Raw genomic sequence first — 57,671 nt, forward strand, 5'->3', positions numbered from 1 at the left:
ATAATTCGGGTAAGAATAATTTCAGAATTTCAGCATCATTTAACATTCCACAAAGTTACTATTTTTATTTTCTCCCCAACTTTTGAGACTGATCCGATTTTATTCCATGCAAAAAAGAAATTTGAAGAATCGTTTCGTAAACATCTAAAACAAAAAACCCTCCGTAATAAATTACAGAGGGTCTTGTACCCCAGGCGGGACTTGAACCCGCACGCCAAAAGAGGCACAGGATTTTAAGTCCTGCGTGTCTACCAGTTCCACCACCAGGGCAGGCGTGGAGCGAAAAACGGGATTCGAACCCGCGACCCCAACCTTGGCAAGGTTGTGCTCTACCAGCTGAGCTATTTTCGCATACTGTGCGGATGAAGGGACTCGAACCCCCACGCCTCTCGGCACCAGATCCTAAGTCTGGCGTGGCTACCAATTACACCACATCCGCGTTTTTTATTATGAAAACTTATTTTTTAAAGAACTTGTTTCGTTTTCTCGTTTTCAGTGGTGCAAAGATAGGATAAATTCTTTTACCTCCAAACTTTTCAGCAAAAAAAATTAAAATTTTTACATTTTTTTTTCCACGTACCCTTTATTACGATTGATTTTCTTACTTTTACCACGTTAATAATTACGATATGGAATTACAAGGAACGGTAAAGAAAATATTTGATGCTCAAACATTTGCGAGCGGCTTCCAAAAGAGAGAAATGGTTATTTTGACGCAGGAGCAGTATCCGCAGCCGATAAACATAGAATTTTTATCTGATAAGATCAGTTTATTAGATAATTTAAGAGAAGGAGAGAATGTAAAGGTAGGAATCAACATCAGAGGGAGAGAATGGGTTTCTCCTCAGGGCGAAACAAAATACTTCAACTCTATTACAGGATGGAGAGTAGAAAAAGTTCTTGACAATGCTTCTGAGCCTACTCATGCAGCCCCTTCTCAGTCTGCCTCTTCAGTTTCCAACGAAAATCCTTTTGCCGGAGACGACGATGATGATTTACCTTTTTAATTAAAAGATAATACTGAAAATATAAATCCTGCTTTATTAAGTGGGATTTTTTTTCCTCAAAAAATGGTTCGATTAGACGAAAACGAAATTTCATTCCCCGATCCGCAAGTTTATGACGGACACGAAGGCGTGATTGCATTTGGTGGCGACCTGTCTATAGAAAGAGTTTGGTTTGCTTATCAATTAGGCATTTTTCCCTGGTACAATCCTGAGGAAGAAATTCTTTGGTGGTGTCCCGACCCTAGATTTGTTCTGTATCCGGAAGAGCTGAAGGTTTCAAAATCAATGCGGAAAATATTAAACAGAAACATTTTCACTTTCTCGGAAAATCAGAATTTTAGGGAAGTTATTAAAAATTGCCAGCAAACCAGCAGAAAAGGACAAACCGGAACCTGGCTTTCGGATGAATTAATGGAAGTTTTCATTCAGCTGCATGAATATGGCTTGGCGAAAAGCATCGAAGTGTGGCAGAATGGAGAATTGGTTGGCGGATTTTACGGACTTCAGATCGGCAATGTTTTCTGTGGCGAAAGTATGTTTGCCAAAGTAAGCAATGCTTCCAAAGCAGGATTTATTCATTTTATTGAAACTCATAAAAACGAAATTGAATTCATTGACTGCCAGTCTCATACCGACCACTTAGAAAGTTTAGGCGCCAGAATGATTCCTAAAAAAGAATTTTTAAAAATTTTATACGAAAACAATGAACGCAGATAAAGAAAAATGGATTCTTCTGATAATCTTAAGTATTATCTGGGGATCTTCTTTTATTTTAATTAAAAAATCTTTAGAACATTTCAATCCTTACCAGGTCGGAGCTTTGCGGGTTCTGATTGCCGGAATTATATTAATGCCGATTGCGATTTCCAAGTATAAATTATTCCCGAAAAAACATTTAAAATGGTTGCTTTTGGCAGCATTTACAGGAAATTTCATCCCGATGTTTCTATTCCCGATTGCCGAAACAGAAGTCAGCAGCAGTATTGCCGGAATTATCAATTCGATGATGCCGATTTTTGTGATTATTGTCGGTGCTTTAATCTGGAAATTTGAAACGACCAAACAACAAATCGTCGGAACTTTAATCAGTTTTACAGGGGTTTGCCTGCTCGCGTTCGGAGGTGACGGAGAAGGCGGAAAACTTAAACTGATCCCGATTTTACTGTTACTATTGGCAACATTCTGTTACGCTTTAAGCACTACAACAGTAAAATCTAAACTGATGGAAATTTCTTCCACTGTTTTATCGGCTTTTGTGTTTTCTTTTGTCCTGTTTTTTCCGTCGGTTATTGCCCTTACCTTTACAGGATTTTTTTCAACATTTACTTTTAATGAAGATAATTTAACAGGACTGATGTTTGTAAGTTTATTATCTGTTTTCGGAACCGGACTGGCGATGATGATGAATTATCGACTTCTAAAAGTATCCACTCCTCTTTTTGCATCCACAGTTACTTTACTGATGCCTATTGTAGCGATCATTTGGGGCTTTTTAGACGGTGAAAAGCTAAGTATCATTCAATTTGCAGGAACTGCCATTATTATTGCCGGATTGATCTTTTTAAGGGCAAAACCTAATGTTATAAAAAAATAAATCCTGCATCTCTGCAGGATTTTTATTTGATTTAAAATTTAATGAATTCAAAAACGATTAGGAGTAAAAACTTCCAGCTTTTATCATCGGACTTTAGCCTTCCGAATTTTTCTTCTTAACCTTAGCTTTCGCCTTTTTCACTTCATCTTTAATGAAAGGATATTTTTTCTGCATATCCGAAACCAAAGAAGAATCTAATTCCAAAGCCTTCGAAAGCGCTTCTTTTCCTTTTTCCTGATCTTTAAGATTGAAATAGCAATTGCTTAGCTGATAAAACAGTTCCGCTCTGTGATGTGCCTTTAAAGCGCTATTGAGAATGGTAACCGCTTCCTCATATTCACCCAAAAGCATCAATACTTCAGAGTAAGCATACCAGTTGTAAAACCTGGACGGCTCCACATCAACCAATTTTTTCAGGCAGGAAAGACTTTCTTCAAACCTTCCGGAATCAATGAACAAAAATGCCAGTCTTTTCTGATAATCAAGATTATTTTCATTCAAATGAGTTGCTTCTCTTGCAAAGTGCAAAGCTTCAGACATTCCGCCCATTTCCTCATAAAGATAAGACTGCTCCATCATCGCCAGATAAAACTGAGGGTCTTCTCTCAGCGACTTCTGGAAAAAGTTTAACGATACGGTCGGTTGCTTTAAAGCTTTATAACAAAGACCGATTTTATAGAAGGTAAACGCTTTCGTGTATTCCAATTCCAGCATTTCCTCATACACCTCCACAGCTTTTTTATATTGTCCTAAAGCTTCATAACAAGCCGCTTTATTAGCATATACTCCAACAGAATTTGAATTGATTGCCAATAAATAGTCGTATCCTTTTATTGCTTCTTCGTAATTTTTTCTGTTGAAATAAAACTGGCCGTATTCAAACCAAGCCACCTCGGAGTAGGCAAATTCATCCAAATATTCATTAAGAAAGGCAATCGCCTCCTCGTTCTTATTCAGTTCAGAAAAGCAGATCATAGAGTTTTCTAAAGAATACTCATCTGTAGGATCTTCCTTCAGAGCCTGTCTGTAATGTTTAAGAGCGTTAAAAGGATCTCCTAAATTCACATATTCATCCGCAATAAAATTGTGAAGGAAGTTTTCTTCTTCTTTCAGTTCTAAAGCTTTTTTACAAATTTCAATGGATTTTCTAGGATTTCCTAAATTCGAATAATACTTCGCATAACAAACTAAAAAGTCTGTATTTTCCATAGAAGAACCTTTGAGTTCATCGATGAGTTCTTTCGAAGTATTATAATCTTCCCATTCCAGAAGAATTTCAAGTTTTTTGATCTTGATATCTAAGGAATTGGGATGAAGCTTTAAACCATAACTTACCGCAGTATCGGCATAATTAAAGTCTCCCAGCTCCAGATAATAAACAATAATGTCTTCTAACTCTTCTGTATCAAAGTAGAATTCATCATTGTTTTCCATCATTTCCTCGAACTTTTTTACAAGTTCATTTCCAAAATATTCTTCCAATATAAAACAGTTTTAAGATTTAAGACTTGAGAGATGAGATATACAAATACTCTGTTCTGAAAATCTTAGTACTATAAATTTAATAATAATTACGATTAAAATGATGAAACAGATGTTAATTTTTACTAAATCAGACTATTGATTTTAGCTATCATTTCATCACCCAATCTGTCGGCTTCTTCCTGAGATTTAGCCTCCGTATAGATTCTGATAATCGGTTCTGTGTTCGACTTTCTAAGGTGAACCCAATTGTTTTCAAAATCTATTTTCACTCCATCAACGGTAGAAACCTCTTCATTTTGATATTCTTTTTCCATTTTAGTTAAAATATCATCCACATTAATTTCCGGAGTGAGCTCAATTTTCTTTTTACCCATGAAATAGCTTGGATATCCTGCTCTCAGCTCAGAAACAGTTTTATTTTCTTTTGCCAAATGCGTTAAAAACAATGCTATCCCGACCAAAGAATCTCTTCCGTAATGCAAATCCGGATAAATAATGCCGCCGTTTCCTTCACCGCCGATCACTGCATTTTTCTCCTTCATCAAGGTAACGACGTTTACTTCGCCCACAGCACTTGCAAAATATTCTGAATTATGAGTTTTAGCAACGTCTCTCAAAGCACGGCTTGAAGAAAGATTTGAAATTGCTACCCCATTTTTATTTTTCAATAAATAATCTGCAACGGCAACCAAAGTATATTCTTCCCCAAACATTTCACCTTTTTCATCGATCAAAGCTAATCTGTCAACATCCGGATCTACAACAACTCCTAAGTCAGCGCCTTCTTTTTTCACCAATTCACAGATGTCTCCCAGATGTTCCTTTAACGGTTCAGGATTATGTGGAAAATGACCTGTCGGCTCGCAATATAATTTCACTGTTTCACAACCCAATTTATCCAACAGCATTGGAATTGCGATCCCTCCTGTAGAGTTTACAGCATCTAAAACAACTTTAAAGTTTTTAGATTTAATCGCTTCAACATCTACCATTGGCAAGTCCAGGATTTGCTGAATATGAATATCAAAAGCATCGTCTCTGGTTTCATATTTTCCTAAATCATCCACTTCTGCATAATTGAAGTCCTCGCTTTCAGCCAAAGCCAAAACTTCTGCACCATTTTCGCCACTGATGAATTCTCCTTTATCATTCAATAATTTCAGAGCGTTCCATTGTTTGGGATTATGGGAAGCGGTAAGGATAATTCCCCCGTCTGCTTTTAGTTCCGGAACCATAATTTCTACGGTTGGAGTGGTAGAAAGACCCAAATCAATCACGTTGATTCCAAGCCCCTGTAACGTTGCGGTCACCAGAGAAGAAACCATCTGACCAGAAATTCTGGCGTCTCTTCCGATGATCAACGTTAAATCTTTTTTATTTTTATTATTCTGAAGCCAAGTTCCGAATGCCGAAGCAAATTTTACGACATCCAGCGGTGTTAAGTTATCATTTACTTTTCCGCCGATTGTTCCCCGGATTCCTGAAATACTTTTTATTAATGACATTCTGAGTGTTTTACGCGTTTGATTTTTACTTGTTTTGTGTTTTTAAAACTAGGCAAAATTAGAAAAAATAAAACCAACTCCATTTTTTAGTTTTCCACAGGAATGTTATTTTTTTATGAACATCCGCAATCTTTGTCGCAGTTGGTTCTTTTGGAACTGAACTTCTTAGGCGCAAAATTCTTTCTGAGTATCTTGAATAAAGAATAACATGCAAAAGCAACTACCAGAAAAACGATTACATATTGTAAAATTAATGAAGAGTCCATTATTTTAATATTTGGTACACAAACATCGACACAAAATATGCCAAACCTGTCATCATCACAACCTGAAAGCCAGTCCATTTCCAGCTTTTGGTTTCTCTGTAAACTACTGCAAGTGTAGAAATACACTGCATTGCAAATGCGTAGAATAAAAGCACTGAAACTCCTGTTGCAAAACTGAAGACTTTTTCGCCGTTCGGTTTTACATCTCGTCTCATTTTATCAATTACTTTTACTTCCGGAGCATCATCTTCTAAACTGTATAAAGTAGACATAGTTCCTACAAACACTTCTCGGGCTACAAAACTTGTCAAAATCCCAACTCCCATTTTCCAATCGTAGCCAAGCGGAGCAATTATAGGTTCAATTCCTTTTCCCATTTTTGCCAAATAAGAATGATCTAATTCAACATTTGTGGCAACGAATTGATCCGGTTTTTGTTTTGGCCCGAAATAACTTAAAAACCAAATGATGATACTTACAATGAAAATAATTTTTCCCGCTCCTGTAATGAAATCCCAAACTTTACCCAAAACCATTTTAAAATCGTAAGCAAAAAGAGGTTTTTTATACGTTGGCAAATCCATTACCAAATAGGTCTTCCCTTTATTTTTAATGAATTTATTAAGAATGGCCGCAGAAAATAATGCCACGAAAAATCCTAATAAATACATTCCCATCAAGACCAAAGCTTTGTATTTTATTCCTAGAAAAGTTTTATCAGAAATAATTAATCCAATAATGATACTGTACACGGGAAGCCTTGCAGAACACGTCATAAAAGGCGTGACCAAAATCGTTAATAATCTTTCCTTTAAGTTTTCGATATTTCTTGTTGAAATCACTGCCGGAATCGCACAGGCCGTTCCTGAAACTAAAGGAACAATACTTTTTCCGTTTAATCCGAAAGGCCGTAAAATCCTGTCCATCAAGAAAACAACCCTCGCCATATATCCCGAATCTTCCAATAAATAAAGGAAATATAATAAAATACCAATCTGTGGCGCGAAAATCACAATTCCCCCGATTCCCGGAACAATTCCGTTGGAAACTAATGAATTTAAAGGCCCTTCCGGTAAATGTTCGCCCGTAAAGGCTCCCAGCCAGGCAAATAAATCATCTATCCAATTCATAGGATATTCCGCGAGGAAGAATACACTTTGGAAAATGATTAATAAAATAGCTAAGAAAACAATATATCCCCAGAATTTATGAACGAGGATTTTATCTAATTTCTCCGTCACTAATTCTTTGAACTGAGGTTTTTTGGTAATAACATCTGCAAGAATTTTATCTACTTTCTGATATCTTCTCACCGTTTCCTGAACCTGTAATCTTTTCGGAACCAAGCTTTTTGAATCGGGAGCGTTCATTTGCTCAACAATAGAATCTATTTTTGCCGAATCTGTTCCTAAAGATAAGCTCAGCCAAGCTTTATATTCGTTTTCAAAACCTTTATGAACTGCTACTTTATGAATAAAATCTTTATGTTCATTAGGTATTTCAAAGCTTTGTCCGTTTGAGTTAACGAAATTATTATGTAAAACAGCTTCTTTAATCTCATCAATACCGATTTGCTTCTTAGCATTGGTCTGAATGATTTTAATTCCTAAAGATTCTGAAAATTTTTGAATATCAATGTCAATCCCTCTCCTTTCCGCCTGATCAATCTGATTGACCACCAAAATCATCGGAACTCCCAAATCCTGAATCTGCTGAAATAAAAGCAACCCTCTTTTTAAACTTAATGCTTCCAGAATATAAATAACACCTGCATAATCTTTCTGATGATCCATCAGAAATTTAGAAAAAATGGCCTCATCTTCCGAACTTGGATAAATACTGTAAGATCCAGGCAAATCGACAATTTCAACCTCCTCATTCTTATATGTATAGTTTCCGGAATGGCTTGCTACCGTAACCCCTGCATAATTTCCGGTCTTTTGCTTCTTGTCGCTGCACAGCGCATTGAAAACCGTTGATTTTCCAACATTAGGATTTCCGACTAAAAGTACCTGTTTTTTCTTGTTTTCCTGCATCAATTCAATTCTTCAACAATAATAAAATCTCCCTCCTCTTCACGAAGAGCGATACGGCTTTTTTCTTCTCCAAACTCTACATACATCGGTCCGCTGAAAGGTGCCTGATACAAAATCCTGAACGAGGTTTCCGGAAGAAGCCCCATTTCTATGATCTTGTTGGGCATTTTAAGACTGTCATTATCATACCCCAGAATTTTCCCCATTTTGTTTTTGGGAAATCTGCTCAACTTATGTAAATCCTTCACTTTCAAAGCCAATTTTGTATCTGCAAATATACGCTATTTAAATTTAATCTAAATAACAGGTTTTATGAAAGAAATCAACCCAAACACAAGAATGCATTTGGGTTGATTTAAATATAATTTAGTTGATATGAAATGTTTATTTTTTCTTCTTGTCTGTCGTTTGAACAGTTATTTCAATCGGATTATCATTGGCACTGAAAAAATCTTTATACATTTTCTCCTGTTTCTTCATCATATCTCCCACAGTTCCGTCCATACCCGGGATCGTCTGAGACATTATCGCCTGTGTCATCATAGGCCTTGCGGACGCAAAAGGATCTTTCTTGAAATCGTTGAATGTTTTTTCGAATTTCTCTCTTGGCATTTCCGTTACCTTCAAGCTAAGGTTGGAAAGTTTTTCCATGTATGTTAATTCGTCCCAGTTCGGAACTTTTTTATTCCCCTGAAGTACCCAAGAATAGTTTTTACCTTCGTCTTCAATTTTTACGATTAGCCCCGGAAGTCCTGAAAACTTGTAAGGGCCGTCCTGAAACGGAAGATCTGTAGTGAACCAAGCTATCCACTTTCTGCCTCCGAATTCAGTCGTTGCCTTCTGTGTATTGTATTCTCCGATCTTCGCTTTATCATTGGATATTTTCCACTCGAATTTCGGTGTATCTGTATACGCTATACTCATTGGTGAGAATCCGCTTGCAATTCTTTCTACATACTGCAGCTTCATATCCGGATAATGCTTTACGATTTTCTCTGAAAACTTTGGCATTTTGAAAGATTTCGATAAATCCTTAAACACTCCCGCTTTCTGCATGGCTTCAAACTGAACTTTAAGAATTGAATCCTGACCTACAGCCGTAAAGTCTCTGTAAACCGATCTGTCCTTTACGATGTCAAGGGCCGCCATTACCTTATCAAGCTTTGCAGAATCTTTTTTAGGTTTAAATGTTAATTCGTAAAAGAAACGGTTGGCAGTTTCTTTCGATTCGTTATCCTGAGCGCTTGCAAAAGCGAAAATAGCAATAAAGAATATTGAAAATAGTTTTTTCATTTTTTATACTGTTTATACAATTAGTTCTCAGATGTAAGAATATGTTACAGATTTTTTTGATTTATTTTTTTTAATATAGTTTCCCACCAATTTTATGGATAGTCTCAGGTCATTGAGAATATAACTTTACCGTTCAATGAACAGAAAAATCCATTTCCTTTTTTTGGATTTTTCCTTTTTGAAACACATCTTCCCAAATGACATTCAATATATTAATAATCCCGTATTCGAAATTTTTGATTTTATTAAAATATTTTATTCGTTAAAAATCTTAACTTTAAAATGCTAAAAACAAAATTATTATGGACACTTTATCACAATTTAAAAACGAGCTTCAGGACGAATATCAGACCACCCGAAAGTTTTTTGAAGTTTATCCAGAGGGTAAAAATGATTATGCGCCTCATGAAAAAAGCATGAAAATGATGCACCTTGCCACGCATATCGGTGAAGTTTTCGGCTGGGCAGATGTAATGTTGAAAACGTCTGATCTGGATTTTGCAACAACAGATTATAAACCCAAACAACTTTTGACAAGGGAAGATCTGCTGAAAGTTTTGGATGAAAATTACAAACTGAGTACAGAAGCTTTAAACAGTGCCAAAGAAAATGACCTCACCGAAACCTGGGCTTTGAAAAACAATGGAGAAGAGCTGGCTAAATGGACGAAATATGGCTCTATCCGTCACAGCCTGAATCAGATTACGCACCATCGGGCACAGTTGGGTGTATATTACAGACTGAATGATATTCCGTTGCCGGGAAGCTATGGTCCGTCTGCGGATAATCCGAATTTTTAAATTAAGCTATGATTTCAATAAAAAACCAATCTCGCTGAGATTGGTTTTTCTATTTATTTGTTTTATTTTTTTATTTAAAATTGAATTTTACAGTAAACATTACCTGGCTTGGACGAAGCTGGATTCTTGTGTAAGAAATATTGCTTGTATTAATATCATATGTTTCAAATACTTTTTTATTGGCTATATTCATCCATTTCACTTCGAAATCAATTTTCTTTTTAGCCCACGTAAACTGATAGGACAGATCATAGAATCCATTGTTATATTTTTCATTAGCAGCATTTGTATTTACCTGGTCCCAGTTAAATCCAATTGTATGATTTTCGATCGGATAGAAGAAAAGGCCTAAATTATGTGTAAATCCTTTTCTTGCAGCATTAGAAATTACCCGTCCTGTGCTTGTCTGTTTTGTTCTGGAGAAACTTGCATTATAATCAATACTCATCCAGCTGAAATAAGTATTATTGAACTTCACACCCATTGATTGACTGTTATTCTTGTTTGTATAAGAATCATTATTCAGAAAAGCATCAGATTTTGCCGTATTATTACTATAGCTTACAGAAGCATTCGTTTTAAATTTTGGAAAATATTTTCCTACTTCAAGATTATATCCATTGTTTAGTATATGATTATCTCTCTCTAAATATTCCATAACAGTATAACCTCCAACGATTGTCGGATTAGATATTAAGTTTCTTTTTGCGTCTGAATATCTATAATTAATATTAAAGAATAAATTATTCAATGGGTTTCTGTACTCTATCCTTGTACCCGCAGATTTATTATTATTTTGAGGAATCGGGTTGTTAGGATTCATCGTGCTGATTCCGTTTGGTGAAGTCATTAAAAATCCGGAATATGCCGTGTTAATTTCCCCAAAATTGTTGTTGATATTTGCATTTACTGATGCTTTCCAAAAAGAGGCAAATGTATATTGAGCAAAAATACTGGGTTCAAATGTTACTTTATTTACTTCTTTATTTACTAATCTTAAAGGATCTTCTGCCTTAATGTTGTTTGAATTAACCGGGAAATTGGCATATAACATCCAGGAATCGTTTTTATAATTTACTCCCAAGCTTCCATATGGTGTCGCAGTAGTATAACTTAAATCATTGTTGTATTGTGAAACTGGTGTAGCATTTGGACTGGTAAAAGGATTTGTTATAATATTTGACAAGCTCGAAACTAAATCAGTCGATTTAAAATTAAATCCAACTTCTGGAGTAAATGTCCATCCTTTTGTAGAAAAACCAATATTTGCAGAGTGATTCGCTTCAAAAGTTTTAAGCCTTAAATTTTGACTTACAAAATCCGTAGATGTAGGAAGAAATCCAGGAATTTCCAAATAAGATGACGGAGAAACATCCAGGCTTTGTCTATCCGTCTGATAGCTTATGTATGACAAGATATTTACCATTTTTTCTTTCCAGGGAATGATTGTACTCAATGAGTTTTGGAAAGATGTAGTAGGTGATTCTACTGCTTCTTCCCCATGTCTTGTAGAGTTAGTAGAACTATTAAGCGTTCTGTCAACAATTCCTCGGTCTGCATTCCAATATTGAGAAAAGCTTGTGGTATTTTTGAAAAATCCTTTTTTAGCATTTTTTGTAAAAATTAATTCTCCTTTTGCCTTATCTGTATAGAAATTATTGTGAATATTTTGCAATACTGTCGATGCAGGAGTATCTGTCGTAGCAAAATAATCTGTTTTGCTATAAGATTCTCTTTCAACAGCATTATTTGTATAGTTTGCATTTGCTTTCAGCTCCCATTCTTTTTTCTTATCAATATTGGTAAGGTAGTTTGCAGAGATATAATGAACACTGTTCATGAGATATCTTTTTACAGGAAGATTTGGTGTGCTCGCATTTTCTACATTCAGCCAGTCGTTTTGAGAAGCGTTGATCCTTTTTCCTTCGAATCTGTTTCCAAAAGACAGAATATTTCCTTCATTTTCTACCTGCTCTCCTGTATTATTCGATTTGTAGTTCACTACCCACTGGCTTTTCTGTCCGAAAAACATGGGCGTTAATTTAACGTTCCACAGTAAAGGGCTTCCGCCAACTCCGACTTCTCCTCTACCTGTCATCGTTACTGAATTTTTTAGTTTGATGTTGATCGCTGCCTGATCAGAGGGTACTTTATCCTGCAATATTTTTACGGGTTGGTGATTTTCCAGAACCTCCACCTTTTGTACGGCGTCTTTCGGAAGCGAGTTGTTGATTGTTCCGTATCCTCCTTCCATCAAGTCTTTTCCGTTGACATAGAATTTATTGATCGCGTTGCCCTGGTAAAGAATCGTTCCGTCTGTATTGACTTCAATTCCCGGCATTTTTTTCAGAACATCGGCTAACGTTCTGTCGCTTTTGCTGTCGAAAGCTTTAAGGTCGTATGAAATGGTATCTCCTCTTGCGGTAACCATTTTGGTTTTAAGCTTTACTTCTTTAATTTCTGTGGCTTCCCCCTGCATCTGAAAGGTTAAGGTCTGATCGCTGTTGCTTATTTGCTTGGTAACAGGCTTCTGATTAAACGCTTTTACTTTTAGATCTACATTGGGTTCTGCAGATGTGAAGGTTACTTTATATTCCCCTTTCGCATTGGTAATCCCATACGCAAGAATCGCATCTTTGCCCGGTTCTTCCACTGTTACACTTGCACTGGGAATTGCCACGCCGTCTTCATCTGTAATTTTTCCTGAGACGGTTTTCTGTGCAAAGGACAGCACGGAGAAAAAAATCATCAGGAATACAGAAATTCTCTTTTTCATAATTTATTATTTGCCTAATTAGTTATTGGTTATTATTTTTTGTTACACATCATTAAAGATTGATTTAAATGCAAAAGGTTAAAACCATTTTTTATAACTACAAACATAGTGATAATTTTCGAGTTTGTTTTCCTAAATTGAGTTTCCATTGTAAAGCATTGTGGTATATTTATTTAGTCTAAATAGTTAAAAATGATTTGAATCATAGATTAAAAAATACTTAAAGATGTTAACATATATTTTTATTTAATAATTTTGTAACATTAAACTTTTAAAAAATGGGAATTAATTTAAAGCCTATAGATATAGTAGATGACATTACACAACAAGAGTTTATCGAAAAATATCTAAAGCCGAGAAAGCCTGTTGTTATTAAAAACATGGCGAAAAAATGGCCTGCGTACCAGAAATGGACAATGGAATATATGAAGGAGGTGGTAGGAGATGTGGAAGTTCCGTTGTACGACAGCTCGAAGGCAGATCCTGCTGCTCCCATTAATACACCTAGCGCAAAAATGAAGTTTGCGGATTATATCGATCTTATTCAGAGAGAACCTACGGATCTGAGAATTTTCTTTTTTGATCCTATAAAACATGCCAATAAGCTTCTTAATGACTACATTTCTCCAAAAGAATTAATGGGCGGGTTCTTAGATAAATATCCATCCATGTTTTTTGGCGGAAAAGGCTCGGTAACCTTCCTTCATTATGATATTGATATGGCACATATCTTTCACACACATTTTAACGGAAGAAAACATGTGAAACTTTTCGAATATAAATGGAGAGAAAGGCTGTATCAGCTTCCATATGCAACGTATGCATTAGAAGATTATGACATTGACAATCCTGATTTTGAGAAATTTCCAGCTTTGGATGGTATTGAGGGAATTGAATGTTTCCTGGAGCATGGTGACACACTGTTTATGCCAACCGGATGGTGGCACTGGATGAAATATTTAGACGGAAGCTTCTCTATTTCTTTAAGAGCCTGGGATAAATCCTGGGCGGTGAAAGCGCATTCTCTATGGAATCTTACTGTTCAGCGTAAATTTGACGACATCATGAAGAAAAACTTCAAAAAGAAGTACATGGACTGGAAAGAAAAAGTAGCCATCAAACGAGCAGAAATTGCTTATAAAAGAGGTTTACCAAAATAACACAAAAGACGTTTCTATTTGAAGCGTCTTTTTTATTTTTCAAATTTTAACAACAGCTCTTCCATATTTCTTGTAATCTCATTACAGGAAAGACAGGCTTCATTTCCATCCTGAAAAAACCATCGGCACTGTGAACGGATCGGGCAAAATGACAATTCTTTATTTTGATTTAAAGCCAAATTCTGAACTTTTGTGGATAAAGAGCATTTCGATTCTTCATGATTCCATTGGGCACAACCTTTTTCTACACATTTCCCTGTAAAACGAAATCTTTGTTCGAGATTTTCATTCTGTTCAAGAAAATCTTCTGTAACGGTAAGAGGTGTAATAAACTGCACTTTTCCGTCTTTATTGACGACTCCAAAAAGCTGTGCCCCAACTTTTCCAACGTAACTGGGGCACATCTTTTTTGAAGAATTGAAACTAGCCTCCATATCCTTTTATCTTGGTCTGGATGTCCAATATCTGCTTGTTAAAGTCTATTCCCGGCTTGAAAATAATAATTCCCCAAGGAAACCAGTCTTTCACTTTCAAAGGTCTTATCAGCTCCCTGAAATTTCTATGAGCGCCAAAAGCCTGGGTGTTGTCTACTTTTGAGAGTTCAGAAAGCACGACATTCTGAATTCCTCTGTCGATGTTTTTTAGCTGTTCGTCTGTAAGGTCAACGCCTTCCAATGAAACGAAAAATTGCTTTTTAGTTGCCATAAATGTTAGTTTTTATTGGTTTTCAGTAAAGCAAATTTCGTCTGATAAAAATTAAATTTCATCAGTAAAAACAACAATTTCACGTGTGAAAATTACGGAAATTACTATTTGATTATCAGTAATTTAATCATAACTAAAAATTATCTGAGCTTCGTCATTTCGAGTAACGGAATAAAATGGAGTGTATCGAGAAGTTTAGTTTAATTGAAGGTTCTCGATACAATTTTCCTACGCTTTGCTTTGAAAAATCACCCGGAGTGACGAAGCATAGCCTCAAATTTTGGGCAATTTATTTTTCAACTTATAAAATTCTATAAATCGGATACTGTCTGAAAGTTTTTTCTTCGAAAGAAGGAGAATTTCTGTAAATCCAGTTCAGTTGTGCTGTTCCGTCGTCGGCAAATTTTTTATCTGATGCTTTTTGGGCTTCGAATTTTTGTTTCAGATCTTTGTCTTTTTTCAATAATTCTGCTGCTGTATCTTCAAAAATATACGTTGAATAGTATTCTTTCTGTGTTAAAATTCCGTCAAAGAAATTCCAGTTGAAAAATGAATCTAATGCTTCTGGTTCTAAGGTTTCGATGATATATTTCACCCCTTCCTGATTCGTCGGGACGATGTAATCTCCTGCAGAAAAATTTAAGTTTTTATTAGATTTCTCAACCGTTGTCTCAAAATGTGAATAATGACCTTCGTAAGGATTTTTTACAGTTTTAAAATCATTAATTTTATAAGCTTCAACGGCAATTGTACTGTCTTTCTGAATCGGTTTCATCTGAATCTGATTTCTTTTCAATTCTTCAATGACACGATATTGCGACTGAGGAATCACATAATATTTAGGAATCGTGATATATCCCGTCGGAACTGCCGTTGTGAACAGCTTTATCTTCTTCGTAAACGGTTTATTTCGATCATAATACAATCTTGGCTTTCCGGAAATTTCGCTTGGCTTATATTTTCCTTCAAAACCCTTAAAATCCATTGTAGAATATTTCGTAGAATCTATTTTCCAGCGAATTCCATATTGTTTTCCGGCTTGATATTGCTTTAAATTTTCAATTCTAAGCTGTTTGATCTTTTTATAATCCTTATCTAAATTCTGAAGATTTACGAGTATATATTTGTACGTTGCATCTACTCTTTTGTCATAAGGTTTCAGCATATGTGTCTCTGGAACCGTTCCCAAAGAATTGAATAAAGTCGTGTAACCTGTAGAATATCTCGGAGAATCTTCGAACGAAGCAAAACCAACCTCCGGAACGTCACCGTGAATATTGACATACGGTGTACTTTCGTAACCTAATTTCCTTAGATCTTCAAGATTTTTAGCCTGATAATTATGGTAAAAATATTCACCCAAAACATGTCCCAAACGTTCTTTAAAAGTTGAAATATAAGTAAAAGTATACTGATAATCTGCCCCGTTACTTACATGATTGTCAATAAAAACATCCGGCTTCAGCCATTGATAAATTTCCTGAAAACTTCTTGCATTTTTTGTATCAGCTTTAATAAAATCACGGTTTAGATCATAATTTCGGGCATTCCCTCTAAACCCATATTGCTCAGGACCATTTTGATTAGCTCTGGAAAACGAACCACGATTCAGCATTCCGCTTACATTGTACGCTGAGATCGCTGCAATAATAAAATTTTGTGGAGTTTTGATTTTCTTTGTCGCTAAATCCCGCATCAACATCATTGTGGCATCAATCCCGTCAGGTTCGCCGGGATGAATTCCGTTATTGACCAATAAAATTGCTTTTTCTTTTCTTAGTTTTTCTACATCTTTTTCAGGAAAAGGATTGTAAATAACAATGTAAATTGGTTTTCCGTTGTCGTCTTCGCCTTTTTTCAGATACTGAATGGTATTGAAGTTATTCGCTAAATTTTGATAATACACATTCATCTCATCATAAGTAACGGTTTGGTTTCCATTTCCTTTTTCGAAAGGCGTCTGAAATTGAGTCTGTGCAAAGGTTAAAATTGAGCCAAGAAAAAATATGAGATATTTCAGTTTCATTGAGGTAATATTTCGAGCTTTAAAATTACTTTCTTTTTTCTAAAACTGAAAAATCGATGATTTTTTTACCGAAAAGGTCGCAAAGATTTTATTTACATTTGTTCTGTATATTATTCGTTCACAAAGGCGTTTCACTCAGCAAAGGCTGAATGTTGAATTTTTAATTATTGCGTGCGGCTTGTTATTCTAACGCAGGAAGAATCTCAACTTTATTTTTAGAGCTTCTTCACTTCTGAACTTCGTTCGTAACCTTCAGTTTATGTTCGGAATGATAAAATTGATGTATATTTTATTCTCGCAGATTTTGCAGATAGCGAAGATGTTTATATTTAATACCTTAGCGGTTTTTAGGTCTTACATTAATCGTTATTTCTCCCTTTTTCATCAGGGTATAAATTAGGAAGCGGGTCGCTTTGCCAGAATTCTTTGGTATCAACATCCATAATGGTCAATGCTCCGGTAAATGCAGCTCCGGTATCTAAATTCCATACATTGGCTTTATTGATCGGTTCTTTGATTCCCAAATGCAAAGTCGGCGTATGGCCAATGAAAATTTCATTGTATAAAAGCAATCTCTTCGGATACAATTCAGAATTTTTAGATAGTTTTTGATCCATCGCAACGGCGGTTTCCCACAGTGTTCTGTCCCAACGGTAATTGCTGGAATAGACTTCTTTTTCAGGGCCGTGCATAGAAGAATAACCGGCATGAATAAACAAGCGGTTATCTTCGTCGATATAATAATTTTTCATTCGTTGAAAAAATTCCAAATGGGTTTCCAATTTTTCTAAAGAATACTGAGAATAACTATCAACCGTGCTTTGTCCCCCATTGAAAAGCCAGATATCAGGAGCATTTCCGAAAGAAAGCCAGTCTTCCGTCCATTCATCATGATTTCCTTTGATGAAAATACATTCCTGCTTTTCTGAGAGTTCAATCAGAAATTGGATGATTTTGGAAGACTCACTCCAGCCATCGACATAATCTCCAAGAAAAATTAATTTATCATTTTCAGTGACATTGGCTCTTTCCAAAACCTGTTTCAAAGCTTTGAACCCTCCGTGAATGTCGCCTATTGCTAATGTTCTTTTCATTTAATTTGAAATATATTTAGCATCCACAAAATCAGTCAGCCAGACATTATTTTCGGAAAGATAAAACTCAATTCCATCATTAAACATCTCTTTTGTTTTAATAATCAAAATAAGAGGTTTTCCGTGACGCATTCCGACTTTGGTAGCGGTTTCCTTATCCTGGCTTAAATGAACATGTTGCCGGTTTCTTTTTTCGATTCCTTTTTCTAAAATAGAATCCCTATTTATTTCAGCCGTTCCGTGATACAAAAATTCCGGCGGTTGCTGTGGTTTCAATGCTAAATCAATATCAATCGAATGCCCTTGGTTTGCCCGGATTCTGGTTTTATCTTCATTAAAAATAAAACGTTTTTTATCGTTGGTTTCCACCATTTCTTCGAGTTCTTCGAAGGTAAAGCCTTCGTAGGAATCTCTTTTTGATTTTGTTATTAATTCATCCACGCTTGTCCAGCCGTTTTCATCTAAATTTAAATTGATAATTTCAGGTTTATGTCTTAGAACTAAGCTGATAAATTTGCTTATTTTTTTCTTTCTTTGTTCGTTCATGGTTAATTTTATTTCATTAATTGAGTTTCTAATTTAATACATAAGTTTTCAATATCATTTTTTCTCGCCAATACATTAGTCCATTCCTCAGGAATACTTTCAAAACCATAATAAATTCCGGCAATTCCTCCTGTGATCGCTCCGGTTGTATCGGTATCTTCCCCTAAATTGACTGCTTTTAAAACTGCTTCAGCATAACTTTCAGAATTGAGAAAACACCATAATGAGGCTTCTAAACTGTGAAGAACATATCCTCCGGAGCTGATTGTATCTTCATGAAATTTTGAAATATCATTCTTTAAAACTCTATCAAAAAGCTGAATCTCTTTTGGGTTAAAAACTTGATTTTCTGCAAATTCCAAAGCTATTTTTTGGGTATGATGATATGCTTCTTTTTTATCTTTTCCTTTAATTAATTCAATGGCAAAAATCACATAGACAAAACATGCAAAAACTGAACGAAAATGTCCGTGAGTAATCGATGAAACTTCTTTTACGGTTTGATATAATTTCTCAATATTTTCTTCGTCTTTAAGATAAAAAGCTAGGGGAAGAGTTCTCATTAAAGAACCATTCCCATTGTCTTCTTCAAAGATATTACCTGAAAATCTGGCGCTTTCTCCTTTCATTAATCTTGCAATGGAATGCCTTGTTGTTCCGCCAATATCGAAAAGTCTTCCATGAGCTGTCCAATGTCCATATTTCACCCATTTCACAAAGCTTTCTCCAATCTTTTCAAGATCATATTCTTTAGTTAATTGTTCTGCAATACAAAGCGTTAATGAACTATCGTCGCTCCAGGTTCCTTTCGGTTGATTCCAGGATCCGAATTCCTGCATGGTTTCAACAGGAAATCTCTTTAAGGTTTCTCGAGTTTTAAATTCCACCGGAACGCCCAAAGCATCACCGATACAAACTCCGAAGATTCCTGCTTTTACTTTATTTTCCATTACGCAAGATTTACCAATTTATCAAACAGCAATTTCATTCCCTGCGTTGCCGTTTCTTTCATCACAACGGCTCTTTGACCGTATCCAAAACCGGTTTCGTTGGGATTGATGACAATTAAAAGACAATCATCTTTGATATCGTGAATTAATCCTGCAGCCGGATACACCTGCAAAGAAGTTCCGATTACCAGAAAAATATCCGCTTCTTTTGCTTTTTTTGTAGCTTCTTTCATCAACGGAACATCTTCACCGAACCAAACGATGAAAGGTCGCAACTGCGCTCCGTCTTCCGCTTTATCGCCAATGTTAATGTCGTCTTTTTGTTCGTAAACCTGATTTTTATTGTTGCAGGAACATGATTTGAATAATTCTCCGTGCAAATGCAAAATATTTGTAGAACCTGCTCTTTCGTGCAAATCATCAATGTTTTGTGTGATAATCTGAACCTCGAAATGTTTTTCTAGTTCTGCCAATAATCTGTGCGCATCATTGGGTTCCACTTCATGAAGCTGACGGCGTCTCTGATTGTAAAATTCCAAAACCAAAGATCTGTCTTTTCGCCATCCTTCCGGACTTGCCACATCCGTAATGCTATGATTTTCCCAAAGACCGTCTCCATCTCTGAAAGTTTTTATCCCGCTTTCGGCACTGATTCCTGCGCCGGTTAATATGGTTAGTTTTTTCATTTGTTTAAAATTTTTTCTCTTAAAGCTTCAACCCCCAATAATATTATTAAAAGAATAAAGATTGGTATTGAAATTATATACATAGGAATATTCTTAAAATGTTGCTTTATCGTTATTCCATATTTTTTATCTGTCTCTTCATTAATGAATGCAATGAAATTGTTTCCTTTCACTTTCGTTATTCTTTTTTCAAAAGCATTCCATAATTCATTAATACATTCATCTCCAAAAATATAAAGTGTAGGATTCCATTTATTTTCAGAAAGATTAAAAAAATAATACGTTTCAAAATTTGAATTAAAATATTCTTCAAAGGTTTCATACTTTTTTATGCATAGAATATTTTGATTCTGTAATAGATTAAGCTTATCCAGCTCCACTCTCAATTCATCGTGAATTTTTCTTAATTCTTTAGCATTTGTTTCAACCTGAAAAACATTGGATTTTTTTCCTGTTTTGTGAAGAAAAGAAATATAAGCTTTTGGAAATCTCAAATTTGATTCTTCTTGAAGATTGTCAATTTCTTCATCCGTCAATCCCTCATTCTGATTTTCAGGATTATTTACAAATCTGAAATTATTATTTCTCATTCTTCTAAAAGCTTTTTATAAATCTCTTCATTTTCATCATCAAAACAGACAAAAATAATTTTTTCGATGACATCTGAACTAAATTTCTTGACCTCATTCACAGCAATCTTTCCAGCCAATTCTTTTGGAAACCTGTAAATTCCTGTGCTGATATTGGGAAAAGCAATCGTTTTTACATCAAGACTTTCTGCCAATTTCAATGATTTTGATAACAATTTGCCAATAATTTCGAAGATTTTTCCTCATTTCCATTCCAAACCGGACCGACGGTGTGAATGACATATTTTGCGGGAAGACTTCCAGCAGTTGTTATCACCGCTTCACCCGTTTTGCATTTTCCTTGTCGGTTTCTGATTTCGATACATTCGTCTAAAATCTGCTTTCCACCTGCACGATGAATGGCTCCGTCAACACCGCCTCCGCCGAGTAAGGAAGAATTGGCTGCGTTGACGATGGCGTCTACTTGTATTTTGGTGATGTCACCTTTTATTAATTCAATTTTCACAAAATTTGCTGTTTTTCCAGTTTTCAACATTTTTAATCCAAGTTGGAATTGTATTTTCATTGGAACATAAAATACTTACTCCTCCAGCCATTGCGCAAGTTGTATCTCTGTCGCCCAAAGCTGAAACGGTATTCCAAAGACAATCTTCAAAATTGTTTCTATATCTCGAAAGCATCCAGATAACAATCGGAACGGTGTCCTGAACGGTCATCTTGATTCCATTTCCTAAAGTTTTGACTAATAATTCAACACTTGGATTTCCATCTAAATACAACGCTTTATTCAATTTACTTTTCATATCCGAATCATCCAATTCATTTTGAATTCTTTGAACAAAATCCTGTTGATTTAATTGTATTAATCCCACTTTTTCCTGAACTGCAAAAGCTGCCGCCAAAGCAATGGCTTTTGTTCCTTCTATTGCTTCTTTGTTGGCGTGAGTAACTTCGCAGGAAAGTTCTGCATTTTGTTTAAGCTGAACTAAATCATCATAAAAATAAGCGCCAATTAAAGCCGCTCTCATTGCTCCACCATTTCCCATTGAACCTTGTCCTTCAAATTTTGAATAAGAAACATCTTTCCAATTTTCCCCGCTTTTTATCGCTCTGAAATACTGATGCATCGAAGGTCCGTAACCTCTGTTGATGTCCAAGTAATAATTTTTCGTAAACTCTTCTGCTAAAAAATACTGATTGATTTTGCCGAATTTTTCTAAAGATTTGAAAACGGCAATTGTCATAATCGTATCATCGGTAAAATCCAAAGGACTTTCTGGAATAATTCTCTGATGAATGTGGGTTTTAATCAAACTTTCTTCCCCGAAAAAACTTTCTCCAAAAGCATCGCCAATAGAAATTCCCTTTAAGGATTTTGAAGCAAGTAAAAGTTTATTTGTTCTCATTATATTTCTTCGAACGGTCGTATCATCTCTTCTTTCTTTGAAAGAATCGCAAAAACCACTCTTTTAAATTTATTTTTATACTTTCCGTGAAGATGCTTTTTAAACAATTCTGCAATTTCTTTCGGATCATTTTTGAAAACACCACATCCCCAAGCTCCTAAAATTAAGGTTTCATTTTCCCGATGTAGAGCCAAAGCCAGCATTTTATCTGTTCTTACATCCATCGCTCCGAAAATTTCGTGAGCCCTTTCCGGTTCCTGACGTTTGACAACTCCTGCATTCACCGCGGGAGACGTGATAAAATTACATAAAACCGGTTTCGGCAACAATTCACCTTTATCCTTTCTGAAAACAGGAACTTTCGGGCTGTAAATCATCATATCGGTGTAGAAACAAGATTCCATTTCGCGATGAATTTTGTAATAATCCCAACCTTGAAGCAGACTTTCATGCAATCCTGAAGTTCTCGCCAGGCTTTCTTCCTGAGCTTCGGCTCCGTTGATGAAACCTCCTCCCGGATTTTTTGCTGATGCGAAATTCAAACACATCAGTTTTTCCTGATTTTCTTCTTCGGCTAATTGTAAAATCGCTTTTAAAGAACTGCATCTCCAAACTTCAAACTGCGTTTCAAAATGGGTTTCAGGAAGTTCGTTGTCTGCCAATTCTGAAAGTTTTTCTGGGTAAAACAGAACTGTTCCTTTTATCGAAGCTTCCAGTTCGTTTTCTATATTTATTTTTTCGTTGTGTTCGTTTATATAATATTTCCTGGCCAAGATTTCCAATGTATCTTTTGCCATTCCTTTATTGGTCATCGTTAGTTTTTTTATGTTTAACAATAAATTTTCTACATCAGCATTTGCAGGTTCTTTAAAATCTTTTCCCATAAATACTTTCGTCACTTTAATATCTCCTACAATCGCCTGATTAAAAGTATCCAATTCTTCCGAAGGAACCCACAGTTCATTGTGATTTTTAGCGCCAACATTTTGCGCAGGATATTGATTGACAACTTCTTCTAATACTTCAAATTCGGTTACAAATCCAAGATAATTTCCTGCTTCATCTCTTGTGTTCCATTTTTCTGCGATTTCGGAAGCGTAGCCTTCATCCAAAACGGGATAGAAAATGGGTTGCCATTCGAGTCTTGGAGGAAATTTTTTGAAATTGCTTCCAATAATTAAAATCATTTCTTTTTCTCCGACGGGTCTGTATAATGTTTTGGTTTTCATGGTTGTGTTTTTAATTTATTTATTCAAAATCATAAACATATACTTCCACATTATTTTTCAGCAAAGTTCTTTCGATAATTGGTTCGATTTCTTCCCATTTTCCACCAGCCAAACCGCAACCAATTCTTGGCATATGAACACTAGCATTTAATTTTAAAGCTTCATCAGAAAGTTTATTTAGACACTGTTCAACTGCTTCATATCTGATAGGTGAAATTCTTTTTGAATTGGAAATTGTTTTATGCTGACCAATCATATTGCATACCCAAAGATCATTTTCAACCTGAACCATTTGAGTTTCTCCAAGTGTAAAATTTGCACTGTTTTGAAACCACTTTCTGTATTCATTTTCAGGCTTTTTCCATCGTTTTGAAATGGCTAAAACAAAACCTTTTCCCCAACCACCGATATCGTTACAGATATGAGTGATGATTTTATTTCCTTCGGTTTTCGGATTTGTTGCGTCGCCTTTTAAATATGTTATAGTTTTCATGGTTATTTTTATTTAAGTTTTGGCTAAAGCCATTGGATTTTTTTCATGATGAAAATAGGCTAAAGCCCACTCCTATTGATGTTATGATTGTGTCTAATTATTTTATTTAATCAATATTCTTATCAATCAATTCTTTTAAAATCCCTTGAATAAGGTGAATAAGATCCAAAAATCTGATCAAATTTCACCTTAAGATTTTCTATTTCAAATTTTTCATCTAACTGATCTAAGCAAGTTATCACCAGATTTTTCTTTTGAGCAACACCATAGGCTTCATCCACTTTCAAGGCATAATTCAACAACCCATAATCCAAATTTCCGAAACGCAAATCCTTTTGAAACTCATTAAATGTACAGGTTTCTTCTTCATTATTTTTCAGATTTAATGATTTTTCATTGCTCATCCATCCACTTCCGTGACGGGTTGAGTAACTTCTGGTCACATAAAACATTTCAATGTTTTCAATTTTTAATAACTGACAGATTTCATAAGCGTTTTTAGAAGTCGTATTTGCATAAGTCACATTCGGAAAAACACCATGATCCATATCCAGTAAAATTCCCTGGCTTCCTTCAAAAATAAGACGATTAAATGATTTCAAGTAGTCATAACCTTCTATTTTCCAATCCATTTTATCAATCGCTTCTAAAAAATCCTGCAAAGCATTTTCAATTTCTTCTCCTTCTTCAAAGCCATAGTAATTGGCAATTCCTTTTAATTTTTCAATCAGCATAGGTCTTGGAGCGATTAAATCAACTGCAAATAATTTAAACGGGCTTTCATTTCTTTTCATTGTTGCACCTACTCCTTTTCCGCAAGTTCCGTGCTCTAAATTTTTGATATTCTTTCTGTTGTATAAAACATCAAAAGGAGTTGTCACTTTTGCTAAAGGGTGGATTGTCAATTCAACATTTCCACTTTTTTGCATTAGCTCTTCCCTTTCATTGAACAAAAATGTCGGATGAACCGTACAATGTTCCGTAAAATAGGAAGGCAAACCACGCAGCGCGCCACTCGCAAAGCTGGAATGAATGTGCTTTTTATTGTCAATGATCACCGTATGAGCCGCCTGTTGACCTCCAGAAAACCGAATAACTACAGACTCAGGATGTTGCTGAGCCAGAAAATCGGTGGTAATCCCTTTACCTTCGTCCCCAAATCCTAAGCCTATAATTATTTGTGCTGTTTTCATTTTAATACATTTGAATATTATCTAATCCTTTTAAATCCTTTGTAGCAAAGCTATCTTTAAATTTACTGCAAACCACATCTTTAATCACTTTCGGAACATCTCTGTAATCTTCGATAGACAAACAGTTTTGCCCCAGCAGATCTTTCCAACCTTTATCAGCATTAACCGCTTGTCCGGAATGCAGAACGCTGATGTGAAAAACCTCATATTTTTTCTGAGCTTCTGCCAGCAATTCCGTATGTTTAAAGGTTTGTTGACCTGTTCCCATAATCTCTCTGATCGCTGAAGCAGGAAGTGTTTTCAGGCAAGGTTCATCGCCAACTGTGAATAACAATCCTTTCTGGTTTCTCTTTTCAAAAGCATCCGTTCTCGTGTGAAAAGCGGCAAAATACCAAGCCAGTAAATAACTTTCTCCTGCATTTCCTCCACCTCCGGACTCGATATACGTTCTTGTCAACCACATATCAAGCTCTTCATCTCCCGATTCAAACTGGCCAACTTGTAAGGGATAACCATCACATTCATGATCTCCTATTCCTAAGAATAAGAGCGCCGGATCAGGAACTCCACCCTGGATAATTCCGCCCATTAGTTTTGGAAGACCTTCCTGAATCAAATCATAAGGAATATGTCCCATACTTCCCGTCACGTCCAGTCCTAAAATGATCGGAACTGAATTAGGATGTACTGCGGAATCCCTTGATTCCCTGAAAGAAATACCGTGTGGATTCATCGATTCATGTGCTTTTCTCTTTGCATTCTGCGTGAAAATTTCACTTGCAGATTTTGATGCATATCCTGCTTTTTTTGCTCTGTCAAAACGAGCGTCCATATCGTATCTTGTACCTCCCATAACTTAAATTTTTTTGCCAAATAAATATTCAAATCTTTTTCTTGTCAGTTCTAATTGAATATTTAAATTTCTGATGATTAATGATAATTCTATGTCTTTCTGAACGAATGCTTCCGGCTGAAAATCAGCGAATGTCAAACTGTTTTTGTCTAATGGGCTGATGTCGATTAAACCTTCCTGTTCTCTTTCCAGTCTTTTGATTTTCAGTTCGATATCTTCTACTTTACGCCTATAAATGAGCTCTGCGTCTTCTCCGATAATTCGGGCACGGTCTTCTCTGATCTGATCATTATTTCTCTGTAATGACTCGATGAATCTTGGTTTTAAGTCTTCTTCCATAATTCACTTTATTTTGTGTTCGTTTTACGCTAATTAAAAACTGCATGGTTTTGTCATAATTCTTTTCGAACTATTTTTTAGAATACATGACATCCGTTCTCAAAACGTACTTTAAACCATTGATTAAAGTTTTTCCTTCGTGTCTCAAAGGATGGTAAAAAACCAATGCAGAACCTTTCTTCGGAGCAACAGTAAATAAATTTTCGAATTCTGTTTCTCCGCCTTCAAAATCATCATTCAAGTAAATCAGAAAGGTATAAAAACTTTTCTCATTTACATTTCTGATGTAGCTTCCATCCCTATGCATTTTGAATCTTTGTCCTGAAGAATATTTATAAATTCTGAACATTTCATTAAAATCCAAAACGTTATAGTCGTCATGAGTCTGAGGAAGAAATTCAGCCGCTTTTTTAAAAAGATTTTCGGCCAAATCGTTATCAAAAATCATCAGTCGATCGTTATTTCTAACTCCTTTGCTCATCATTTGCCGGCCACCCATATTGATTTTGGCTTCTTCAAAGACTTTATCTTTTGTTAACTCAATATAATGATCACATTCTTCATCGGTCAGAAAATTCTCGATTACGAAAATTTGTGGGTGTAATTCTTTCTTTTTCATAATGAATACTTTGTGTTGGGTTATGTGTTTTTACCTTCTTAATTCGTCTCTTACTTCCATCAAAGCAAATCCTAACAGATTTTCACCATTCCATAACAGTGGATTTTCTGCTCTCGTATCTGTTTCCAGCATTCCGATTCCCCAGATTTTATCGTAGGGACTGGCTTCTACCAAAATCTTATCATTTGTTGAAAGCAAAAATTCCTTAAACTTTTCATTTTGAGAAAATTTCAAAAGATTTCCCTGCTTTACAATGTCATACTTATGGTCATCCCAGCTTTTCGGATCAAAATTTTTGACTTTTCTGCCTAAACTTTTCGCCTGATTGGGAGAACTTGCTTCTAATATTTTTCCTAAAATCTCCTCATCATTAAATAATTTTGCTTTTCCGGCCATCATATAATGTTCAGCTGTTTTGTAAACAATTCCGTTTTCTTCAAACTCAAAAGGAAACCATTGACTGAAACATGCTTTTGTAATTTCATCTTTCACCGTATGCCCCCAAAAGAATAAAAACTTCAGCTTTTCTTTTCTCTGGAATCTTTCAATTATATTTTGTAAGTGATATTTCATTATTGCGTTATTTTTACACAAATGTAAAAAATTATGATTTTATTCTCCAAATCTATTTGTGTTAATTTTACGCTAATTATTTTAATATATTGATTATCAGTGTAAAAAATTTATCTTATTAAAACACTTATTTCTCCAATATCTTCACAAATGGGTATGAATTTGAATCTTTGAATGAGTTGGAAACTAATAGATTAAATTTATTTGATTTCAAAATAGAACCCCTGCTCCTCAAGCTCCTTATACTTTTCTTCATTGAAAGTAAATAACTTTCCGGGCCTTCCGCTGCCTTCTTTTTTTAACGTATTGGTATCATTGAGCAGTCCGTAGCTCATGATTTTTTTACGGAAATTTCGGCGGTCAATTTCTTTTCCGATAATGGTTTTATAAAGATTTTCCAAGTCAGAAAAGGCGAATTCTTCATTGAGAAGATTGAACCCGATCGGTTGATACTGGATTTTGGTACGAAGCCTTTTTAACGCAAGGTCGATAATCGTTTGATGGTCAAAAGCCAGCTTCGGAAGCTGATTCACACTGAACCATTGTGCATCATCTGCATCAGAATCGGCAAACAGTTCATGATAAGAAGGATTTACAAGTCCCAAATAAGCTATCGAAACTACCCTGTTTCTTGGATCGCGACCCACATTTCCAAAAGTATAGAGTTGCTCCAGAAAATCAGGCTTTATGCCCGCTTCCTCATATAATTCTCTTTTTACGGCATCATCCAAATTTTCATCATCCAAAACCAATCCGCCGGGAAGTGCCCAACCACCTTTGAACGGCTCAATATTCCTCTGAATCAACAAAAGTTGAAGGTCTTTCTTATCAAAATATCCGAAAATAACAGCATCTACAGCAACTTTGATGTCTTGGATTTTTTTTGGAGTATTCATTGAATTAATTTGCGTTACGAATACACAAATTTACAATTTAGATTGAACAATATCAAATTTAAAATAAAAAAATTTTGTCTTGTTATTTTGATTAAATTTATAAACAACTTAAAACTAAACGATTATGAAGAATTTATTATTTGCAGCCTGCACTGCTATTCTGTTTACAGCTTGTGATAAAGTAAAAATGGATGTAAAAACTGAGAAAAGCGAAGAATGGAAGCCAGTAGATTCCGCAACGGCAACCAAAGCCTGGATGGACTATGCCACTCCCGGTGAAATGCAGAAAATGATGGCAAAATCAGACGGAGCTTGGTTAGGAGAAAACACCATGTGGATGGAAAACGGCGGAAAACCTATGACGAGTAAATCTGAAGCCACCAACAAAATGATTTTCGACGGCCGCTATCAGGTAAGTGAACATAAAGGCGATTTTATGGGAATGCCTTTTGAAGGAATGAGCATTGTTGGCTATGACAATTCTAAAAAGAAATTTGTGAGCACTTGGATCGACAATATGGGAACCGGAATTATGCACGGAGAGGGCGATTGGAACCCATCCACAAAATCCATCGAGTTCAAAGGAAAAATGACTGATCCTTCAAGACCGGGAAAAGATTGTGATTTCAGGGAAGTGTTTACGTTTATTGATGATAATACTCAGAAAATGGAAATGTATGGACCTGATTCGAAGACTGGGAAAGAATATAAAACCATGGAAATAAAATATACCCGTAAAAAATAATTAAAGCCGCTTCAATTTGAAGCGGTTTTTTTGTACATTCAAAATTCTTAGAAAAAGATTTGAATGAATAAATTTCTTTTGATTTTAATTGTACTCTTGATAAGCTGCAAAGAGGAAAAGTCTTTTGCAGATGATATTGTTCTGAGTTTTCCAAAAGGTGAGAAAATGAGAATTGAAAAATTTAATACTGATAGTTTTGATTTCGGTAGTAATTTGGTTTATAAAGGATTTTCAAAAGATACTATTCAAATAAAATATTATCAAGACATCAACTGGATACCAGTACCTCCTGCTGTTGGCCAAAAACAACAGTCAAGTTTTATTCTTAATCAGTCACTTCTGCCATATTTTTATAAACAACCTTTTCAAGGAATCTCTTCAAAAAATGTAAAAGTAACTGATGATTTAAACTCAGAAAACATTGAAATTATTGTTAAAGAAAAAGATACAATTCCACTTTACAAATTAAGAAATGACAAAGTGGTTAGTTTTAAATCATATGCCGTTTTCATCAAAAACATTTCTGCAAAACAACTGAAAATTAATACTGATTACCTAAGATACTCTAGTCCTTTCATAAAAAATAAAGATGATAAATGGCAGAAGGTTTTAAATACACGATATGCAGTTAATAGTTGTATTCCCCCAGCATTTCCCTCTTTTTTCACCTTAGAACCTAATGAATTATTTATCATTGCGATTCCGTATTTTGCAGGAAAAGGTCAAAAACAATTTAAAATTAAAATCGATAGTGCAACTTCAAAAATTTATAAATCTTCAATAAATGAGCAAATCATGAATAGTCAAAGAAAAGAAATACTAGAATAGAAAAATCCGCAGATGTTTTCTGCGGATTTATATTTAAAACCATCAATAGTGGTTAATCATTCAACTTCAAAACAGCCATGAACGCCGATTGTGGTACTTCTACCCTACCAATCTGCTTCATTTTCTTCTTACCTTCTTTCTGCTTTTCCAAAAGTTTACGTTTTCTGGAAATATCTCCTCCGTAACATTTTGCGGTAACGTCTTTTCTTAAGGCTTTAATCGTTTCTCTGGCAATAACTTTTGTTCCTAAAGCCGCCTGAACCGCAATATCAAATTGCTGTCTAGGGATCAGCTCACGAAGCTTTTCACACATTTTTTTACCGATGTGATATGCATTAGAGTCGTGGATCAATGAAGAAAGTGCATCTACCATATCTCCGTTGATCAGGATATCCATTTTTACAAGCTTAGAAGCTCTAAAACCTATCGGATGATAGTCGAATGAAGCATACCCTTTAGAAATTGATTTTAAACGGTCGTAAAAGTCAAAAACAACCTCAGCCAAAGGCATATTGAAGATCAGCTCAACTCTTTCTGATGTTAAATAACTTTGATTAACGATTTCTCCTCTTTTTTCTATACAAAGCGTCATTACAGAACCTACGAAATCAGATTTAGTGATGATGGAAGCCTTAATGAAAGGCTCTTCTACTCTATCCATAATCGAAGGATCCATCATTTCAGACGGGTTGTTAATCAGGATCGGAACTTCCGGTTCTTTTTTCGAGTATCCAAAATAAGACACGTTCGGAACCGTTGTGATCACGTTCATATTGAACTCTCTATCTAATCTTTCCTGAACGATTTCCATGTGAAGCATTCCTAAGAATCCGCAACGGAAACCGAAACCAAGAGCCGCAGAACTTTCAGGTTCGAAAACCAGAGAAGCATCATTCAGTCTTAATTTTTCAAGAGAGAACCTCAATTCTTCAAAATCCTCGGAATCAATCGGGTAAATACCCGCAAAAACCATTGGCTTTACTTCCTCAAAACCTTCGATCGGTCCGGAAGCCGGATTTTCAAAAGACGTAATCGTATCACCCACTTTTACTTCTCTTGCATCTTTAATTCCTGAAATCAGATATCCAACGTCTCCACACTGGATCGTTTTCTTCGGAACCTGTTTCAGCTTTAAAGTACCCACTTCGTCAGCACCATATTCTTTTCCTGTTGCGAAGAATTTTACTTTTTCGTTTTTTGAAATACTTCCGTTTACCACTTTGAAATACGCCTCAATTCCTCTGAACGGATTATAAACCGAGTCAAAGATCAAAGCCTGAAGTGGCGCATCCGGATCTCCAACCGGAGCAGGAATTCTTTCCACAATCTGCTCCAGCAAATGGTGAACTCCTTCTCCTGTTTTTCCGGAAACTCTTAAAACGTCTTCATATTCGCAACCGATAAGATTCATGATTTCGTCGGTTACTTCTTCAGGATTTGCAGAAGGAAGGTCAATTTTATTTAAAATAGGGATGATCGTTAAATCATTTTCCAATGCTAAATACAAATTACTAATCGTCTGTGCCTGAATACTTTGCGCAGCATCCACAATAAGAAGTGCTCCTTCACAGGCAGCAATTGAACGGGAAACCTCGTAAGAAAAATCTACGTGTCCCGGTGTATCAATTAAGTTTAATATAAATTTTTCGCCTTTATATTCATAATCCATCTGGATGGCGTGAGACTTGATCGTAATCCCGCGTTCTTTCTCCAAATCCATATCATCCAGCGTCTGAGACTGTAATTCTCTTTGGGTCACCGTGTTGGTATACTCCAAAAGACGATCCGCCAAAGTACTTTTACCGTGGTCGATATGGGCGATTATGCAAAAATTTCGTATGTTTTTCATTTAAGAACCTTGTAATTTGCAAAGATAATAAAATGCAGCATAATTCCTCATTCTTAATTTTATAGAGTGAAAAATTAACTTTTAAATATTAACATCATTCAAATATAACCGCAAAAGGGACAAAAGACTTTATTGAATTTATTTAAAAATTTGCAAAGAGAAAAAATTGAATTTTTTTTTAACTGATGTTCTTCTTTTCATTTACATATTAAACTTAAAAAACTAAGGTGCTAAAATCTTTTGGTAAAAAAGTTTAAATCAATTTCCAAAATTCACGAAATGCGGGATTTCTGTCCCGAAACTGTTCATTGGAAGCAAATTATTTCTGTTACTGTTAAAATCAAACAAAGAATTATTATCGAAAGGCACACGAGGATAATAGGTAAAAGAAATCTGAATCCTGTTGAAAACCAAAAACGGATTATTGATCAGCACCCCGATCCCGATCTTTGTATTGGTATTCGTTTTCAGTAATTTTTCATCCGGCATTCCAAGCCAGCCGACAGCTGCAGTTAAATATGGGCTAAAGTGAAAATTTTTCCAGGTTTTGTTCACGAAAAGCTGAAGCTGATATCTTAAAACCAATTTTTTTGTTCCAATATAATCTGCTGTATAGACAGGAAATTCATCTCCCGATGAAAGATTAATTCTGTCTCTGTAAGAATAATTATGCTGCGGATTTCCCAATGCTAAAGTAGGGGAAAAAAAATGTCTTACCTTGGCAAATTTCCAGTCCATAAGGTTGGTAAAATACGTTCCGTCCAGACGGAAAGACTCGCGGTTTTGTCTGTCTTCGTTGAAGAATCTTCCGAATTGAGCTTTTACACTGAAATATCCGATATTGGTAAAATCACCGTAAGCCGCAGAAATTCCTGCATAAGGAATAATTTTATTGCTTCTTGACAAACCTCCTCCTGTAAGATTTACCGAATTTCCATAAGCAATATCTTCAGGCAAATCATATTGAAAAATATTTTTCTCAACCTGAAATTTCCTTTGGACAAATCCTACCGACATCAGAAAACTGCTGTAAGAGCTGAAATATTGATACTGATCGATTCCGGGGCTGTCTTTGTACTGGTAATTCTGAAATCTTCCTATCAAAGCAATATTACTCGATACTTTTTCCGTCGGACTTGAAGAAACGGGAATCTGATAACCACCCCACAAATCCTGACTGTAAACTTTGATCTGTACTTCAGGAAAAGTACTTTCCGATTCTATAGGCAGCAAAACCTTCCGCATAAAATATTCGAAATTAAAACCTCCTGCCCATTTTGTCAACGGAGAGAAAAAATCTCTTGTTACATTGAAATTGATCCTCTCATTTTTGGCGAAATCCCTTTCTCCCAAGATTTGAGCATTAATATATGATCCGAAAAGATTGTAAGCGGTATAGCTTCCCAAGAAATAATTCTGTTTTTCTTTGGAATCGTTTCGGTAAAGAAAATCAAACTCATGACCTAGCCCAAACACATTTTCTTCGGTAACTCCCAATCCTATTTTACTTCCGGAATAGCTGAGTCTTGGTTTCAGGCTCCAGGAATCGAGGACTTTTACTACGACATCGATAGAATCCTTGGTTGAAGTACTGTCGGAAACGCTGATATTCACCCTGTTGATGAAAGGCATTGCTCTCAGTAAACGTTCGGATTCGTAGATTTTCTGGGCATTATACTCCTCTCCTTTCTGAAAAAGCAGGTAGTTGTTAACCGTAGAAACTTTCGTATTGGAATGAAGATGATTGGTGAACCAATCGTACCATCTGGATTTTTCTTTTTTGTCTTCAGAACCATATCCAAACGGATCAATCGTTTCGATCCTGATATTTCTGATGTGTTTTCCGTTGTAGGTTTCTTGTGCCAGTTTTTCCGTTGTTGTTTTAACAGAAGCGGAGTCCGCTTCCCGACGAAATATAAACCTGTGAATGAATTTGGTAACTTTCCTTTTATCTGAAAATTTTTCAATTTTATAATAAATCGAATCTTTTTTTTCCTGTGCGCGGAAAAAGAAGAAACAATTAAAAATAAGAGCTAAAATTACAATCTGTCTTTTCATTATCCATCCAAAATTCAATAAATTCTCTAGTATCAATTTATAAGCCAAGAAGGAATGATTGTCACTTCTCTTTCTGATTCAGAAAAACAAATTAAATATTATGATAAATCCTCTCTGTAATTCCCGATAAATCTTTACCTTTTCAAAGCAAAATCTAAAAAGTTCAAACGTTTATTAAAAATGAAAAAAGTTTTTTTATTCCTTTTGATAATTCCTTTCAGTCAGCTGAAATCGCAATGGATTGAAAATGCCTTACAGAATCCCGAAGAATTTGTGAATCCTCTGATCGGCTCTCTTTCAAAACCTTCCCTTTCCAACGGAAACACTTATCCTGCGGTTACCGTTCCTCACGGAATGAATCTATGGACTCCACAAACCGGGAAAAACGGAAACGGATGGCAATACACTTATGATGCCGATAAAATTAGAGGAATCAAACAGACTCATCAACCATCACCATGGATGAACGATTACGGAATGTTTTCGATTATGCCCATCACAGGAAAGATGCGTTTTAATGAAGATGAAAGAGCGAGTTGGTTTTCCCATAAATCGGAGGTTTCCAAACCTTATTATTACAGTGTTTATTTAGCGGATCATGATGTAACGGCAGAAATTACGCCCACTGAAAGAGCGGCACAATTACGTCTTACTTATCCTGATTCTTAAAATTCATGGTTTGTAGTGGATGCTTTTGATAAAGGTTCGAGCATTACGATTATTCCATCTCAAAATAAAATTGTAGGTTATTCCACAAAATATTCAAGGGGAAAACTGACCGGATTTAAAAATTATTTTGTGATTTATGCTGATAAACCTTTCACGAAATATTCAACCTGGAAGGATAAAGATTTTGTAAAAGATGCTTTGGAAATTACAGGGGATCACTGTGGAGCTATTGTTGGTTTTGCTACGAAAAAAGGCGAAAAAGTGAATTTAAAAGTCGCTTCTTCCTTTATCAGTTTAGAACAGGCGGAATTAAACTTGCAAAGAGAACTCAACAAAGATTCATTCGATCAAACTTTAAATAAAGCAAAATTAGCCTGGAATGAAAAATTAAAACGAGTTGAAGTTGCAGGCGGGACTATTGATCAAATGAGAACTTTTTATTCCTCACTGTACAGAATGCTTTGTTTTCCGCATAAAATGTATGAGATCAATAAAGCCGGAGAAGTCGTTCATTACAGTCCGTATTCTGGGAAAACAGAGGCTGGATATCGATTTGCAGGAACAGGTTTTTGGGATACTTTCAGAGCACTCTACCCTTTTTTGAATCTTGTTTATCCAAGCATCAATATTGAGATGCAAAAAGGTTTAATTAATGATTATAAAGAAGGCGGCTGGCTTCCGGAATGGTCGAGTCCGTCGTATTCAGATATTATGATCGGAAATAATTCGGCTTCAGTGGTTGCAGATGCCTATACGAAAGGTTTGCGAGGATATGATATTGAAACTTTGTATGAGGCTTTACTTCATGGTGCGAATAATGAAGGTCCGCAAGCAACGGGAAGACTTGGAATTGAATATTATAAAAAATTAGGCTATGTTCCTTACGATGTTAAGATCAATGAAAACACTGCGAGAACTTTGGAGTATGCTTATGATGATTTTGCGATTGCCCAGCTCGGAAAAGCTTTAGGAAAACCCGAATCTGAATGGGGAGAATATTACAGACGATCCCAAAATTTCCAGAAAGTAATCGATCCGGAAACGAAATTAGCTCGGGGAAGAAATCAGGATGGAAGTTTTCAGACTCCTTTTAATCCGTTTAAATGGGGCGATGCTTTTACGGAAGGAAATTCATGGCATTATACTTGGTCGGTTTTTCAGGATATTGACGGTTTGGCAAAATTAATGGGCGGAAGAAAAGAATTTTCGAAAAAACTGGATCAGGTTTTTGAACTTCCTCCGGTTTACGATAACTCTTATTATGGCGAAACGATTCATGAAATCCAAGAAATGGTAAATGCCAATATGGGACAGTATGCTCATGGAAATCAGCCGGCTCAGCATATTATTTATTTATACAATTATTCTGGAGAGCCCTGGAAAACACAATATTGGGTTCGCGAAACCATGAATCGACTGTATCAACCAACGCCGGATGGATATTGTGGTGACGAAGATAACGGACAAACTTCGGCATGGTACATTTTCTCTGCGCTTGGCTTTTATCCTGTAACTCCTGCGACGGATCAGTATGTTTTGGGAGCCCCTTTGTTTAAAAATGCTAAAATACATTTAGAAAATGGAAAAACGATTGAAATTAAAGCCGAAAATAACAGCGATGAACACCGTTATTTGAATTCTTTGAAATTTAATGGTAAAAAATATTCTAAAAACTGGCTGAGTCATTCAGAATTGATGAAAGGAGCCACTTTGAAATTTGATATGGTTCCTCAACCGAATAAAGAACGGGGAACCGATGAGAAAGATTTTCCTTACTCCTATTCTACCGATAACAAATAAAGCAAAAGAGAGACAAATTGTCTCTCTTTTGCTTTATTTAGATTTTCCAAAATCTTCGGGTAATATATAATGTCCAGTAAAAGGATCAATATAAACCTGATATCCGTTATTTGTTCGTTTTTTATTTCCGAAACTGATGTCCACAACCGCACCGATTACTCCTCCCACTAAACCTCCTGCTGCCGCACCAATAGAAACTGCACTTGTAGAATTTTCCGGAAATAAATCTGTTTTTGTAGCTTCAATAAAAAGTCCATTTTCATCTTTAAAAATCTCTGTATATCCCACAGGAATATTCTTGTACGGGATTCCATTATGTACAAAAGCGTAGAAATATCTTATAGCTTTCTTGTCGTCAGCTTTTACAGCTTTTGTAACAATTCCTTTATTATTCGTCAAAAGCGTATATTCTGGTTCGGGATTGTGAGTGAAAAAACTGTAATAATCTTTATAAACTCCTTCTTTTAATTCCGCTGTTTTTAAAATATCAAGCTTATCTTTTAATAATGAGGTATAATTCGGAAGATCACTTTCCGAAACACTAAATTCCCAAGGTGTTTTCTGGTAAGAACTTTTTAATAAATCTGTGAAAATAACGGTAATTTTTTTAGATAAACTTTGGGCAAGATATGGTGTTTTTAAAGACGAAATAGCTGCAACCGTATCTTTTCTGTAAATAAAATGATAACCATCTTCTTTTTTAATAAAAGTACTTGCTCTAAAATTTAATTTACCTATTGAATATTTTTCTTTCTTCTCTTCAGTAATTTCTATATTTTCCAATAGTAAAACAAAATCTTCATTTCCTCTTACCGTATTATTTTTATAAAACCAGTCTTTTAGATCTGTCACAGCATCTTTTTCAAAAGCAATATTCACCTGATCTTTGTGAAATATGATGCTCCCAATTTCTTTATTTGGCCTTTGATCAATAACTGTAAAATTTCGGATCGAGTTTTTGTTATCTTTAATGGATTTTGATAAATCTATAATTTCGGTTTTCTGAGCCATTAATGAAACAGAAAACAACAGAAAGAAAAGTATTTTTTTCATTATAAAATTTTACTTTAAAATAAAAATTATCTTCTTGATTTTAAATTTTATTTTTCAAAAATATAAGCTCCGGTTAAAGAATCAATATAAACATTAGATTCTTGTGAAGAACGATAGCCAATTCCTTGCACCGCTCCGTTGGGAGGATTTGTTCCGGATTCGATGGCAGCACCTATTAATGCTCCGGGAATTCCCCCTAAAACTGCACCAACTATAATTCCGCTTCCTTTTCCTCCTGCAAAAAGATTGACTCTGGAAGTATAAATATAGAATCCTTTATCATCTTTTTTCATTTCATCAAATCCCACAGGTGTCAGTTTGTATGCTTTTCCTCCATCTACATAACAATACATCTCTGAATAAGAAACATCAGCACCATTGTGTAACAATCCTGTAACTTTCCCTTTCTTATTTTTTTTGATTGAATATTGTGCATTAGGTTCTTGGTTATAAAACCCTTTAAAATCATTATAAACTCCGTCCTTAAGCTCATAGTTATTAAAAGCTTTATAATTTTGACTTAAATATTTATCATAATTATTAATTTCATTTTCAGGAATGTAAGCTCCCGTAACCGAATAAGAATACGAAAGTTTAATAAATTCTGTCATGATATCTGCAATTTGCGGCGCCAGAAATCTCTGTGGATGAGTGGTAAGTTTTGGGTTGCAGACAATTACGTTATCAAATCGGCTCATGAAATAATACCTATCAATTCTTTTCAGGAAACTCGACATTTTTATTTTAAGCTTGGCGAAAGGATAATCTTTGTTTTCATTCTGTTCATCATATATTTTCAACTCTTCAAGCATGACAACAACATCGGTATTTCCCAGTTTTTTATTGTCATTTAAAAACCAATTCTCGATATAGTTTTTCAAATCCTCGTTCTCAAATTTTATTTCGGCGGTTTCTTTTTTATCAGCTATTGTTCCGATAAATTTATCGGTTCTGTTATCGATAAAAGTAAGAGATTTCGTGCGAGAGTTTTTGTCCTTAATATTCCCGTTAAGTTTTATTAGCTCCACTCTCTGAGCAATCAGCGAAACAGAAAACATCAGAAACAAAATAATTTTTTTCATAATTAAATATTTTCCGCAAAACTATGAATTCCTTTAAAATTAAACGACTCTTACAAGTAAATTGCAAGAGTCGTCCAACATTAAAAAAATAAACTATTATGGGTTTTGCCTTTGTCTTGGTGCGTTACTATTGTTTCCCCGAGGTTTTCTTTCATTCATTTTATCCCTCATCATTCCTTCGGACTGAAACAGCTTCAAAACTTTCTGGCAAGGAATTACCTGCTGCATCTTATCAGCATATTTTTTTCTATTATCCAACAGCTTCTGCCCTACATCAAAACTCTGCTGAAGTTTAGCTTTTGCTTCATCATCAGATAATGTTTCCGGATTAAAATCAGAATTAAACTGGCTTTTGATCTGCTTCTGGCTTTCAAGATATTCATTGTAAATATCTGTAAATTCTGCTTTATCACTTGGATCAATATTCAGATTTTCCATCACCATATTATTCCTGAACTTAGTAAGAAGCGCTTTTCTCTCTTCCGGAGAAAGATTATTTATCACCTCTTTTCTTTGCTTAGGATCCATTTTCTTCCAGTCGTAATCCGTCCTTTGGGCATTTAAGCCAAAACCGTAAATAATAAAAAGTGTAAATAATATCTTTTTCATCTTATCTTAATTATATAAGTCCAAATAAACATCCTGTGTAGAGTTGCTTGCCAACTCTGCAATTTCAGAATTTGAGAAGTTATCCAGATATTCATTCATTTGTACTTCTTTTTGTGTCGAAACAGGTTTTACTGTTTTACTTGCATCATTTTCAGCTTTTTCTGCACGATCAATTTTTGTGAGAAAAGCTTCTTTATTTCTCTGATTGCTAACTGTTTGATTATTATTTTCCACAGAAGTTAAATCAGACTGTAAGGTTTCGTAAGCAATCTGACTTTCTGTTTTAGGTTCATTATTATTTACAGCAAATGTGTGCTGCGCCTCTTCATTAACGTCTCCGTTATTGAAAACAAAAGTTGCTCCAAAGATCAAAGCTAATGATGCCGCAGCCGCATACGCCCAATTTAATTTGAAAATCGGAGCTTTCTTAGCAGGCAATACTTTATTCATCACATTTTCCTGTACCGTTTCAAACAGATTTTCAGGAATTGTGTAAATGTTTTTACGTTCTAATTTTTCCAGATCAAAATCATTCATCCCGCTCAATACCCTACCCTGAATATTTTCAAATAAATTATCAGGGACTTTGTAGATATTCCTGCGCTCTAATTTTTCCAGATCAAAGTCTTTCATGTTGTTGTTTCTCAAAAATTATCTCTCGTAATTCTCTTTGATATATTCTTCTATTTTTTGCTTGGCATAATGATAATTCGTTTTTAGCGTCCCTACCGACATATCTACAATTTTAGATATCTCTTCGTAAGGCAGATCATCATAATACCGCATCGTAAATACCAGTTTCTGCTTTTCGGGCAGACTTTGTATAGCATGCTGAAGCAGAATCTGTATTTCTTCGGCATCCCCTTCTACATTATCGGCAACTAAATTCTGCATATGATATTCAGGGTCTTCATCCGTTTTCTGCATTTTTTTCAGCTTGTTTACCTGCTGCAATGCCTCATTGGTAGCGATTCTGTACAGCCATGTATACAGCTGACTATCATTTTTAAACTGGTGAAAATTCTGATAAGCTTTTATAAAAGTCTCCTGCAAAGTGTCCTGAGCAAGATCACCGTCCACAATAATTCTTCTTATGTGCCAATACAATCTACTCTGATAAGCATCCATTAAAGCACGAACTCCTTTATCCTGAGTTCGTGGGTCTTGCATCAACGAAATAATTTCCGCGTCCTTAATCTTCATAAGATGCTTTCATTGTTTTGGATTACAAAAATAGTTGAAAGTTAAATTACTTATTCAATTTTTAGTCCAAATGTTTTCTCATAATGAAAAATTAAATGATTAAGGATGAAAAAATTACACTATAAATGCCGGAGCAGAAAGATTCAGCATCGAATTTATAGTATCGCACTCCCCTTCTTTATCAAACTCTTTACAAAAAACCTATCTTTGTTTTATGCAAATTGTAATTATCGGATCCGGAAATGTTGCCTATCATCTGGCAAAAGCTTTTGTACAAAATCATGTTCCGTTGGCACAGATTTTTGGAAGAAATGAGAAAGAACTCCATAAAATTTCTCAAGAATTGAATATCTCTTATTCAACGAAAAATCTAGTTGAATCAGATTTATATATTATTTGTGTAAGTGATAATTCCGTAGAAGATGTTTCAAAGATCATCACCAAAGAAAATTGTCTGGTTGCCCACACTTCCGGCTCACTTCCGAAAGAAATTTTACAAGGCAATTACAGAAAAGCAAGTTTTTATCCTTTGCAGACTTTTTCAAAATCAAAAGAATTGGATTATTCAAAAATTCCGTTTTTTATTGAGACGGAAAATGAAGAAGATCAGAAAACATTATCTGAAATCGCTTCCAAAGTTTCTCAGAATGTCATGGAAAGTACTCATGAAAAAAGAAAATACATTCACCTAACAGCCGTTTTTGCCTGTAATTTTGTGAATCATCTTTTTTCGAGAGCAAAGGAAATTTCAGATTCTCAGCAAATTCCGTTTGACTATTTCTTACCGTTAATTGATGAAACCGTTCAGAAAATTCATGAGATTGAACCCAGATCAGCCCAGACCGGCCCGGCTGTAAGAAACGACAAAAGAATTCTGGAATTACATGAGCAATTATTACAGGGCGAAAGTCTTGAAGTTTACAAAACAATGAATCACTCAATTCAAAAAATGTATGAGTTATAAAGAGAAATTAAAAGATATTAAGGCATTTGTATTCGACGTAGACGGTGTTTTCACAGACGGAAGTGTTTACCTGATGCCTGGCGGAAATATGTCAAGAGTAATGAATGTCCTAGATGGTTACGCTGTAGTTAAAGCTTTAAAAAACAATTATTTAATCGGAGTGATAACAGGTGGAAATGATGAAATGGTAAAACACAGAATCAATTATCTCGGAATTGAAGATTATTATGCGAAATCCCATAATAAGATGGCAGATTTTGAAGATTTTAAGGCTAAATATAATCTTAAAAACGAAGAAATATTAACAATGGGTGACGACTTGCCGGATATTCACATTATGAAAAATTCTGCAATTGCAGCCTGTCCGGAAAATGCTGTTCCTGAAGTGAAAGGTATTGCATCATACATTTCACCGGTAAAGGGTGGGAGCGGAGCCGTACGCGACGTAATCGAACAGGTCATGAAAGTTCAGGGAAAATGGCATGATGACAACACTCAATCTATTTAATTAATTGATAATGAAATTATTATTAGCGTCACAATCGCCTAGAAGAAAAGAACTTTTATCCAATTTAGGTTTTGAATTTGAAGTGGTAAAAATAGATTGTGAAGAAATTGTTCCTGAACACATCAAAGTAGGAGAGTCGGCTTCCTATCTGTCTGAATTAAAAGCCAATGCATTCCGGAACTTGGAAGAAGGAGAAGTTTTGTTAACTGCTGATACAGTTGTTGCCATTGATAATCAATTTCTTGGAAAACCAACTGATGAAGCTGATGCAAGAATAATGCTGAAACTTCTTTCAGGGAAAACACATCAGGTTTACACCGGAATTACTATTAAAACTTTAAATAAAACCATTACGGAAACCGATGTTGCCGATGTAGAACTTGATGAAATCACTGATGATGAAATAGAATATTATATCCAAAATTATAAACCTTTCGATAAAGCGGGAAGCTACGGAATCCAGGAATGGCTCGGAATGGCTAAAATTAAACACATGAAGGGCAGTTTCTATACCATCATGGGGCTTCCTACTCATTTGGTTTACAAAATTTTGAAAGAAATATAACCAATTTCAATATAAAATTTTATTATTTTTACAAAATCATCAATCCTACTGATAATAAAAAGTAGATTAGCGAGTTATATTGAATAATGAAAAAGAATATTTTATTCCTTTTGATAGTTTGTATTGTTGCTTCCTGCAGCACGAGAGTGAAAAAGCCGGAACAGCGATCAAAGTTTTTAAAAGGATTTACTACATACTACAACACTTTATTTAACGCAAAAGATGCTTTAAATAACGAGTTTGAGACGAGGGATAAAGCACATAAGGACAATTTTTATGCGCCTTATATTCCTATTCTTACTTACGAAGATCAGCCCTTGGGAAGCGACCTTGGACAGTCTGCCGCTTTTGCAGAAAACTCTATGAAAATGGCAGAAGTAAACAGACCAACTCAGAATAACAATGGGAGAGGAGGTCCTCCGGGAATGCCACCAGGAATGCCGGGAAACCCGATGTCCGGAGGAACAGGAACAGCGACGGGAGATCCCAATCAGCTCGAACAAAAAGGAGCTTCGGTACTTGAAATTGCAGAAGCAAAAGCTTTGAAAGCAATCAATAAATATTCCGTCATCAGACACGGTGAAGAGCAGAACAAACAGATTTTTGATGCATACATGATCCTTGCACAGGCGAGAATTTACAGAGGGAAATCTCTGGAAGCACTTGATGCATTGAATTATGTATTCACCCACATGAAAGATGATAAAAGAATTCCTTTGGCAAGAATTTATCAGGGCCTGGCGTATGATCAGGTTAAAAATTATCATAAAGCGCACGAAATTTTCGAAAAACTAAAAGGAGATAAAGTATCCAAACAATATGCAAAATTACTGAGCATCTATTATTCCGAATCACTGTTGGATGCAGGTAAAAAACCGGAAGCTGTAAAAGAGCTGGATCTTGCTTTTGAGTTGAATTCCAACAGAAAATTAAAGAGCAGAATTGCCTATCTGAGAGGTCAGGTTTTAGAAAATCTGAATCAGAATGAAAAAGCCAGAGAAAGCTTTATGGCCGCATATAAATATGCCAATGACTTTGAATTTGAAGTGAAATCTCAAATTGAAATAGCCAAAACATTCAACGGAAAAGGAGATTACAGCGGTGCAAGAAAATATCTGGAAGACATCAGTAAAAAAGGAACTTACGGCTCAAGAAAAAACGAATTCTACTATGCTTTGGGTCTTATGGCCAACAAAGCAGGGAAGAAAGAAGAGGCTCAGGAGTATTTCAGAAAATCTCTGAAAGAAAAGGTTTCCGACGGGCAAATCCGCGGTCTGGCTTATTATGAGATCGGAAAAGGGTATCTGGATAAAAATGACTACATCGGAGCTGGAGCATATTATGATTCTGCACTGGCGGTAATGACTTACGAGCCTTCAAAAGTACTTTTGGCAGATCAGTCGGTATACATCAAAAAGATCTCGAAAAACTATTATTTAATCAAAAAAAATGACAGTATTCTGAATCTGGCTAAAATGTCTCCGGAGCAAAAAACAGACTTTTTCACAAAATATATCGCAAAACTTAAAGTAAAAGAAGAGAAAGAAGAGCTTGAAAGAAGACGAGCAGAAAGAGCAAAAGGCTTTGATACAGGAGATTATAGCTCAACTTCAATTTTTGCCAACAGTTCCAACTCCTTCGAAGATTTCGGGGTTGCCACCAAAGGCTTCTATTTCAGCAATACAGGTACGGTTTCCAAGGGAACTTCAACCTTTAAGCAAACCTGGGGAGAAAGAGCCTTAATTGACAACTGGCGTTTTTCTAAAAAAATGGCTACTATTGAGGACATGAAAAATGATGCTTTGGGAACAACTGCTGCACCGAATCCGAGACGTTTTGAACCTGCCTTTTACATCGAGCAGATTCCTACAGAAATTGCCAAGCTAGATCAATTGAAAAAAGACAGAGATACGGCATCTCTAGGGTTGGGTGTGATGTATCAGAATTATTTCACCAATACCTCTTTAGCTACAAAAACTTTATATGACTTGGTGGATGTAAAACCTGAAGAAAAAGTAATGCTACAGGCATTGTATGAGATTTTCGCTATGAATTATGAAAAAAATCCTCAGATTGCAGACAGAGCAAAACAAATTTTATTAACCGATTATCCGTATACTTCTTACGCCGAATTTGCAAGAAACCCGAAGAGCAGTACTTTCGTGAAATCTTCAGGAGATGTGGAAAATCAATATAAACAGGCATTTGCACTATACGAATCTGAAAAATTTGGCGAAAGTAAAGACATCATCGATAAAACAATCCAACAATACCCTAAAGATGCGCTGGTTCCCAAGTTATATTTGTTAAATGCATTTAATTCAGGAAAGGCGAGTGGGAAAGAGGTCATGATTCTTCAGCTGGAACAGATTGCATTAAATTACGGTAAAACTCCGGAAGGCGAAAAGGCCAAAGAAATGCTGAATTATCTGAAAAGCGACCTGAGCTTCCAGGCAACCGATAATAAAGGAAATGCGATACCACAAAGCCCCGTAAATACCGCTAATAATATTCCGCAACAGCCAAGCCAGTTTAACGGAACCGGCACACCTCCGCAACCGGGAACTAACTTTATGAATAACAATCAGCAAAATCAACCCGCCAACGGTAACAGCAATAAAGCAAAAAAACAAAAAAATATGGGTCAGCAGCAGTTTCAACCAGCCGATATGGTTCCTGCAAAGCCACAGTAACAATAAAAAAGCGAAGAATAGTTTCTTCGCTTTTTTTATGATTTGAATAAATAGTTCTTAAGACTCTTTTTTCTTTACCCCGTGAAAATCTTTCAGATAAAAAGGTTCAAAATAAGCAATATCTTCAAACTCTTTTTTATCAATCTTCTCAAGGCTTTTCTTGATTAAATATTGTGCAGAAGGATAAACCGTTTCATTAAAATCAGCATTGGGAAGCTGTAAAATATCCTTTGCTTTTCTTGCACCGTCACCTACAAACAATACTTTTTTATCTCTAAATTCTTCAAAAGAATTCTCAGCTAAAATTTTAGCTTCCGTCTCAGAGATTTCATTTCCTTTCTCGCCGTCATAAACGGCCGTATAAACCTCCATTCTTCTTGCGTCGATCAAAGGGATAACAAAATCATAGTTTTGCTTTAAAAAAGGCTCTATCATGCTTTCTAGAGAATTTACCGCAATCAATGGAACTTTCAGTCCGTAGCAGAACCCTTTTGCCGAAGAAGCTCCGATTCTCAAACCGGTATAAGACCCTGGCCCTTTTCCTAAAGAAACGGCTTCAATATCTTTCATCGAAAGCCCGGCTCCTTCCAATGCCCATTCTACAAATGTGTGGAGACTTTCGGATTGTTTATAGTTTTCAGAAACTTCTTCCGTTAGGCACAAAAGTTTTTCGCCATCAGAAATCGCTACCGAACAGTTTTTTGAAGAGGTTTCGAGATATAAAATTTTCATTTTTTTATTTTAAAATTCCTTTGAATCTTATGCAAATTTAAGGCATTATTTTGAGACTATTTTCTGTAAATCGTTCTCGGTTCTGCTTGTGCCGTCGGATAAATCGTCATATCAGAAATACAGACATGCTTTGGAGCGTTCACGCAATAAGCGATAGAATCAGCAATATCTTCTGCTTTTAACGGTTCATACCCTGCGTAAACTGTCGAAGCTCTTTCGGTGTCGCCTTTAAATCTTACCATAGAAAAATCCGTTTCCACAGCTCCCGGCTGGATATTGGTAACTTTAATTCCGAATTCCGTCAATTCTATTCTCATTCCTTCGGAAATGACGTCTACAGCCTTTTTGGTGGCACAATACACCACGCCATTAGCATACGTTTGTCTGGCAGCCACAGAACTGATATTTACAATATGCCCGGAATTTCTTTCCTTCATTCCCGGAATAATCATTTTAGAAACATACAGAAGTCCTTTTACATTTCCGTCGATCATAGAATCCCAATCATCTGTTTTTCCCGAAGAAAGAGGATCTAGACCATGGGCATTTCCTGCATTGTTAACCAATACATCAATATTCTTCCATTCTTCCGGAAGAGAATTTATGGCAGTTTCCACTTCTTCTAAATTTCGGACATCAAATTTTAAACTAAAAACTTCGGTATATTGAGAAAGTTCATTTTTTACAGATTCCAATACTTCAGATCTTCTTCCACAAATAATAATTCTGTTTCCTTGCTTTGCAAAAAGCTCTGCTGTAGCTTTTCCAATTCCTGATGTTGCTCCGGTTACTAATATTGTTTTCATTATTTACTTTTAATTATTGATTGATTACTTTTTCATTTTTCTTTTCATCATATATTTATAAATCCAGAATTCTACCCACGGAATCAACATGAGAAGTCCCTAGATTACCAAAATTCCTTTTACAAAAGTTTTAAATTGAGATTTTAAAACCATTAAAAAAAGATTCTGAATTTTCTCAACAATAGATTTTTCAAGATTTTCAGGATTTAACTGTAGTAATTGCTGACTTACTTTATCAAATTCTTTGTAAGAAAGATCTTTTGTAATATCAACGTGAGGAATTGAATTTAGTGCACCATATAAAACCAAAGTATGAATCCTATCACCATATTTATCTGCAAAAGCAGAAGCCAACCAGTTTTTAGGTCGATCTAATGCAACATATTTTGTATTGTAAACTTTAACTACATCTACAAACCGAATTTTTGCATTCTTATTCTTCTGTTCTAGATCGGAGAAGATAAATTCAAGAGTTGTAATGAATTTGGTTTTAGATAGTGTATCTCTAAAAATATACTGTGAACCTGAATTGTAAACCTGTTCTGAAATACTATAACTGTCTTGCTTAAATGCCTGATAAACACCTACGAACATTCCCATTTTTACAGAAAAGATGATATTGATAAAAATAATAAACGGAATGTAAAGTTTAACCAGCCAGTTGTAATACTTATATTCTCTGGATGTGACTTTAAATTTTCTTAAACTAAAAATTAAGATGAAGTTTACGACAAATCCGATAACTAAAAAAATAGTCGAATAACTGATTATCTTTAAAGGATAATTTTTTACTACATATAATACAACAGAATAAATTGTTCCCCAGTCTATGTTTTGCATAATCAATTGGCATCAAATGCTTCGAAAGCATTGGTTATATGTTCGACAATCAGATTCTTTTTTTCGTCGGGCAGAACAGTGATAATATCAAATCTTACTTCCAGATTTTTATTGAATTCTTCCAGATAATAATTCGCAGCGGAAACTATTAGTTTAATCTTCGTTTTAGTAACTGCCTCCTGCGGCAACATAAAAGCATCGGTGGATCTCGCCTTCACTTCTGTAACAATAATTAAATTATCCTTTTCAGCAATAATATCGATTTCTGCCTTTTGAAACCGAAAGTTTCTTACTAGAATTTTATAGCCATTTTTCTGTAAATATTCAACTGCTAAATCTTCTGCTTTTTTGCCGAAATCGTTGTGCTGTGCCATATTTGTGTCTGAGTGTTTGAGTTCCTTTTGCTTAATAAAGTCGATTAGTTTTAAACTAACTTTTTATAAACATCATCCAGCCATTCTGTAATATCTTCATGAAATGTTCCAAACAACAATTCTTGATCCGTTTTTAAGAATTCCTTCCTGAAAATATACGGACTCACATTAATCCAATATTTATTTCCATTTCTGTGAAAATGGTAATTTTCATGTCTTATATCTAAAGGAGTATATTCTTTTTTCTTCTCTTCTGTTAGTTCCGGATAAAAAGTCTTAAGCTCAAAATTAGGAAAAGAAAGTAAAGTTTAGGATCTTCAATATCAAAAATATCTCCTTCTTGATATTTTTGATACCAATTTAAAATTAACTGATAACTGAAATCATCATAAATCTCTAATTGCATTCTTCGAATTTCATCATACAATCCTGGTGAGAAATTATATTCAACGAGTAAATTTTTCACTTTTAAAATTCAATCTTAACCTTATCCTTAATCTCTAATTTCAAATTTCCACCAATAATCAAAGGTCGGTTGTCTTTGATGTGGCCATTGGGGAAACCAAAAACTACTGGAAAATTATATTTTGCAATTCGTTCCGAAATTAATTTATAAGCGAATTCGTCGAAGCTTTCTTCATACTGCTTATTCTCTTTTTCATCACCCATATTCGTCATTCCTCCAATAATTAATCCAGAAATTTTATTGAAAACTCCGGCCAGTTCCAGACTCATGATCATTCGGTCAAGTGCATAAAAATTTTCACCAATATCTTCAATAAATAGAATTTTATCCTTGAAATCAAAGGAATATTTCGTTCCCAGAAGTGCATAAACAAGGGCTAAATTTCCTCCAATCAATTCTCCCTCAGTATTTCCCTGTTTATTAAACTGATGCGATTTAAGGCTGTATTTGAGAGCTTTGCCTTTTAAAACATCAAAAATCAAATCATAACTTTCTTCGGTGACTCCAAAACTTGAAGTTTTAATCGTTTGCCCATGAATCGAAGCAAATCCTTTTTTCAATAAAAAACTCTGAATAACCGTGTTATCAGAATAACCAATATACCATTTTGGATTTTTAGTGAAATTTTTAAGATTGAGATCCTGAATCAAATGCTGGCAGCCGTAGCCACCTCTGGACGCCCAAACTGCAGAAATTTCGTTGTCATTTAAAGCCCAGTTGATGTCTTTTATTCTTTCCTGTTCTGTTCCGGCATAATTGTAGCCGTTTGAAAATTTGGTGTAAAGATGCTCGCCCAAGACGGGTTCGTATCCTTTACTTTTAATCATTTCAATTCCTTTCGCCAGTTGGGAAGTTTCTACAGCTCCGGCAGGGGAAATTACAGCTATTTTATCCCCTGTTTTCAGGGATTTCGGAAAGATAATTTTTGTCATTCGGTCTTTTTGTATTTTACTTCTTTTTTCTCTGCTTCTTCCAGGCGTTTATCAAATTGATTAAACATTTTAAAACTTTGTAAAAAGATAAAGAAACTGAATATGATAAGAACTACTCCTACACCTTTTCTGATATTGTTTGCCAGTTTTTGGGTAAGTTTATAATGAAATTGTTTTGCCAGAAAAATTTTAGCCAAATCGATCAAGAGATAGGTTGCAATAACGATTGCCAGATACAGGATCAGGGTATCTGTATTAGGGTATTGGTTTCGTACTCCAATTACTGTAACCAGCCAAAAAAGGATAACACCCACGTTCAGAATATTTAAAAGAAAACCATTAAGAAATGTTTTAAAATAATTCTGACTGATAATTTTTTCTTCTCCCGGCAAATGCATTTTGGTCTTTGTAACCATCATAATAATTCCGTAAACGAGAATAAGTATGGAAGTAATTCTATAAAAACCGGGATGTTTGTCGATTAATTCAACAATATCTGCACTTGCATAGTAGGCTGCAATAATGCATAATAAATCTGCCGTAATAACACCAAAATCCAGCGATAGGGCGTGTTTAGGACCTCTTGTAAAACTAGTTTCGATTAACAGAAAAAAAATAGGGCCAATAAAAACCAGGCTCAGCATAAAGCCCAGACCAATGGCCGATAATACAAGTTCAAACATTTACATGGTGTTAAAAATGAAAAAAATTTCACTTCATTGAATACAAAGTTAGCTTTTATGTTTTAAAAAATCAAAAAGAAAATTGATGTTGTACAGCAGATTGTAATTTATTGTTTCCATGTAAAAATCATTATTAGAGATAAAAAAAACCGCCATTTAAGCGGTTATTATTAAGTATATTTTGAACTTTATCTAACAATTTTGAAATCTAGTCATTATTAATTTTCCTCACAATTTTTGTTATAAATAAATTTAAAGTCTTTTCTGACTTTTAAACCAAATACACCTCTTTCAAAAGTATAAATAATTTGATTGTTACCCCACATTCTTTTATAATCAATAAAAAAACTTCTTGTCATATAGGAATATTCATAGGCATTTCCACTTAAATATATATAAGTTGTTTTCCCTTTTTGATGGCTATTTCTTCCTCCAACTTCTGCGATCATATTTGTAAAGCAATAAGTTTCTTTAATAGGATTCATGCTCGTTATATAATTAATCAAGAAAAAGGCATTAATTATCATTGGAAAGGTAATTCCAAAAAAATAATTTTTGCCTAAACTTCCTATTTTAAGGATATTCTTGTTAATTAAATTATTACTTATAATACAAAGAACAATGATCACCGCAACAAACAAGTAAAAATTAATTACCGTCTTGAATATTATAAAGAAAACCAAGACAACATTCAGCATACTAAAAACAATACACTTATCAATTTTAGTCATTAATCAACAATTTTGAAATCCAATTGCTTCTGAATCAAATTCGCTTTCACCACTTTGATTTGAACCTGATCTCCCAACTGATACTTTTTACCATGTCTCATTCCGTACACAGCGTGAGTTTTTGCGTCATACATGTAAGAATCATCAACCAAATCTCTGAGTTTAATTAAACCTTCTGCGCCGTTTTCAGGAATTTCTACCCAGAAACCAAATTCTGCAACACCGGAAATTACTCCATTGAAAGTTTCACCCAAATGCTTTTCCATAAATTTCACCTGCATGTATTTGATGGAATCTCTTTCCGCATCAGCTGCCAATCTTTCCATAGAACTGCAGTGTTTTGCTTTATCTTCAAGCTCCGGTTTGTTGGGAGATTTTCCACCATCCAGGTAATGCTGCAACAATCGGTGCGCGATCAAGTCCGGATAACGACGGATAGGAGAGGTGAAGTGGCTGTAATAGTCAAATCCAAGACCGTAGTGACCGATCGGTTCTGTAGAATAAACCGCCTTACTCATGCTTCGCATTGCCAGAGTTTCGATCATATTTTCCTCGCCTTTACCTTTCACATCATGCAATAATTTGTTTAAAGATTCTGCTACTTTTTTGGTATTGGCAAGATCCATTTTGTATCCGAAAGTGGAAACAAAATCTCTCAAAGATTCCAATTTTGCTGGATCCGGATCGTCGTGAACCCTGTAAATAAAGGTATTCTGAGTAATATCTCCTTTTTTATTTAATGAAACAAATTCAGACACTTTTTTATTCGCCAACAACATGAATTCTTCGATTAAATGGTTGGAATCTTTACTGATCTTGAAATAAACTCCGATTGGTTCGTTGTTTTCATCCAAATTAAAACGAACTTCACTTCTGTCGAAAGTGATCGCTCCGTTTTTAATTCTTTTCTGACGCATGATTTTGGCTAATCTGTCTAATATAAGGATTTCTTCCTTGAAATCTCCGTCCTTTCCTTCAATTCTTTCCTGAGCTTCCTCGTAAGTAAATCTTCTGTCGGAGTGAATAACCGTTCTTCCAAACCACTGTTTCTTGATTTCGGCATTATCATTCAATTCAAAAACAGCAGAGAAAGTGAACTTATCTTCATGCGGACGAAGCGAGCAAACATCATTACTCAAAACTTCCGGAAGCATCGGTACAACGCGGTCTACCAAATACACCGAAGTCGCTCTCTGATAGGCTTCATCATCCAAAATAGTTCCCGGAACTACATAATGAGAAACGTCCGCAATGTGAACACCAATTTCCCAGTTTCCGTTTTCTAATTTCCTGATGGACAAGGCATCATCGAAATCTTTTGCATCTTTCGGGTCGATCGTGAACGTTGTAATTCCACGCATATCCCAACGTTTTGCCACTTCTTCGTCACTGATACTTGTGTCAATTTTATCGGCATCTCTTTCCACTTCTTCAGGAAATTGATAAGGCAAACCATATTCTGCCAAAATAGAGTGAATTTCCGTTTCATGCTCTCCGGGAGCACCTAAAACCTGGATAATTTCGCCTTCAGGATTTTTATCTCCCGGTCTCCATTCTGTCATTTTAACGATGACTTTATCACCGTCTTCAGCACCTCCGAATTTTCCTTTTGGAATAAAAATATCAGTATTGATCGTCTTTTTATCACAAACAACAAATCCGAAATCTTTGTGCGGAACAACTTGTAAAGTTCCTACAAATTCCGTTCTTGTTCTTTCCAAAACTTCCAAAACAGAACCTTCCATTTTTTTTCCTTTGTAAGTATAAGTTACGATCAGAACTTTATCGCCTTGCAAAGCATCTTTTACGTTCTTGGAATGAATGAAAATATCATCTTCCATACCTTCTACATTTACGTAGGCGTTACCGGATTGGTTGAAATCGATAATCCCCGTTAAAGTCCCTTTGATATTAAGATTGATAATATATTTTCCTTTTTCGCTTTCTTTAATCCTTCCATCTCCCTGCAGCTTATGTAAAGCTTGAATAACAAGCTCTCTCTGTCTTGGATTTTTATAATCAATTCCTTCTGCAATCTGTTTATAATTATAAACTTTTGTAGAATTTCCACTCATAAATCTAAGGATCAGTTTTCCAATCTCTCTTAGTTTATGATCATTTTTTTGACTTATATATTTTTTCTTTTTTGCCATTTTTAATTTTTTTTCTGTTCTTTGTTTTCAATAATTATCCAATCATTATCAATATACTGATAGATCGTAATAAAAGACCTTCCGTACCAACTATTATTCTCTGTATACAAAGTTTTGACTTCTATTTTATTATCTAAGTCATTTTTTGAAATCTCAATTGATAATGTACTGTACTTTAAAATATGTTTCTCTTTATGATGTAATTTTGTATACACAATCACATCATTTTCTTTTTTATATAGATCCGTAAGTTTAGAATATTTATATTCTCTGTTAATAACGGGTTTTTTCTCAAATTCTACAGATGATCCTTCACCTAAGGTTTTTTTTGCTAAAATTATATTTTTCTTCAATCGGTCATAAATTTTTAAAACTGTCTCTTCGTCCCAGAAATTCTCTGTTGTAAAGACAGGAGTCAAAAAATTATAATGCGGCTTACAATAATAATCAGTACCGGTAGTTCCGCAAAGATAATACTGTAAGTCGTTGAAAACTACAACATCATTATTGGGCAACAATTTCTCATTCAATTCTTTTATAATTTTATCCTTCAGTTTGTCATAATTTACGTTTTTAGATTCATCTATGAAACGTTGTAGCCGATTCTCCCATTCAATAAATTTCTTATCACAATCATCCTTCATGCAACCATTCTTATATGGATCTTTTGATTTATACCCAAAAGTCGTAGGACAAGCATCATCATAATCCAAAACTCCGTCTCCATCTGCATCGGGAATAGGGCAGCCTTTATATTCTGCCAAACCTTTAATTTCCGGACATTCATCATCTTTATCAAAAACCCCATCTTCATCTTTATCACTCCACGGACAGCCTTTATTTTCAAGAACTCCTGATTCTTTCGGACATTTATCAAGATAAAATAAAACTCCATCTTTATCTTCATCCGAAAGGCAAATCTTTTTATTAAATTCTTTTCTGCATTTTTTGAAAATACTTTTATCTATTATTTCCTGAGCTTGGAAACAACTTATTATAAAAAGAAATACTCCGATTAATTTTATTTTCATCAAATTTTTAATTCAAATATTTAATAAAACCCAACAATTTTCTTCCAATTATTCTACAACGGAAGTTTTAGTTTTGTATAAATTTAATACAAATATGGAGAAGTGAGGAGAAAAACCTTGTATTAAATACCTTTTAATATTTCTTCAGGTTAAATGGAAATAACAGAATGGTAAATTCTATTGGACAGTGCAAAGATACAAAATAAAAAATAAATAAGGCTTGCAAATTGATTCACAAGCCTTTATATTTTTAGCAAAATGCAATTTTATCAACTCTGTTTTGGTGTCTTCCACCTTCAAAATCGGTTAACAAAAATTTGTCTGCAATTTCAATCGCCATTTCCTTTGAAATGAATCTCGCAGGAATCGAAATCATATTCGCATCATTGTGCTGTCTTGCCAATGAAGCAATCTCCGGCATCCAGCAAAGAGCACAACGAATCTTCTGATGTTTGTTAGCCGTGATCTGAACACCGTTTCCGCTTCCGCAGATCAAAATTCCCAACTCATTTTCACCATTCTCAACAGATGTTGCGGCAGGGTGAACAAAGTCCGGATAATCCACACTGTCTGTGGAAAACGTACCAAAGTCCTGAATCTCAAATCTTTCTGAAAGATAGTTCTTAACAATTTCTTTGTACTCGTATCCAGCGTGGTCTGCAGCGATAGCGATTTTTCTTTTCATAATACTTCTTTTAGCCTTTATTAGATTTATTTCCACACAAATTTAAGTATAATGTGGATAAGTCTTAAATTTTTGCGAATTAATTGTGAAAACGCTTGTGAGTAACTGTTGAAAAAACTCCTAAAAATAAAGTTTCGTAACATTAGAAAATTTTGTAATGAAAATCTGCTCCAAAAAATCCAAGATTTTTTTTCACAAAGTTTTCGGGGATAATTCTATACTTTTTCCATAAATAGGTTATTAAGAAACAAACCTGGGGAAAAGTTATCCATAATTGTTGATAACCATAATAAATTTCATATTTACAACAGATTATAATGTATATAAATTGTGAATTACATAAAAATTAAATGTAAAAAAGTATTTCGATTAAATTTATCCCCGAAATAACAAACACTTAACAACATTATCATTTTTCTTTTTTTAAAGAGAAGAAAATATGTTGATTGATGAATGGGAGAGTGCGGGAAACTTTTTGAAAACTTTTCAAAGCTTGCTTCGGTCTGAAAATTTTAAAATCTTACATTTGTGAAACGAAAATCGAAAGAAATATATGAAATCGACCTGCCCGAATTTTTTTGCGCATCTTCAATGAAAAGTCGATTCCATGTGACCGAGAAAAATAAATGTACATATGAAAACAATCAATGATTTCAATTTTAATGAAAAGAAGGCTCTTGTAAGAGTGGATTTCAATGTTCCTCAGGACGACCAGCTGAAAGTTACAGATAACACGAGAATAGTGGCTGTAAAACCGACAGTGGATAAAATCCTTAAAGACGGTGGTTCCGTAATCTTAATGGCTCACCTGGGAAGACCTAAAGGTGAGGTGAAAGATGAATTTTCACTTAAGCATATCATAGATGAAGTTTCTGATGTTTTAGGACAAGAAGTAAAGTTTGTTGACGAATGTATTGGAGAAAAGGCTGAAAAAGCTGCTTCTGACCTTAAGCCGGGTGAAATTCTTTTGTTGGAAAATCTACGTTTTCATAACGAAGAGGAGAAAGGAGATGAGGGTTTTGCTGAGCAACTTTCTAAATTAGCCGATGCTTATGTGAATGATGCTTTCGGTACGGCTCACAGAGCACATGCTTCAACGGCTGTAATTGCTAAGTTTTTTCCTTCGACTAAATTTTTCGGTTTATTGATGGCTAAAGAACTTCAGGCAATTGATAAAGTTTTAAAATCCGGCGAACGTCCTGTTACAGCGATACTTGGTGGATCGAAAGTTTCAACTAAAATTACCATTATAGAAAATATTCTTCCAGCGGTAGATAATTTGATTATCGGTGGTGGGATGGCATTTACTTTTATTAAAGCCCTTGGTGGAAAGATTGGAACTTCTTTGGTTGAAGAAGATAAATTACCTTTAGCTCTTGAAATTTTAGGAAAAGCAAAAGAACATAATGTAAAAGTTTATCTTCCATCTGATACAATCATTGCTGAAAGTTTCAGTAACGATGCAGAGAGAAAAGAAGCAAATATCTATGAAATTCCCGAAGGATGGATGGGATTGGATGCTGGTCCAAAATCAAGAGATCAGTTTAATGATGTGCTGCTGGATTCAAGAACAATTCTTTGGAACGGACCGATCGGAGTTTTCGAAATGTCGAACTTTGCTGCCGGAACGATTGCTCTTGGCGAAAGCATTGCTGAAGCTACAAAATTGGGAGCTTTCTCTTTAGTTGGAGGAGGTGATAGTGTTGCTTTTGTTAAGCAATTTGGTTATGGTGAAAAAGTAAGTTATGTTTCTACCGGTGGTGGAGCAATGCTTGAAAGTTTGGAAGGTTTGGAACTTCCGGGAGTTGCTGCGATCAATAATTAAATCTGAAGTTTTATATAAATAAAGGGACCCAAATCGAGTCCCTTTTTATTTAATATTCTACTACTAAGAATACTTTTACACCAAAAGTTTGGCTCCAAGACCCTATACTTTCTACTTCAATATGAATTTGATCATTATTTGCTAAGAAATAACCTCGCTTATCCAATAATTCCAATTTATTTTCAATGTTTAAAATTCCTGAAGCCAATTCAATTGATTTGTCGGTATTATAAACTTTTACATTATAAATTAAACCTCCATAACCTCCTGGCCAAGCCTTGTCGAAAATAATTTTAATTGAATGAATAGGTACATCTGGAATATCAAAAGATACAAGCTCTTTATAACCCGTAGTATTTGGACCTAAATCTACATAAACTCTATCTTGCACAATTCCAGTTGTTTCTGTACGATTATTGCGATGCCCTTTTGAGATAATTTTTTTACTTATTTTATAATAATCATTATTTAAGAAAAATGTATCTCTACCAAATGGCCTGTAATATGAGTTCAATCCACAATTTTCAAAAGTGTAAATTGGATAACCTCCGGTATTAGTTACTTCATTACATACTCCATTATTAATTAAGTCAAGATCAGGACAAGTATTAATGAATTTAATCTTTGCTGGAGATAAATATGAACTTGAATTTGTTATCTCGTGTCTAAATCTAAAGTTTTCAAAATTTGAGCAATTATCAAAAATAAATTGACCTTTTCCTTTTAAATCCATTGCGAAAGTTGAAGGATTAAGATTGTATCCTCCCATTCCACAATTATCGAATTTTGCTGAGAATTCAACATCATTATGATTAATCTTAATAAGTTGTGTATTGTTTCTCAATTCGAATCTAACACCATACATTTGTAGATTGGGTTTATTACCTTGTCCAAAGAGATCCGGATTTGCAAGGCTATTTACGTTGATTATAACATTTTCTGTGATGTCATTACTGATAATTGAACCTTGGAAATATGATATAGTAAGACCTGCATAGAAGTCAAATATTGTTCCAGATATGGCTTCAATATCAGTTCCATAGAATCTCCAATTTACTGCTTGTGGATTATTAAGTTTAAATAGAAGAGAATTTTCTCGAGAATTTTTTATTTTGCAATCTCTAAATGTAATCTCTGACATCATTGTGTTTCCTGACACATCAAGAATTGTTTTAAAATTTTTGAAATAACAAGAGTTAAAGATAAGCGATTGAGCATTACCTCGATCAGTCACATTTGTACTCATAAATGTTTTACCTTCTTTTTCTGAAATAAATGTGATATTACTGAACGTTGAAAATCCAAATATATCGTAATTATCGAACATTACTAAGTCTGAGTCAGGCTCAAAAAAAATTATTGTGTTTTGATAAGCTTCGCCTTCAATTGTAAATCTCCCGCCATTAACACCCAAACTGCTATCTATTAATGTGTTATCTACTATAAATCTCCCACTAGGTATTTTTATTTTTAATGGTTCTCTGAATCCAATATGATTTTCTGAAAGTTGGTATGCTATTTCAATAGCATAACGTACTAATGCTGTAATATTAGGTGTTCCATTAATATCATTCCGATTGATAAAATGATTTAAATTAATTACATTATCATGAAATACGGCTTTGTAATATGTTTCATCTAAATACTCATCCTTGATATAGATTCCA

Annotated in this window: 53 protein-coding genes, 3 tRNA genes and 2 pseudogenes (1 of these 58 running past the window's edge); 13 read left to right on the plus strand and 45 right to left on the minus strand. The window is 34.9% G+C overall.

The window, feature by feature from the left end; genetic code table 11:
* Window positions 1-186: 186 nt before the first annotated feature.
* From BUA89_RS19700 to BUA89_RS19710, 3 genes are all read right to left on the minus strand, one after another.
* Window positions 187-270, minus strand: a tRNA-Leu gene (locus BUA89_RS19700).
* A gap of 5 nt (window positions 271-275) precedes the next feature.
* Window positions 276-351, minus strand: a tRNA-Gly gene (locus BUA89_RS19705).
* A gap of 6 nt (window positions 352-357) precedes the next feature.
* Window positions 358-439, minus strand: a tRNA-Leu gene (locus BUA89_RS19710).
* A gap of 190 nt (window positions 440-629) precedes the next feature.
* Between BUA89_RS19710 and BUA89_RS19715 the strand changes: the two genes are divergently transcribed.
* From BUA89_RS19715 to BUA89_RS19725, 3 genes are all read left to right on the plus strand, one after another.
* Complete coding sequence (locus BUA89_RS19715; protein ID WP_072962787.1) at window positions 630-1,007, plus strand: DUF3127 domain-containing protein; 378 nt, start codon at window positions 630-632, stop codon at window positions 1,005-1,007.
* A 63-nt stretch (window positions 1,008-1,070) separates the two neighbouring features.
* Window positions 1,071-1,724 (plus strand): leucyl/phenylalanyl-tRNA--protein transferase, encoded by a 654-nt coding sequence (gene aat / locus BUA89_RS19720; protein ID WP_072962790.1) that lies wholly within the window; start codon window positions 1,071-1,073, stop codon window positions 1,722-1,724.
* Window positions 1,711-2,601: a DMT family transporter gene (locus tag BUA89_RS19725; protein ID WP_072962794.1), complete on the plus strand. Its 891-nt coding sequence runs from the start codon at window positions 1,711-1,713 to the stop codon at window positions 2,599-2,601. The genes aat and BUA89_RS19725 overlap by 14 nt, the downstream gene beginning before the upstream one ends.
* A 93-nt stretch (window positions 2,602-2,694) precedes the next feature.
* Here BUA89_RS19725 and BUA89_RS19730 read toward each other — a convergent pair whose 3' ends face one another.
* The 5 genes from BUA89_RS19730 to BUA89_RS19750 form a co-directional block, all read right to left on the minus strand.
* Window positions 2,695-4,083 carry a tetratricopeptide repeat protein gene (locus tag BUA89_RS19730; protein WP_072962798.1) on the minus strand — a complete coding sequence of 463 codons (1,389 nt, stop codon included), beginning with the start codon at window positions 4,081-4,083 and terminating at the stop codon, window positions 2,695-2,697.
* A gap of 125 nt (window positions 4,084-4,208) precedes the next feature.
* On the minus strand, window positions 4,209-5,591 hold the full coding sequence (gene glmM, locus BUA89_RS19735; RefSeq protein ID WP_072962801.1) for a phosphoglucosamine mutase: 1,383 nt from the start codon (window positions 5,589-5,591) through the stop codon (window positions 4,209-4,211).
* Window positions 5,592-5,856: 265 nt separating this feature from the next.
* Window positions 5,857-7,893 carry a ferrous iron transport protein B gene (gene feoB, locus BUA89_RS19740; protein ID WP_072962804.1) on the minus strand — a complete coding sequence of 679 codons (2,037 nt, stop codon included), beginning with the start codon at window positions 7,891-7,893 and terminating at the stop codon, window positions 5,857-5,859.
* Complete coding sequence (locus BUA89_RS19745) at window positions 7,893-8,147, minus strand: FeoA family protein (RefSeq protein ID WP_072963081.1); 255 nt, start codon at window positions 8,145-8,147, stop codon at window positions 7,893-7,895. Before BUA89_RS19745 ends, feoB begins: the two co-directional genes overlap by 1 nt.
* Window positions 8,148-8,277: 130 nt before the next feature.
* Window positions 8,278-9,186: a GLPGLI family protein gene (locus BUA89_RS19750; protein ID WP_072962807.1), complete on the minus strand. Its 909-nt coding sequence runs from the start codon at window positions 9,184-9,186 to the stop codon at window positions 8,278-8,280.
* Window positions 9,187-9,488: 302 nt separating this feature from the next.
* Between BUA89_RS19750 and BUA89_RS19755 the strand changes: the two genes are divergently transcribed.
* Entirely contained in the window at window positions 9,489-9,986 is a 498-nt protein-coding gene (locus tag BUA89_RS19755; protein ID WP_072962810.1) for a DinB family protein, read from the plus strand.
* 70 nt (window positions 9,987-10,056) lie between these two features.
* Here BUA89_RS19755 and BUA89_RS19760 read toward each other — a convergent pair whose 3' ends face one another.
* Window positions 10,057-12,762, minus strand: coding sequence for a hypothetical protein (locus BUA89_RS19760; protein ID WP_072962813.1), 2,706 nt, complete (start codon window positions 12,760-12,762; stop codon window positions 10,057-10,059).
* A gap of 278 nt (window positions 12,763-13,040) precedes the next feature.
* Between BUA89_RS19760 and BUA89_RS19765 the strand changes: the two genes are divergently transcribed.
* Complete coding sequence (locus BUA89_RS19765) at window positions 13,041-13,922, plus strand: cupin-like domain-containing protein (protein ID WP_072962816.1); 882 nt, start codon at window positions 13,041-13,043, stop codon at window positions 13,920-13,922.
* 32 nt (window positions 13,923-13,954) lie between these two features.
* Here the strand turns inward: BUA89_RS19765 and BUA89_RS19770 are convergent, their stop codons facing one another.
* From BUA89_RS19770 to BUA89_RS19865, 18 genes and pseudogenes are all read right to left on the minus strand, one after another.
* Window positions 13,955-14,326 carry a hypothetical protein gene (locus BUA89_RS19770; protein WP_143152409.1) on the minus strand — a complete coding sequence of 124 codons (372 nt, stop codon included), beginning with the start codon at window positions 14,324-14,326 and terminating at the stop codon, window positions 13,955-13,957.
* A 19-nt stretch (window positions 14,327-14,345) separates the two neighbouring features.
* Window positions 14,346-14,627, minus strand: coding sequence for a hypothetical protein (locus BUA89_RS19775; RefSeq protein WP_072962823.1), 282 nt, complete (start codon window positions 14,625-14,627; stop codon window positions 14,346-14,348).
* 301 nt (window positions 14,628-14,928) lie between these two features.
* Entirely contained in the window at window positions 14,929-16,653 is a 1,725-nt protein-coding gene (locus BUA89_RS19780) for a M14 family metallopeptidase (RefSeq protein ID WP_072962826.1), read from the minus strand.
* A 359-nt stretch (window positions 16,654-17,012) separates the two neighbouring features.
* Window positions 17,013-17,747 (minus strand): metallophosphoesterase family protein, encoded by a 735-nt coding sequence (locus BUA89_RS19785; RefSeq protein WP_072962830.1) that lies wholly within the window; start codon window positions 17,745-17,747, stop codon window positions 17,013-17,015.
* Window positions 17,748-18,293 carry an RNA 2'-phosphotransferase gene (locus tag BUA89_RS19790; RefSeq protein ID WP_072962834.1) on the minus strand — a complete coding sequence of 182 codons (546 nt, stop codon included), beginning with the start codon at window positions 18,291-18,293 and terminating at the stop codon, window positions 17,748-17,750.
* An 8-nt stretch (window positions 18,294-18,301) separates the two neighbouring features.
* Complete coding sequence (locus tag BUA89_RS19795) at window positions 18,302-19,243, minus strand: ADP-ribosylglycohydrolase family protein (protein ID WP_072962838.1); 942 nt, start codon at window positions 19,241-19,243, stop codon at window positions 18,302-18,304.
* Window positions 19,243-19,929: an SIR2 family NAD-dependent protein deacylase gene (locus BUA89_RS19800; protein WP_072962841.1), complete on the minus strand. Its 687-nt coding sequence runs from the start codon at window positions 19,927-19,929 to the stop codon at window positions 19,243-19,245. The genes BUA89_RS19795 and BUA89_RS19800 overlap by 1 nt, the downstream gene beginning before the upstream one ends.
* A complete protein-coding gene (locus tag BUA89_RS19805) occupies window positions 19,926-20,519 on the minus strand; it encodes an SMI1/KNR4 family protein (RefSeq protein ID WP_072962845.1) in 594 nt (197 codons plus the stop codon). Before BUA89_RS19805 ends, BUA89_RS19800 begins: the two co-directional genes overlap by 4 nt.
* A pseudogene (locus BUA89_RS23535) lies at window positions 20,516-21,084 on the minus strand (O-acetyl-ADP-ribose deacetylase). The gene BUA89_RS19805 and the pseudogene BUA89_RS23535 overlap by 4 nt, the downstream one beginning before the upstream one ends.
* Window positions 21,014-21,925 carry an ADP-ribosylglycohydrolase family protein gene (locus BUA89_RS19820; protein ID WP_072962855.1) on the minus strand — a complete coding sequence of 304 codons (912 nt, stop codon included), beginning with the start codon at window positions 21,923-21,925 and terminating at the stop codon, window positions 21,014-21,016. Before BUA89_RS19820 ends, BUA89_RS23535 begins: the two are co-directional and overlap by 71 nt.
* A complete protein-coding gene (locus BUA89_RS19825) occupies window positions 21,925-23,154 on the minus strand; it encodes a TIGR02452 family protein (RefSeq protein WP_228420639.1) in 1,230 nt (409 codons plus the stop codon). The genes BUA89_RS19820 and BUA89_RS19825 overlap by 1 nt, the downstream gene beginning before the upstream one ends.
* Before the next feature lie 19 nt (window positions 23,155-23,173).
* Window positions 23,174-23,647, minus strand: a complete 474-nt coding sequence (locus BUA89_RS19835; RefSeq protein ID WP_072962858.1) for a macro domain-containing protein — start codon at window positions 23,645-23,647, stop codon at window positions 23,174-23,176.
* Between the two features lie 122 nt (window positions 23,648-23,769).
* Window positions 23,770-24,840 carry an adenylosuccinate synthetase gene (locus BUA89_RS19840; RefSeq protein WP_072962861.1) on the minus strand — a complete coding sequence of 357 codons (1,071 nt, stop codon included), beginning with the start codon at window positions 24,838-24,840 and terminating at the stop codon, window positions 23,770-23,772.
* 1 nt (window position 24,841) lies between these two features.
* Window positions 24,842-25,693, minus strand: coding sequence for a hypothetical protein (locus tag BUA89_RS19845; RefSeq protein ID WP_072962864.1), 852 nt, complete (start codon window positions 25,691-25,693; stop codon window positions 24,842-24,844).
* 3 nt (window positions 25,694-25,696) lie between these two features.
* Window positions 25,697-26,032 carry a hypothetical protein gene (locus BUA89_RS19850; protein WP_072962867.1) on the minus strand — a complete coding sequence of 112 codons (336 nt, stop codon included), beginning with the start codon at window positions 26,030-26,032 and terminating at the stop codon, window positions 25,697-25,699.
* A 70-nt stretch (window positions 26,033-26,102) separates the two neighbouring features.
* Window positions 26,103-26,651, minus strand: coding sequence for a prolyl hydroxylase family protein (locus tag BUA89_RS19855; RefSeq protein ID WP_072962871.1), 549 nt, complete (start codon window positions 26,649-26,651; stop codon window positions 26,103-26,105).
* Between the two features lie 30 nt (window positions 26,652-26,681).
* Window positions 26,682-27,224, minus strand: a complete 543-nt coding sequence (locus BUA89_RS19860) for an NADAR family protein (RefSeq protein ID WP_072962874.1) — start codon at window positions 27,222-27,224, stop codon at window positions 26,682-26,684.
* Between the two features lie 200 nt (window positions 27,225-27,424).
* Entirely contained in the window at window positions 27,425-28,102 is a 678-nt protein-coding gene (locus tag BUA89_RS19865; protein ID WP_072963087.1) for an NUDIX hydrolase, read from the minus strand.
* A gap of 142 nt (window positions 28,103-28,244) precedes the next feature.
* On the opposite strand from BUA89_RS19865, the gene BUA89_RS19870 reads away from it, so the two are divergent.
* On the plus strand, window positions 28,245-28,865 hold the full coding sequence (locus BUA89_RS19870) for a DUF1579 domain-containing protein (protein WP_072962877.1): 621 nt from the start codon (window positions 28,245-28,247) through the stop codon (window positions 28,863-28,865).
* Window positions 28,866-28,928: 63 nt separating this feature from the next.
* Window positions 28,929-29,693 carry a hypothetical protein gene (locus BUA89_RS19875; protein WP_072962881.1) on the plus strand — a complete coding sequence of 255 codons (765 nt, stop codon included), beginning with the start codon at window positions 28,929-28,931 and terminating at the stop codon, window positions 29,691-29,693.
* A 52-nt stretch (window positions 29,694-29,745) separates the two neighbouring features.
* On the opposite strand, the gene lepA is transcribed toward BUA89_RS19875, so the two are convergent.
* On the minus strand, window positions 29,746-31,542 hold the full coding sequence (gene lepA / locus BUA89_RS19880) for a translation elongation factor 4 (protein WP_072962884.1): 1,797 nt from the start codon (window positions 31,540-31,542) through the stop codon (window positions 29,746-29,748).
* A gap of 258 nt (window positions 31,543-31,800) precedes the next feature.
* Window positions 31,801-33,600: a hypothetical protein gene (locus tag BUA89_RS19885; RefSeq protein WP_072962887.1), complete on the minus strand. Its 1,800-nt coding sequence runs from the start codon at window positions 33,598-33,600 to the stop codon at window positions 31,801-31,803.
* 180 nt (window positions 33,601-33,780) lie between these two features.
* Between BUA89_RS19885 and BUA89_RS19890 the strand changes: the two are divergent.
* Window positions 33,781-36,069: pseudogene (locus BUA89_RS19890) on the plus strand (GH92 family glycosyl hydrolase).
* Window positions 36,070-36,102: 33 nt separating this feature from the next.
* Here the strand turns inward: BUA89_RS19890 and BUA89_RS19895 are convergent.
* From BUA89_RS19895 to BUA89_RS19915, 5 genes are all read right to left on the minus strand, one after another.
* Window positions 36,103-37,122: a hypothetical protein gene (locus BUA89_RS19895; protein ID WP_072962891.1), complete on the minus strand. Its 1,020-nt coding sequence runs from the start codon at window positions 37,120-37,122 to the stop codon at window positions 36,103-36,105.
* 47 nt (window positions 37,123-37,169) lie between these two features.
* A complete protein-coding gene (locus tag BUA89_RS19900) occupies window positions 37,170-38,204 on the minus strand; it encodes a glycine zipper 2TM domain-containing protein (protein ID WP_072962894.1) in 1,035 nt (344 codons plus the stop codon).
* Between the two features lie 96 nt (window positions 38,205-38,300).
* Window positions 38,301-38,813 carry a hypothetical protein gene (locus tag BUA89_RS19905; RefSeq protein ID WP_072962897.1) on the minus strand — a complete coding sequence of 171 codons (513 nt, stop codon included), beginning with the start codon at window positions 38,811-38,813 and terminating at the stop codon, window positions 38,301-38,303.
* Between the two features lie 6 nt (window positions 38,814-38,819).
* On the minus strand, window positions 38,820-39,446 hold the full coding sequence (locus tag BUA89_RS19910) for a hypothetical protein (RefSeq protein WP_228420641.1): 627 nt from the start codon (window positions 39,444-39,446) through the stop codon (window positions 38,820-38,822).
* Window positions 39,447-39,464: 18 nt separating this feature from the next.
* Window positions 39,465-40,016 carry an RNA polymerase sigma factor gene (locus tag BUA89_RS19915; RefSeq protein ID WP_072962900.1) on the minus strand — a complete coding sequence of 184 codons (552 nt, stop codon included), beginning with the start codon at window positions 40,014-40,016 and terminating at the stop codon, window positions 39,465-39,467.
* Between the two features lie 214 nt (window positions 40,017-40,230).
* Here BUA89_RS19915 and BUA89_RS19920 point away from each other — a divergent pair, with 214 nt between their 5' ends.
* From BUA89_RS19920 to porW, 4 genes are all read left to right on the plus strand, one after another.
* Window positions 40,231-40,980 carry a Rossmann-like and DUF2520 domain-containing protein gene (locus BUA89_RS19920; protein WP_072962904.1) on the plus strand — a complete coding sequence of 250 codons (750 nt, stop codon included), beginning with the start codon at window positions 40,231-40,233 and terminating at the stop codon, window positions 40,978-40,980.
* Entirely contained in the window at window positions 40,970-41,488 is a 519-nt protein-coding gene (locus tag BUA89_RS19925; RefSeq protein WP_072962907.1) for a KdsC family phosphatase, read from the plus strand. The genes BUA89_RS19920 and BUA89_RS19925 overlap by 11 nt, the downstream gene beginning before the upstream one ends.
* Window positions 41,489-41,498: 10 nt before the next feature.
* Complete coding sequence (locus tag BUA89_RS19930) at window positions 41,499-42,053, plus strand: Maf family nucleotide pyrophosphatase (RefSeq protein ID WP_072962909.1); 555 nt, start codon at window positions 41,499-41,501, stop codon at window positions 42,051-42,053.
* 86 nt (window positions 42,054-42,139) lie between these two features.
* Window positions 42,140-44,746: a type IX secretion system periplasmic lipoprotein PorW/SprE gene (porW, locus tag BUA89_RS19935; RefSeq protein ID WP_143152410.1), complete on the plus strand. Its 2,607-nt coding sequence runs from the start codon at window positions 42,140-42,142 to the stop codon at window positions 44,744-44,746.
* Between the two features lie 57 nt (window positions 44,747-44,803).
* Here the strand turns inward: porW and tsaB are convergent, their stop codons facing one another.
* The 10 genes from tsaB to rpiB all read right to left on the minus strand — a co-directional run bounded on the left by tsaB (window position 44,804) and on the right by rpiB (window position 54,179).
* Entirely contained in the window at window positions 44,804-45,478 is a 675-nt protein-coding gene (tsaB, locus tag BUA89_RS19940) for a tRNA (adenosine(37)-N6)-threonylcarbamoyltransferase complex dimerization subunit type 1 TsaB (protein ID WP_072962912.1), read from the minus strand.
* Between the two features lie 56 nt (window positions 45,479-45,534).
* A complete protein-coding gene (locus tag BUA89_RS19945) occupies window positions 45,535-46,284 on the minus strand; it encodes an SDR family NAD(P)-dependent oxidoreductase (RefSeq protein WP_072962915.1) in 750 nt (249 codons plus the stop codon).
* Window positions 46,285-46,383: 99 nt separating this feature from the next.
* Window positions 46,384-47,124 (minus strand): hypothetical protein, encoded by a 741-nt coding sequence (locus tag BUA89_RS19950; protein ID WP_072962919.1) that lies wholly within the window; start codon window positions 47,122-47,124, stop codon window positions 46,384-46,386.
* A gap of 2 nt (window positions 47,125-47,126) precedes the next feature.
* Window positions 47,127-47,498: a YraN family protein gene (locus BUA89_RS19955; RefSeq protein ID WP_072962922.1), complete on the minus strand. Its 372-nt coding sequence runs from the start codon at window positions 47,496-47,498 to the stop codon at window positions 47,127-47,129.
* A 468-nt stretch (window positions 47,499-47,966) separates the two neighbouring features.
* A complete protein-coding gene (locus BUA89_RS19965) occupies window positions 47,967-48,896 on the minus strand; it encodes a S66 peptidase family protein (RefSeq protein WP_072962928.1) in 930 nt (309 codons plus the stop codon).
* A complete protein-coding gene (locus BUA89_RS19970; protein ID WP_072962932.1) occupies window positions 48,893-49,579 on the minus strand; it encodes a LysE family translocator in 687 nt (228 codons plus the stop codon). Before BUA89_RS19970 ends, BUA89_RS19965 begins: the two co-directional genes overlap by 4 nt.
* Before the next feature lie 218 nt (window positions 49,580-49,797).
* Window positions 49,798-50,310 (minus strand): hypothetical protein, encoded by a 513-nt coding sequence (locus BUA89_RS19975; protein ID WP_072962935.1) that lies wholly within the window; start codon window positions 50,308-50,310, stop codon window positions 49,798-49,800.
* Complete coding sequence (gene rnr / locus BUA89_RS19980; RefSeq protein ID WP_072962937.1) at window positions 50,310-52,463, minus strand: ribonuclease R; 2,154 nt, start codon at window positions 52,461-52,463, stop codon at window positions 50,310-50,312. Before rnr ends, BUA89_RS19975 begins: the two co-directional genes overlap by 1 nt.
* 2 nt (window positions 52,464-52,465) lie before the next feature.
* Window positions 52,466-53,494: a thrombospondin type 3 repeat-containing protein gene (locus BUA89_RS23470; protein WP_072962942.1), complete on the minus strand. Its 1,029-nt coding sequence runs from the start codon at window positions 53,492-53,494 to the stop codon at window positions 52,466-52,468.
* A 250-nt stretch (window positions 53,495-53,744) separates the two neighbouring features.
* On the minus strand, window positions 53,745-54,179 hold the full coding sequence (gene rpiB / locus BUA89_RS19990) for a ribose 5-phosphate isomerase B (protein WP_072962944.1): 435 nt from the start codon (window positions 54,177-54,179) through the stop codon (window positions 53,745-53,747).
* A gap of 634 nt (window positions 54,180-54,813) precedes the next feature.
* Between rpiB and BUA89_RS19995 the strand changes: the two genes are divergently transcribed.
* Window positions 54,814-56,004, plus strand: coding sequence for a phosphoglycerate kinase (locus tag BUA89_RS19995; protein WP_072962947.1), 1,191 nt, complete (start codon window positions 54,814-54,816; stop codon window positions 56,002-56,004).
* Window positions 56,005-56,053: 49 nt separating this feature from the next.
* Here BUA89_RS19995 and BUA89_RS20000 read toward each other — a convergent pair whose 3' ends face one another.
* Window positions 56,054-57,671 carry the 3' portion of a hypothetical protein gene (locus BUA89_RS20000; RefSeq protein WP_072962950.1) on the minus strand. The gene runs 149 nt beyond the window's last position, so only the last 1,618 of its 1,767 coding nucleotides appear in the window; the start codon falls outside the window, past its right edge; it ends in the stop codon at window positions 56,054-56,056.

The organism is Chryseobacterium arachidis (genome assembly GCF_900129245.1).
GTDB classification, from domain to species: Bacteria; Bacteroidota; Bacteroidia; order Flavobacteriales; family Weeksellaceae; genus Chryseobacterium; species Chryseobacterium arachidis.

Bases quoted from the DNA above. Each gene is read 5' to 3' on its own strand.
- BUA89_RS19715 (WP_072962787.1), top strand. From the start codon at position 630: ATGGAATTACAAGGAACGGTAAAGAAAATATTTGATGCTCAAACATTT.
- aat (WP_072962790.1), top strand. From the start codon at position 1,071: ATGGTTCGATTAGACGAAAACGAAATTTCATTCCCCGATCCGCAAGTT.
- BUA89_RS19725 (WP_072962794.1), top strand. From the start codon at position 1,711: ATGAACGCAGATAAAGAAAAATGGATTCTTCTGATAATCTTAAGTATT.
- glmM (WP_072962801.1), bottom strand. From the start codon at position 5,591: ATGTCATTAATAAAAAGTATTTCAGGAATCCGGGGAACAATCGGCGGA.
- feoB (WP_072962804.1), bottom strand. From the start codon at position 7,893: ATGCAGGAAAACAAGAAAAAACAGGTACTTTTAGTCGGAAATCCTAAT.
- BUA89_RS19750 (WP_072962807.1), bottom strand. From the start codon at position 9,186: ATGAAAAAACTATTTTCAATATTCTTTATTGCTATTTTCGCTTTTGCA.
- BUA89_RS19755 (WP_072962810.1), top strand. From the start codon at position 9,489: ATGGACACTTTATCACAATTTAAAAACGAGCTTCAGGACGAATATCAG.
- BUA89_RS19760 (WP_072962813.1), bottom strand. From the start codon at position 12,762: ATGAAAAAGAGAATTTCTGTATTCCTGATGATTTTTTTCTCCGTGCTG.
- BUA89_RS19765 (WP_072962816.1), top strand. From the start codon at position 13,041: ATGGGAATTAATTTAAAGCCTATAGATATAGTAGATGACATTACACAA.
- BUA89_RS19770 (WP_143152409.1), bottom strand. From the start codon at position 14,326: ATGTGCCCCAGTTACGTTGGAAAAGTTGGGGCACAGCTTTTTGGAGTC.
- BUA89_RS19775 (WP_072962823.1), bottom strand. From the start codon at position 14,627: ATGGCAACTAAAAAGCAATTTTTCGTTTCATTGGAAGGCGTTGACCTT.
- BUA89_RS19780 (WP_072962826.1), bottom strand. From the start codon at position 16,653: ATGAAACTGAAATATCTCATATTTTTTCTTGGCTCAATTTTAACCTTT.
- BUA89_RS19785 (WP_072962830.1), bottom strand. From the start codon at position 17,747: ATGAAAAGAACATTAGCAATAGGCGACATTCACGGAGGGTTCAAAGCT.
- BUA89_RS19790 (WP_072962834.1), bottom strand. From the start codon at position 18,293: ATGAACGAACAAAGAAAGAAAAAAATAAGCAAATTTATCAGCTTAGTT.
- BUA89_RS19795 (WP_072962838.1), bottom strand. From the start codon at position 19,243: ATGGAAAATAAAGTAAAAGCAGGAATCTTCGGAGTTTGTATCGGTGAT.
- BUA89_RS19800 (WP_072962841.1), bottom strand. From the start codon at position 19,929: ATGAAAAAACTAACCATATTAACCGGCGCAGGAATCAGTGCCGAAAGC.
- BUA89_RS19805 (WP_072962845.1), bottom strand. From the start codon at position 20,519: ATGAGAAATAATAATTTCAGATTTGTAAATAATCCTGAAAATCAGAAT.
- BUA89_RS19820 (WP_072962855.1), bottom strand. From the start codon at position 21,925: ATGAGAACAAATAAACTTTTACTTGCTTCAAAATCCTTAAAGGGAATT.
- BUA89_RS19825 (WP_228420639.1), bottom strand. From the start codon at position 23,154: ATGAAAACCAAAACATTATACAGACCCGTCGGAGAAAAAGAAATGATT.
- BUA89_RS19835 (WP_072962858.1), bottom strand. From the start codon at position 23,647: ATGAAAACTATAACATATTTAAAAGGCGACGCAACAAATCCGAAAACC.
- BUA89_RS19840 (WP_072962861.1), bottom strand. From the start codon at position 24,840: ATGAAAACAGCACAAATAATTATAGGCTTAGGATTTGGGGACGAAGGT.
- BUA89_RS19845 (WP_072962864.1), bottom strand. From the start codon at position 25,693: ATGGGAGGTACAAGATACGATATGGACGCTCGTTTTGACAGAGCAAAA.
- BUA89_RS19850 (WP_072962867.1), bottom strand. From the start codon at position 26,032: ATGGAAGAAGACTTAAAACCAAGATTCATCGAGTCATTACAGAGAAAT.
- BUA89_RS19855 (WP_072962871.1), bottom strand. From the start codon at position 26,651: ATGAAAAAGAAAGAATTACACCCACAAATTTTCGTAATCGAGAATTTT.
- BUA89_RS19860 (WP_072962874.1), bottom strand. From the start codon at position 27,224: ATGAAATATCACTTACAAAATATAATTGAAAGATTCCAGAGAAAAGAA.
- BUA89_RS19870 (WP_072962877.1), top strand. From the start codon at position 28,245: ATGAAGAATTTATTATTTGCAGCCTGCACTGCTATTCTGTTTACAGCT.
- BUA89_RS19875 (WP_072962881.1), top strand. From the start codon at position 28,929: ATGAATAAATTTCTTTTGATTTTAATTGTACTCTTGATAAGCTGCAAA.
- lepA (WP_072962884.1), bottom strand. From the start codon at position 31,542: ATGAAAAACATACGAAATTTTTGCATAATCGCCCATATCGACCACGGT.
- BUA89_RS19885 (WP_072962887.1), bottom strand. From the start codon at position 33,600: ATGAAAAGACAGATTGTAATTTTAGCTCTTATTTTTAATTGTTTCTTC.
- BUA89_RS19895 (WP_072962891.1), bottom strand. From the start codon at position 37,122: ATGAAAAAAATACTTTTCTTTCTGTTGTTTTCTGTTTCATTAATGGCT.
- BUA89_RS19900 (WP_072962894.1), bottom strand. From the start codon at position 38,204: ATGAAAAAAATTATTTTGTTTCTGATGTTTTCTGTTTCGCTGATTGCT.
- BUA89_RS19905 (WP_072962897.1), bottom strand. From the start codon at position 38,813: ATGAAAAAGATATTATTTACACTTTTTATTATTTACGGTTTTGGCTTA.
- BUA89_RS19910 (WP_228420641.1), bottom strand. From the start codon at position 39,446: ATGAAAGACTTTGATCTGGAAAAATTAGAGCGCAGGAATATCTACAAA.
- BUA89_RS19915 (WP_072962900.1), bottom strand. From the start codon at position 40,016: ATGAAGATTAAGGACGCGGAAATTATTTCGTTGATGCAAGACCCACGA.
- BUA89_RS19920 (WP_072962904.1), top strand. From the start codon at position 40,231: ATGCAAATTGTAATTATCGGATCCGGAAATGTTGCCTATCATCTGGCA.
- BUA89_RS19925 (WP_072962907.1), top strand. From the start codon at position 40,970: ATGAGTTATAAAGAGAAATTAAAAGATATTAAGGCATTTGTATTCGAC.
- BUA89_RS19930 (WP_072962909.1), top strand. From the start codon at position 41,499: ATGAAATTATTATTAGCGTCACAATCGCCTAGAAGAAAAGAACTTTTA.
- porW (WP_143152410.1), top strand. From the start codon at position 42,140: ATGAAAAAGAATATTTTATTCCTTTTGATAGTTTGTATTGTTGCTTCC.
- tsaB (WP_072962912.1), bottom strand. From the start codon at position 45,478: ATGAAAATTTTATATCTCGAAACCTCTTCAAAAAACTGTTCGGTAGCG.
- BUA89_RS19945 (WP_072962915.1), bottom strand. From the start codon at position 46,284: ATGAAAACAATATTAGTAACCGGAGCAACATCAGGAATTGGAAAAGCT.
- BUA89_RS19950 (WP_072962919.1), bottom strand. From the start codon at position 47,124: ATGCAAAACATAGACTGGGGAACAATTTATTCTGTTGTATTATATGTA.
- BUA89_RS19955 (WP_072962922.1), bottom strand. From the start codon at position 47,498: ATGGCACAGCACAACGATTTCGGCAAAAAAGCAGAAGATTTAGCAGTT.
- BUA89_RS19965 (WP_072962928.1), bottom strand. From the start codon at position 48,896: ATGACAAAAATTATCTTTCCGAAATCCCTGAAAACAGGGGATAAAATA.
- BUA89_RS19970 (WP_072962932.1), bottom strand. From the start codon at position 49,579: ATGTTTGAACTTGTATTATCGGCCATTGGTCTGGGCTTTATGCTGAGC.
- BUA89_RS19975 (WP_072962935.1), bottom strand. From the start codon at position 50,310: ATGACTAAAATTGATAAGTGTATTGTTTTTAGTATGCTGAATGTTGTC.
- rnr (WP_072962937.1), bottom strand. From the start codon at position 52,463: ATGGCAAAAAAGAAAAAATATATAAGTCAAAAAAATGATCATAAACTA.
- BUA89_RS23470 (WP_072962942.1), bottom strand. From the start codon at position 53,494: ATGAAAATAAAATTAATCGGAGTATTTCTTTTTATAATAAGTTGTTTC.
- rpiB (WP_072962944.1), bottom strand. From the start codon at position 54,179: ATGAAAAGAAAAATCGCTATCGCTGCAGACCACGCTGGATACGAGTAC.
- BUA89_RS19995 (WP_072962947.1), top strand. From the start codon at position 54,814: ATGAAAACAATCAATGATTTCAATTTTAATGAAAAGAAGGCTCTTGTA.